The following is a 44757-nucleotide window of genomic DNA, read 5'->3' as shown; positions in this document are numbered from 1 at the left end:
TCCTCAACCACCCTCAAACCCCCCGACTCGTTTCGTCAACCACCGCCGAGGCGCTGCGCAGCCGATGCGGTCGCGTCGCGACGGATGCGCTCAGGTGCCGCAGAAGGTCCGGTAGGGCCCGAAGCTGTCCGGCGCCGGCTGCGCGAAACGCTCCCACCCCTCTCGCTCGACGAAGGGTGAGCGGACCACGGCCAGCAGGTGCTCGAACGGCTCGAGGTCACCGGCTGTGGCCGCATCCAGCGCCTCTTCCACCAGGTGATTGCGCGGGATGTACACCGGGTTCCGGGCATCCATCGCCGCAGCATCCGGGCCGAGGGCCAGCCACCGCTGTGCCCAGAGGTTGAACGGCTCGGGGTCCGCGAACAGCTCTTGCGCCGGCCCCGCTTCGCCCCGCGCGGCCTCCGCGAGCCGGCGGAAGAACCCCGTGTAGTCGACGCGCCCGACCTGCAGCAGACTGACCAGATCGGTCGACAGGGCCGTCGAGACGGCTTCGTCGGCATCGGCCGGGATGCCGAGCTTGACTCGCATTCCCTCCGACCATTCGGCGTTGAACGCGTCCGCGTATCGGCTGAGCGCGTTCTGGGCGAGCTCGATGGCACGGTCGGTGTCGGCGTCGATCGTCGGCAGTAGCGCCTCGGCGAAACGCGCGAGGTTCCACTCGCCGATGCGCGACTGGCGCCCGAACGCGTAGCGGCCCTGGAGGTCGATCGAGCTGTAGACAGTCGCCGGATCGAAGGCCTCCATGAAAGCGCACGGCCCGTAGTCGATCGTCTCACCCGAGATCGTCATGTTGTCGGTGTTCATCACGCCGTGCACGAACCCGACCAGTACCCACCGGGCGATGAGGGACGCCTGCGCGTCGACCACCGCCTCGAGAAGCGACAGCGATGGGTTGTCGGCGTCGGCGAGGTGGGGATAGTGGCGCTCGAGCGCCGCGGCCACCAGTCGGCGAACCAGATCGCCGCCGCCGGCGGCGGCGGCGTATTGGAAGGTCCCCACCCGCAGGTGGCTTGCCGCGACGCGGGCGAGCACGGCCCCGGGAAGAACGGTCTCGCGCTGCACGGGAACGCCTGTCGCGGTGACCGCGAGGGCGCGGGTGGTCGGGACCCCGAGCGCGTGCATGGCCTCGCTGATGAGGAACTCTCGCAGCATCGGCCCGATGGCGGCCAGTCCGTCGCCCCCTCGCGCGAACGGGGTGCGTCCCGATCCCTTCAGATGCAGGTCGCGCAGACGCCCGTCCGGTGTGGCGAGCTCGCCGAGCAGCAACGCGCGGCCGTCGCCGAGCACGGGCGAATAGCCGCCGAACTGGTGCCCCGCGTAGGCCTGCGCGACAGGCATTGCGGATGCGGGGAGCCGATTGCCCGTGAGGAGGCCGACACCGTTGCCGGCGCGCAACGCCGTGGGGTCGAGGCCCAGTTCGACCGCGAGCGGCTCGTTGAGCACGAGCAACTGGGCGTCGGGGAACTCCGCCGCGTGCCACGGCACCGCCAACTCCGGGAAGGCTCGGGCGAAGCGCGAGCTGAGTTCAACGACGGTCTCCGACGCGACGGTCATGGTCCCAGGCTACGTCGGGAGTGGGACGCCGAGGCCTGGCGGATCGGCGAAGGTCAGGCGCCACAGGCAACGCTCCTCCCCAGTCACTGCCTGACGACGACACCACCGTCCAGCCTGATGACGCGGTCCGCGTGGGCGATCGCGTCGTCATCGTGCGTCACGCAGACGACCGCCGCACCGCGGGCGGCCTCTTCGGCGAGGATCCGCTGCGTGCGGGCGACACTGTCACCGTCCAACCCCGCGGCGGGCTCGTCGAGGAGAATCACATCGGGCCGGCGCACGATGCCCTGCGCAAGGAAGACGCGCTGACGCTGACCACCCGAGAGGCTCGCGAGCGATCGGGTCGCGAACGCGGCCATCCCCACCCGATCGAGCGCATCGGCGACAGCCCCCTTCGCCGCGCGGCGCTCGAGGCGAGCACCGCGCTTCCAGGTGCCCATCGCGACGACATCCGCCGCCGTCACCGGAAGCATCTCCGGCGCGGCAGGTCGCTGCACGACGAGCGCAAGGTCGCCGTTTCGATGCACGGCCCCGACCCGCGGAGGTCTGACGCCCGCCATGATCTCCACGAGGGTGGACTTACCCGAACCGTTGGGCCCGGCAACGGCGACGACCTCGCCGAAATCGACGCGCACCGACACGTCATGGACGACATCGTCGGCGGCGTACGAGAAGCAGACGCCTCGCGTCTCAACAGCGGCGACCTGGGAATTCACATTCATCAGTGTACGAGTTTGATAATCGTTCTCATTTACTTGTAGAGTCTCGACCCGTGTCCTGGCTCACCGATCCGCTCAGCACCGAGTTCTTCGCTCGTGCGCTCGTGGGCGGCGCTCTCGTCGCGGTCATCTGCGGCGTCGTGGGCACATGGGTCGTCATCCGCGGCATGGCATTCCTCGGAGAGGCCATCGGCCACGGGATGCTCCCGGGCGTTGCGCTGGCAACGGTGCTCGGCCTCCCGCTGCTGCTGGGCGCTGCGGCCAGCGCCGTCGCGATGAGCGCCGCCATCGGCGCGCTGCAGCGGCGCGGCAGGCTCTCCTACGACACCAGCATCGGGCTGCTGTTCGTCGCGATGCTCTCGGTCGGCGTGATCATCGTGTCGCACTCGCGCAGTTTCGCCACGGACGCCACGGCCCTCCTGTTCGGCGACATCCTGGCCATCCGGCCGGCGGACATCGTCGTCCTCGCCGCCGCGCTCGCCCTCACCCTCGCGGTCACGATCGGGTTCCACCGAGCCTTCGTGGTCGCCGCATTCGATCCGCGGATCGCCGAGACGCTGGGACTGCGGCCGCAGCGGGCGCACGTGGCGCTGGTCGGGCTGGTGACACTCGCCGTGGTCGCCTCCTTCCAAGCCGTCGGCACGCTCCTCGTGGTGGGCCTGCTTCTCGCGCCCGCCGTGGCGGCTCGCAGCTGGACCGCCCGCATCCCCGCCACGATGGCGCTCGGCGCCGCGATCGGCGTCCTCGCTGTCGCCATCGGACTTCTCGTGTCGTGGCACTTCGCAACGGCGGCAGGAGCTTCCATCGCCGCGACGGCGATCCTGCTCGCCGCGCTCTCTTCGTCGGCCCGGACGCTTGCGGCGCGACGGATGCGGAGCATCCATCCCCTCCCCTCCCTCACCCGTGCCCCCGCACAGGTGCCTGAAAGGACCTCGTGATCACCCCACGCCCGCTCGCCGCCACCACCGCGGTCGCCCTCGCGCTCGTCGCCCTCGCCGGATGCGGCGTCGAGTCCGAGCCGACCGCCACCCCGGTCGACGACGTCTCCGACGGGCACGGTGAGATCGCCACCGCCGCCGAGGTCGAAGAGCCGCCGCTGGCCCTCGTGTCGGTCGACGCCGACGGCCGCGTCGGGTTGCTCGACCTGCTGTCGGGAGAGAGCGAGGACCTGGGATCCGCCGGCGCACCGACCGGACTCGCGAGCGACGGTCGGTACGTGTTCGTGTCCACCGCGGAAGGTGTCGACATCGTCGACTCGGCGCGCTGGAGCTGGAACCACGGTGACCACTTCCACTACTACCTCGGCTCGCCCGAGATGCCCGGGACGGTTCCCGGATCGGGGATAGCCACGGTGACCTGGGGAATGCTCTCGACCGACGGTTCGACCGCCCTGCACTTCGCCGGTTCGGGCGACGCCGTGCTGCTCGAGAACGAAGCTCTCGCGGAAGGCGAGATCGTCGAGCGTTTCCGCGTCGATGTCGACGCCGATGCCGTCGTGGCTCCGCTCGGTGACGGAGCGATCATCAGCGAAGCCGACGCGCTGGGGGTCTACGACGCGGAAGGCAGGCAGACGGAGCAGTCCGTCTCGTGCACCGACGCGGCGGGCGCGATCACCACGGTCGTCGGGCTCGCGATCGGATGCGCCGAGGGCGCCGTGCTCGTCACCGGCGACGAGGACGAGGCGGAGTTCTCCGTCATCCCGTATCCCGACGACGTCGACGCCGAACGCGCCGTCGCCTTCGACGGGCGGAAGGGACGCCCCACGGTCGCGGGCCTGACCGATGCTTCGGGATTCTGGCTGCTCGACACCCGCGAGGAGACCTGGACTCACGTCGCGACGGAGCACACGCTCGTGCACGTGACCGCCGTCGACGACGAGGCCGGACACGTCGTCGCGCTCGACACCGACGGGCGCGTGCGGGTCTACGCGGCAGCGACCGGTGAGGAGATCGCCGCCACCGACGTGCTCGTGGGCGCCCCGGACGAGGCGACCTCGCTCACCGTCGACGGCCAGCGCGCGTACCTCAACGACCCCGCGGCCGCTGTGGTCTACGAGATCGACTATGCCGACGGCGCGCGCATCGCGCGCACGCTCGACACCCCCACCTCCCCGGCGTTCCTGTCGGAGGTCGGACGATGAGGCCGTGGCGACCGCTCGCGCTCGCCGCGGCCGCCCTCGCGGCGCTCGGGCTCGCCGGCTGCACCTCGAGCTCCACCGACGACGAGCCGCAGGTCGTGGTCACCACGAACATCCTGGGTGACGTCGTGACCGAGATCGCCGGCGACGAGGCGCACGTGACCACTCTCATGAAGCCCAACGCCGACCCGCACTCGTTCGAGATCTCCGCCCAGGAGGCGGCGACGCTCGACGACGCCGATCTCCTCGTCTCGAACGGACTGGGTCTCGAGGAAGGCCTGCAGCAGCACCTCGACCGGGCGACGGAGGCCGGCGTCGCCATGGTGATCGCCGGCGACGAGATCGACGTGCTCGACTACTCATCCGGCGACGCACTCGGCACCCCCGACCCGCACTTCTGGACCGACCCGGCCCGAATGGTCGACGTCGTCGAGGCCGTGGAGGCCGCACTCGGCGCCGTCGACGGCGTCGACCCGGTCGTCGTCGAGGAGAACGCGGAAGCCTACCTCGACGAGCTCGACGCGCTCGACGCGGAGATGACGTCGGCGTTCGCCGCCATCCCGGCATCGCAGCGAGCGCTCGTGACCAACCACCACGTCTTCGGCTACCTCGCCGACAGATTCGACTTCGACGTCGTCGGTGCCGTCATCCCCGGCGGCACCACCCTCGCGGCCCCGAGCGCAGCCGACCTGCGCGATCTGGCCACGGCGATCGAGACCTCAGGGGTTCCGACGATCTTCGCGGAGTCCTCGCAGCCCGACCGCCTCGTCCAGGTCCTCGCGAGCGAGGTCGGCATCGACGTCGACGTCGTCGAGCTGTTCACCGAGTCGCTGACCGAACCCGGCGAAGGCGCCGACACCTACCTCACGATGATGCGCGAGAACACCGCGCGCATCTCCGAAGGCCTCACCCGCTGAGGGAACCTGAAAGGAAACACCATGACACAGCACAAGCGACGGGTCGCCGTCGCCGCGACCGTGGCCGGCATCTCGCTGCTTGCGGCGGGCTGCGCGAGCGGAACCGCCGAGGACACGAGCGGTTCGACCACCACCGAATCCGGCACCGAAACCGTCGAGGGGCGCATCGCCGTCGCGTACGAGGGAGGCGTCGCCGTCCTCGACCCCGAGACCCTCGAGGTCGTCGACGAATTCGCGTCGGAGGAGTTCATCCGCCTCAACACCTTCGGTGACGGAAAAACCGTCGCGGTCACCACGTCGGCCGGATTCCAGATGCTCGACACGTCGGAGCCGGCGCTGACCGACCTCGTCTTCGAGGCGACCACGGCCGGTCACGTCGTCTCACACGAGGGCAACACCGTCCTGTTCGACGATGGCACCGGAACATCCACGATCGTGGCCACCGACGCCTTCGCCGACGGCTACGACGCGCTCCCCGAGACGACCACGTACACCGCCGACGAGCCCCACCACGGCGTCTCGATCGTGCTCGAAGACGGCGAGCTGGTCACCACGCTCTCCGACCGCAGCGGTGCCGTCGCGCTGCACGCGCACGAGGACCACTGGGACGAAGAGGCGATGAGCGCGGACTGCCCCGGCATCCACGGCGAAGGCACGGCGGCCGACGAGGCCGTGATCTTCGGCTGCGAGAACGGCGCCCTGCTGTACGCGGACGGGGAGTTCGTGAGCTTCACCGCGCCCGACGAGTACGGCCGCATGGGCAACGCCTTCGTGTCGGAGACGAGCCCCATCGTCGTCGGCGACTACAAGAACGACCCCGACGCAGAGGGCTACCTGCTCAACGCGGTCACGCTGATCGACACCGCCGCACAGACCTACGAGGTCGTCGACCTTCCCGACGAAGTCCAGTACACGTTCCGTGACATCGCGCGCGGCCCCAGCGACCTGGCGTTCATCCTCGCCAGCGACGGCCAGATCCACGTTCTCGACCCCGAGACCGGTGAGCTGACCGACGCGTACCCCGTCGTCGAGGCGTGGGAGGGCCCGGACGAGTGGCAGGATGCTCACCCAGCCATCAAGGTCGCGGGCGACATCGCCTACGTGACCGAGCCGGCGACGAACTCGGTCCACGCGGTCGATCTCACCACCGGGGAGGTCGTCGCAAGCGTCGAGCTCGACCACACGCCGAACGAGATCGCGATCAGCTGATCCGATTCGGCTCATGACCGGCACCGGTGCGGACGTCTCTCGGGGAGGCATCCGCACCGGTGTCTTAATTTGGAGATCCCGCCTGGAGAGGATGGCCACCTGCCGGGGTGTCCTCTCGAAGCGTGATCTCCTCTCGAAGGGGATGCTCGGCAAGCGGATGCGCAGCGGCAGGCGGATGCGCGGCGGCGGATGCGCGGCGGCGGGCGCATGCGCGGCGGCGGGCGGGATGCGCCATGGGAGCGGGCGTGCATCAGCGGGCGAGGTGAAGCCCCTGCGCCACGGCGAGCATGATGCGCTCCTGCACCTCGGGCCACTGCTCGGTGACCTGCACGTACGTCACGCGAATCACGTGATATCCACGCAGCATGAGGTCGGCGTCGTGAGCGATGTCGGCGGCGCGCTGCGCCCCGACGTGGTGTCCGCCGTCGATCTGCAGCGCGATGCGTTCGCCGATGAGCAGGTCGACGCGGTGCCCGTGGAGCCAGATCTGGCGACGCAGTGGGAGACCCAGCCATCGCAACCGGGGCACGACGAAGGTCTCGAGCCCGGAGTCGGCGAATTGGTCGGCTTCCTCGAGCATGCGGCGAGCGGCGGGCGGCAGATTCAGTCGCCGCAGGAGCTCGGCGTCAACCACTCGCTGGCGCAATGCCGACTCCCAGATCGCGAGCGCCGATTCGTGCGGCTGGCACGTCGCCACCAGCGCGAGCACATTCTCGATGCCGTCCTCGAGCGCATCCGGATGCCGTGGCACGACGGGCGTCGCCCAATGCACGTGGGCCGCCGCGAGGTGGGCTCTGCTGGAATTGGACCGGGCGGCGACATGCGGCGCCTCCTCGCGGCCGTACACCCACAGCCCGTTTCGGCGAGCCTGCGTCACGCAGGAGAGCACGACGCCCCGCTCCGCCGCCCCGACGAGGGCAGGATCCGCATCGACGGAGGCCACCCACCCGCGCCTGACGCGGAAGATCCTCCCGGCGGCGATCGCCGCCTCGACGGACACGGGGGAGAGCCCGGCGTCGCGAAGAACGGACGTTCGGACGACACCACCGCGTCGGACAACAGCATCCGTGACCTCGACCGCCCGGCTCGTCGTCGCTCTCGAACGCGTCACTCCCATGCGGACAGGCTGCACCCCGCACCACACTGCACGTGCTCGCATCCCCTCCGCTGTGGATGGCGCACCGATATCGGCCGCCGGGGAGGATCAGACGCCCCGCGCCCCGCGAGGATATCCCGCTTCCAGAGGACTCAGCCAGCGAGAATGTCCTCTTGGAGCGGGATCTCCTCTCGGGGGCAGGTGAGCGGCGACGCCGCGCAGGCAGGATGCGGGCGCGGCCGAACGCCGGCGCCGGCTCAGGCGGTGGCCTTCGCCTCCCGCTCCTTCGCGCGCTCGAGGGCGCGCTGCCGCTGCGTGCGACCCTGCTCCTCGAGCTTCTCGGCACGGGATTCGTCTCGGGTGAGGTTGACGCTCGTCTCCGGGTCGAACACGTACAGCGAGTCCGGCGAGAGCCACAGGTTCGCCGTGTCCCCTCCGGTGATGAGGCTGTTCGCGTCGAGCGCGATCACCATCTCGGTGCGCAGGCTCTCCCCGTCCAGGTCTTTGTCCAGCTGCGAGAGGGTCTCGCGCACCGCCTCGTCGGTCTCGAACGGCACGTACGCGTACAGCACCTCCCCCAGCCACTCCGTCATCTCCACGTCGACGCTCACGCGCACGCCGTCGCTCGGCTCGTTCTCCATCGCATCGACGTCCTGGAAGGCGTCCGGCCGCACCCCGACGATCACCGTGGACCGGTCGCCGATCGCGGCGCGCAGCCTGTCGTCGATGGGCACATCCATCATCGGCAGGCGCAGCGTGTCGCCCTCGACCGCACCGTTCAGGAAATTCATGGGCGGTGACCCGATGAACCCCGCGACGAAGAGGTTGGCCGGCTGCTCGTAGAGCCCGCGCGGACTCGCCACCTGCTGCAGTTCGCCACGCCGGAGCACCGCGACGCGGTCGCCGAGCGTCATCGCCTCGGTCTGATCGTGCGTGACATAGACGGTCGTGATGCCGAGCGAGCGCTGCAGCCGCGCGATCTCGGTGCGCATCTGCCCGCGCAGCTTCGCGTCGAGGTTCGACAGCGGCTCGTCGAAGAGGAAGGCATCGGCGTTGCGCACGATCGCTCGGCCCATCGCGACCCGCTGTCGCTGCCCGCCGGAGAGGTTCGCAGGCTTCCGCTCCAGGTGCTCGTCGAGCTCCAGAAGGCGCGAGGCCCGCTTGACCCGCTCGTCGATCTCCTTGTCGTCGACGTCGCTGGACTTCAACCGCATCGGAAAGGCGATGTTCTCGTACACCGTCAGGTGCGGGTACAGCGCGTAGTTCTGGAAGACCATCGCGAGGTTGCGGTCCTTCGGCGCCTTGTCGTTGACCACGCGATCGTCGATGCGAAGGTCGCCGTCGGTGATGTCCTCCAGCCCGACGATCATCCGCAGCAGCGTCGACTTGCCGCATCCGGACGGACCGACGAGGATCACGAACTCCCCATCGGCGATGTCGAGGTCGATGCCCTTGACCGCCGTGAAGCCGTCGTCATAGGTCTTGACGACGTTGTTCAGCGTGATGGATGCCATGACGACTCCTTCGAGGACGTGGATTGCGTGGCGACGGCGCGGCAGGTCATCCCTTCACCGCGCCCTGCGTGAGGCCGGAGACGATGCGCCGTTGGAAGATGACCACGACGATGACGATGGGGATCGTCACCACGATCGCGGCCGCGGAGATCGCCCCCGTCGGATCTTCGAACTGCGACGCGCCGGTGAAGAACGACAGCGCCGCCGGCACCGGGCGCGCGGCATCGGTCGAGGTGAGCGAGATGCCGTAGACGAAGTCGTTCCAGGCGATGAAGAACGCGATGATCGCGGTCGTGAACACCCCCGGCGCCGCAAGCGGCACGACCGTTTTGCGGAAGGCCTCGAACGGCGTCGCGCCGTCGACCTGCGCGGCCTGTTCGAGTTCCCACGGGATCTGGCGGAAGAACGCCGCGAGCGTCCAGATCGAGATCGGCAGCGTGAGCGAGAGATAGGGGATGATGAGCCCCAGCCACGTGTCGTAGAGCCCGATGGTGCGCCACAGGTTGAACAGCGGCGTCACGATCGACACCACGGGGAAGACCGAGACGGCGAGCGCCGTGACGAGGATCATGCGCTTGCCGGGGAAGTCGAGCCGGGCGATCGCGTAGGCGCACAGCGTGGCCAGCACCACCGCGATCGCCGTCGCGATCAGCGAGATGCCGATCGAGTTCCGCAGCGACGTGAGGAACAGTTCCTGTGCACCGCCGCCCGGGGCGAGGATCTCGCCGTAGTTCTCCCACGTCCACTCCTCGGGCAGCAGCGTGCCGGAGAAGAGTCCCCCGGGGGTCTTGAAGGAGGTCATGAGGATGGAGAACACCGGGAACAGCGACCACACGAGCACCGCCACCGTGATCACGATCCAGCCGATGCGCTGGGGCCAGGTCATCGCACGCATCAGGAGTTCCGTCCCCCCGCCAGGTCGACCCGGAAGCCTTTGATGAAGATCCCGGCGATGATCAGCACGCTGAGGAACAGCAGCACCGAGATCGCCGATCCGAGTCCGATCTCCAGCCGCCCGATAGAGGTGTTGTACGCCAGGAGCGACAGCGCCTCGGTGTCGTTGGCCCCGGCGGTCATGATGTAGATGTTGTCGAAGATGCGGAAGGCCTCGAGCGTGCGGAAGAGCACGGCCACCATGATCGCGGCCTTCATGTTGGGCAGGATCACGCGTCGCATGACCTCCCACCCGGTGGCCCCGTCGACCTTCGCCGCCTCCTCGAGGTCTCCCGGCACCTGCGCCAGCCCCGACAGCAGCAGCAGCGAGATGAACGGCGTCGTCTTCCACACCTCGGAGAGGATGATCACGAACAGCGACGAGCCCTGATAGGCGAACCAGTTGAAGTCCTCGTCGAAGCCCGGCACCCACGCCAGCCAGCTGTTGATGTAGCCGGAGTTGATGTCGAACGCGTAGAACCAGGCGAACGCGGCGACCACCGTGACGATGCCGTAGGGCACGAGGATGGCGGTGCGCGCGAAGCCGCGCAGCTTTTTCACGGCGCGGTGCATCACGAGGGCGAGGAGGAACCCGAGGATCAGCTCGAGGATCACGGTGACGACGGTGATGAACAGCGTCACGCCCATCGACTGCCAGAACGCGGGATCGCCGAGCACCACGGCGTAATTGCGGAACCAGATGAACTCCCGCTCGTCGGGAGCGGTCAGGCGCAGGGAGAAAAGCGAGTCGAAGAAGGCCTGCAGGATCGGATACATCGTCACGAGCAGCATGAGCACGAACGCCGGGCCTGCCAGCATCCATCCGAGGCGCGCTTCGGCCCGCGAGCGCTCCGAGCGGCGGCCTCGCGCCGGCCGCTTCTCCTCGGCGCGCGGCGGCGCCGGGCGCTCGACGGCGGGCGCGCTCATAGCAGCCTCTCCCCCTGCAGGACGGCGAGGATGAACTCCGACGACGTCTCGGGCGTCGTGTCCGGATCGACCCCGGCCGGCGGGTGCCACGTGCGCTGCAGCCCGATCGAGATCTCGTTGTAGTACGGCGTCTGCGGGCGCGGAACCCCGAGGTCGAGGGACTCGCGGATGACGTCGGCCATGGGGAACTCCTCCTGCACCGCCTCGTCGTCGTAGGCGGCGGCGTTCGAGGGCGGGTTGCCGTCGCTGACGAAGTACTCGGCCTGGTTCTCGGGCTGCACGATGCACTCCACCGCCTGCCACGCGAGGTCCTGGTTCTCGCTGAAGGCCCCCACACCGAGGTTGATGCCGCCGACGGGCGGGGCCGCCGGGGTGTCGGCATCCATGCGCGGATACACGGCCCATCCGAGGTCGTCGGCGACCTCCGGGGACGATTCGTTGAGAGCCGGCCACACGAAGGGCCAGTTGACCATGAAGGATCCCTGCTCGCCCTCGAACAGATTGAGGCTCGCATTCTCGTTCGCCGTCGGGAGTCCGGCACCTCCCAGCCGGTTCTCGCCGATCCGCTGGAGCACCTCTGCCGCGGCGCGACCGGCGTCGGAGTCGATGCCCAGCTCCATGTCCTTCGGCGGTGCGTCGGGGGTCTCGAGGATCTCGCCGCCCGCCGAGGCGATCAGGGCGTTCACCCAGACGGTGAGGGATTCGGCGAGCGCGCCCTGGACACCGAGCTGCAGATCGTTCTCCTCCGCGACCTCGATGATCTGGTCCCACGTGACCGGCTCGCTCATGTCCAGGCCCGCCTCCTCGACGACCGATTCGCGATACCAGAGCAGCTGGGTGTTCGCCCAGAACGGGACCGTGACCAGTTCGTCGTTCCAGCTCGCCGAGTCGACGGCGCCCTGCACGATGCCCTCCGTGTCCTGCAGCTCGTCGGGAACGGGTGCGAGGAAGCCGGGTTCGGCGAGCTCCGGGATGAAGGGCGGGTCGAGACTCATGATGTCCAGGGAGCGGTCGCTGGCGGCGAGCCGCCGCGCGAGCTGCTCGCGCTGCGACGCCGCGTCACGCGGCAGCAGCGTCGTCTCGATGCGGTACGCCCCGTCGGCAGCCTCGGTGCAGGATGCGGCGATGCGCTCCTGGCCGCCGGCGTCGGGGTTGATGTACCAGGTGAGGGTGGGAGTCCCGTCGTCGGCGGAGCAGGCTCCGAGACTCGCGACGACGGCCAGCGCGACACCGGCGCCCATCATCCTCCTGCCGCGCATCCGGCCCCCTCGCCTTCACCGGTCGTTCATCGACCCTGTTCCAGCATGGTGCGCCAAACCCGGGCGATGCGCCACGCTCTTGCGCGGCACGACCTGCCTGTAGTACGCGCAGGGCGAGACACCGGATGCGGACCCGGTGCGCCGGGCTCAGGCGATGCCGCGCAGGCGCCGACGCGCCACCAGCCGGGAGCCCGCAGCCGCGATCGCGGCGCACGCGACGATCACCGCCATCGGCACGGCCGTGTCCTCTCCCCACGCACCGACCACGGGCGACATCGCTCCGCCGAGCACGAATTGCGTCGCCCCGAGCACGGCCGCGCCGGAGCCGCGCATGTGAGGCGTACGGGCGAGGGCGAGCGCGGAGGCGTTCGACATCGTGAAGCCGGCACCGGCGGTCAGCACCACCGCGCATCCGATGAAGGAGGCCGGACGGAGCCATCCGGTGATCGCCAGGAGCGCGAGGACGCAGGAGGCGAGAACGAGGAACGAGACACCGAGGGTGAGCATGCGACCGGGGCCCACCCGAGGAGCGATACGTGCATTGAGAAGGTTCGCCGACACCACACCGAGCGCACCCGCGGCGAATCCCAGCGCATAGACGAGCGGGTCCATGCCGAGCACCTCCTGCCCGACGAACGGCGACGCGGAGATGTAGGCCATCATGCCCGCGAACGCCGCGGCGACGGTGAGGGTGTAGGCGCCGAATCCGCGGGTGCTCGCGACGGTGCCGAGCATGCGGGCGATCGCCCGCACCCCGCCGCCGTGTCGACGTTCCGGCGGGAGCGATTCGGGCACCACGAGCACGGCGAGCAGGAACATCGCCGCCGAGATGGCGGCCAGCACGATCAGCACGCCGCGCCAGCCGGTCAGCACACCCACCGCGCCGCCGATCGGCGGCGCCACGAGGGGCCCGAGCGCCGTCACCGTCGCGATGAGGCTGAGGGCGCGCACGGCGGTCTCGCCCTCGCTGAGGTCGACCGCGATCGCCCGCGCCACGACGATTCCCGCCGCACCGGCGACACCCTGCACCAGTCGCAGGCCGACGAACACCTCGATCGTCGGGGTGAACACCATCAGCACGCTCGAGAGGGCGAAGACACCCATCGACAGCACCATGACGGGGCGGCGTCCGAACCGGTCCGAGAGCGGTCCGAGCAGCAGCTGGCCGGCGCCGATCCCGAGCAGGAAGGCCGTGAGGGTGAGCTGCACGGCCGACGCCGACGAGCCGAGATCCGCGGCGATCTCGGTGAACGACGCGAGATACATGTCCGTCGCGAACGGACCGACCGCGGCGAGGAATCCGAGGGTGGCGACCAGCCCCGAGGTGAGGCGGGGAGCGCCGCTCACTCGCCGCGCGAGACGGCGACCATCTCGTCGCGTGGCACGACCTTGATGCGGGCACGCTCGTGCGGAGCGCCCAGGGCGATCTCGTGCTCGTCGAGGCGGTGCCAGCCCTCAAGGTCGGTCCACGCCACGCCCCGCTCGGCGAGGAGGGCGGGGATCGCCTCCTCCGAGGGGTCCGCCGGGTGCCACCACGAGCCCTGATCGTTGATGAGATGGCGCACCGTCTCCATCGCATCCGATTTGGTGTGTCCGATCAGCCCCACCGGTCCGCGCTTGATCCACCCCGTGGCGTAGACGCCGGGCACCCGCTCGTTGTTCTCCGGATGCAGCACCTGCCCCTCGTGGTTCGGGATGACGCCGTGGCGGTCATCGAACGGGACGCCGGGGAGGGGCGAACCGAAGTAGCCGACGGCGCGGTAGAGCTGCTGGATGGCCACTTCGCGCATCTCGCCGGTGCCGACCACGCCGCCCTCGTCGTCGGGTCGCGTGCGCTCGTACACGAGCGCGGCCACGCGTCCGGCGGCATCCTTCTTCACCTCGACGGGCCTGGCCCAGAAGTGCAGGTGCAGCCGGCGCGATGCGGTGCCGCCGGCGCCGTTCGCGGAGTCGAGCTTGCGCCACGACTGCAGCACCCGGTCGATGACCATGACCTGCTTGTTGCTGGCGATGGCGTCCTTCGACGCCTCGTCGTAGTCGAAGTCCTCGTCGTAGACCACCATGTCGACGTCGCGCTGCTCGCCGAGTTCGCGCAGCTCGAGGGGCGTGAACTTCACCTGGGCGGGTCCCCGGCGCCCGAACACGTGCACATCGGTGATCGCGGACGCGGCCAGACCCGCGTGCACGTTGTCGGGGATCTCCGTCGGCAGCAGGTCCTCGGCATGCTTGGCGAGCATGCGGGCCACGTCGAGCGCGACGTTTCCGTTGCCGATGACGGCGACCGACTCCGCGTCGAGGGGCCAGTCGCGCGGCACATCGGGGTGGCCGTCGAACCAGCTGACGAAATCGGCCGCACCGTAGGATCCGGCCGCATCGATGCCGGGGATCTCCAGCGACGCGTCGAGCGCGGCGCCCGTGGAGAAGATGACGGCGTTGTAGTGGTGCTTGAGGTCGTCGAGCGTGATGTCCTCACCGAAGCGCACGTTGCCGAAGATCCGGATGTCACCCCGGTCCAGCACGCCGCGCAGCGCGGTGATGATGCCCTTGATGCGGGGATGATCCGGCGCCACGCCGTATCGCACCAGACCGTACGGGGCCGGCAGGTGCTCGAACAGATCGATGGACACGTCGAAGGTGCGCTCGGCCTTCAGCAGGATGTCGGCGGCGTAGATGCCGGCGGGGCCGGCTCCGACGATCGCCAGTCGCAGCTTGGTCATGGGTGTCCTTTCGTGTCGCGCATCCGCGACCGCGCCGGAGGGCGCCGGTCAGCTGGAGCGGTCGGCCACCGCGCGCGCGAACCGCGTGAGTCCTTCGCGCACGGGACCGTCGGGAAGCGGGTCGAGCGCGGCGATGGCGTCGCGCGACCACGAGTGGGCGAGGTCGAGGGTGGCCCGCGTCGCCTCGTGGTCGCGGAGCTCGGCCAGCGGCTCGTCGAGGATGACGGGATCGGCGCCGTCGGCGATGCGGGCGACGCCCTCGTCGATGCGCTCGCGCAGGTCGGTCGACGCGTCGTCGTCGCGCTGCCCGAGCAGCAGGAAGGGCATCGTCGGCACGCCGGCGCGCAGGTCGGTGCCGGGCACCTTGCCGGTCTCGTCGGGGTCGCTCGAGAGGTCGATGACGTCGTCGAGGAGCTGGAAGGCGACCCCCGCCTTCTCGCCGAATTCCACGAGCGGCTGCTCGTAGGCGCTCGGCGCTTCGCTGAACAGCGCCCCGGCCTGAGCGGATGCGGCGATGAGCGATCCGGTCTTGTCCGCCAGCACCTGCAGGTAGAACGCGACCCGGTCGTCGTTCTCGTGCGGTCCGACCGTCTCGTGCATCTGACCGAGCACGAGCCGCTCGAACGTATCGGCCTGGAGTTTGATGGCACGCTCGCCGAGCTTGGCCATCAGCTGGCTGGCACGCGAGAACAGCAGGTCTCCGGTGAGGATGGCGACGCTGTTGCCCCACACCGAATGGGCACTGGGCACCCCGCGGCGGCGGTCCGCCTCATCCATCACATCGTCGTGGTAGAGCGAGCCCAGGTGGGTGAGCTCGAGCGCGGTGGCCGCGTCGATGACGTCGTCGGTGGTCCCCTCGCCCAGGTGCGCCGTCAGCAGCGCCAGCATCGGGCGCACGCGCTTGCCGCCGGCGTCGAACAGGTAGCGGCTGGTCGCGTTGGTGAGCGTGTCGGCGGTGGTCAGCTCCGCTTCGAGGTTGCGGTCGACGCGCTCGAGCCCCGCCTCGACCTTCGCGAGCAGTCGGCGGGATCGGGGACCCGCGAACACGCGATCGGCCAGGCCGAGCCTGCCCGCGATCGGCGAGCCCTGCGCTGAGGGAGTCACGCTCCCAGCCTACCGGCGCGCACCGGGGCGCCGGACCGCCCCCGGAGGCGGCTCATTCCGCCGGATCGGTCGTTCCGGCGCCTTGGTCGACGGGCTTGATCCCGCGGTGCAGCGCGACGATCCCGCCGGTGAGGTTGCGATAGGCGACGTCGCCCCAGCCCGCCTGCCGGATCCACGCCATAAGTGTGCGCTGGTCGGGCCAGTCGCGGATGGACTCGTTCAGGTAGTCGTATGCCTCGCTGTTGGAGCTCACCGTCTTCGCCACAACCGGCAGCACACGATCGTTGTAGAAGCCGTAGAGGGCCCGGAACAGCGACGACGGCGGGTGCGAGAACTCGCAGATCACCAGGCGCCCGCCCGGCTTGGTCACCCGCAGCAGCTCGCTCAGAGCCGCGCGCGGCTCGTTGACGTTGCGCAGCCCGAACGACATCGTGACCGCGTCGAAAGCGTCGTCGCCGAACGGCAGTGCGGTCGCGTCCGCCTCGACGAACGAGAGGTTCGGCATGCCGCCGCCGGGTGCCGACGCGCCGTGGCGGCGTTCGCCTTCGGCGAGCATCCCCGGCGAGAAGTCCGCGGCGACGACCTCTGCTCCGCTCCGGGCGAGGGAGGCGCTGGAGGCGCCCGTCCCGGCGGCGAGGTCGAGGATGCGCTCGCCGCGCTTCGGGGCGACGGCACGCGTGGTCGCGGCTCGCCACGAACGGTCGTTGCCGAGGCTGAGCACGGTGTTGGTGCGGTCGTAGCCGGCAGCGACCCCGTCGAACATCCCCGAGACCCGTGCCGGGTCCTTGCCCAGATCGGCGCGGTTCGGCTCGGCGGGTCGGGGGGCGGTGTCGGGGGTCACCCCTCGACTCTACGCGTCGGCCCGCGCGGCCGGCCCGGCGCCGGCGAGGGCGGCCAGCCGAGCCAGCCACGCGTTCGCCGTGTCGTCGTCGTACGGCGCCACACGGTCGCGTACCTTGCGTTCGAGCTCGATCGCGAGCGCGTCGAGGTGCGCGACGATCTCGGCCGGGTAGCCGTACGCGACGCGGTGCTCGTCCCACTCGTCGCGATCGTCGATCCACGTGCCGCGGCCGTCGACGGCGCGCACGACGTCGAGATCCATGTCGATCCCGGTGGGCACGCCGGCCTCGGTGTCGGACCAGCGCACGTCCCACGCGAGGTCGATGTAGATGCGACTGGATGCCGGTGGCGCGACGTTGACCGTGAGGGCGTGGTCCCCCGAGGGCGGCACGAGCGTGACGCTGGCCGCGCGGGTGAGGAAGTCCCGACCGGGGCGGAAGCTCCGCGTGCCCTCCGGCTGACCGAACCACTCGCCCCACCGGTCGTGACCGAGATAGATGCAGTCGTGCACCCAATGCGGGCCGCCGTCCCACTTGCGCCAGCGGAACACGGTGCGGGTGCCCGGTTCGGGGCGCAGGAGGTCGGCGGTCACCTCGCGAGTCTAAGCCGCACGTCGGTGGGCATCCGCCCAGCCGGCGACCGCCGTGGCCGACCGAAACTAGGCTGGAGGGGTGCCCGCGTTCCCCCGCCTGTCCGTCGAGACCCGGGAGATCGACCCCGTCGGCGACCTCCTCGCGTACGCCGATCCCGATCGACCGCTCGCGTGGCTGCGACGCGGCGAGGGAGTGGTCGGCGTCGGCGAACAGAGCGGGTACGAGCACGTCGGCGCGGAGGCGGATTCCTCCCTCTCCGCGGCCGACGCGTGGCGCCTCATCGCCGCCGAGGCCGACGTCGACGATCCCGTGGGGCTTCCCGGCACCGGCCTCATCGCCTTCGGTGCGCTCACCTTCGATGCGCGCTCGGCGTGGCCCAGCCGCCTGATCATCCCCACCACCGTCGTCGGACGCCGCGGCGGGCGCTCCTGGGTGACGCGCATCCGCCGCGCCGACGACCCGCATCCGCCCACCGGCGCAGACATGCCGCAGCCTCGCGCGCTCGGGCCGTCGTGGTCCGGCACGCTCGGCCCCGGGTCGCTGGATCCGGCGGGCTATCAGGGCGCGGTCCGCTCGGCGCTCGAGGCGATCACCGCGGGCGAGGTCGGCAAGGTCGTGGTCGCCCGCGACCTGGTGGGAACCGTGCCGGCGGGGGCGGATCTGCGCCGGCTGGTGCGGGCGCTGTCGGTCGACTATCCCGACACCTGGACCTTCGCCGTCGACGGCCTGATCGGCGCGAGCCCCGAGACCCTCGTCACGGTCGCGGGCGGAGCCGTGACCGCTCGCGTTCTCGCCGGCACGGCCGGGCGCGGCACCGACCACGCCGACGACACCGGCGCCGCCTCGCGGCTCCTCGAGAGCGGGAAAGATCGAGACGAGCACCGTTTCGCAGTGCGCAGCGTCGTGGAGGCCCTGGCACCGCACACCCGCACCCTCGCCGCCGACGAGGAGCCCTTCGCGCTGGAGCTGCCGAACCTGTGGCACCTGGCCACCGACGTCGCCGGCGTGCTCGGCGACGACGCGTCGTCGCTGGACCTCGTCGCATCGCTGCATCCCACCGCCGCCGTGGCGGGCACGCCGACCGATGCCGCCCTCGCGGTCATCCGGCGCATCGAGCCCTTCGACCGCGGTCGGTACGCGGGACCCGTCGGCTGGGTCGACGGGTCCGGAGACGGCGAGTGGGCCATCGCGCTCCGGTGCGCTCAGGTGGGTGGCCTGCCCGCACGGCGCGTCAGCGCATCCACCGGCACCATCCCCGTCACGGCGTTCGCCGGCGCGGGGATCGTCGCGGGCAGCGACCCCGAGGCCGAGATGCTCGAGACCCGGGTGAAGTTCCGCCCGATCGTCGACGCCCTCGCGTAAGGCGATCGCGTCAGGTGGCGGCCAGCCGGGCGCGCTGCTCGGCGACGTCGTAGGTGGCCGCCGGCCACTGCGGATCGATGTCTTCGAGCGCGGACCGGAGCAGGTGCTGAACAGCCAGCCGCGCATACCACTTGCGATCGGCGGGCACGACGTACCACGGCGCGTGGGCGGTGGAGGTGCGCTCGAACATCACCTGGTAGGCGTGCTGGTAGCGCGGCCACAGCATCCGTTCGTCGACGTCTCCCGGCGTGAACTTCCAGTGCTTGTCCGCACGGTCGAGCCGTTCGGTCAGGCGCTTCTTCTGCTCGTCGGCCGAGATGTGGAGCATGACCTTCACGATGCGGGTTCCGGTGGCGACCACCCGCTCTTCGAAGGCGTTGATGGCGTCGTACCGCCGTTCGATCTCCGCCGCGGGTGCGAGCTGACGCACGCGCCCGACGAGCACGTCCTCGTAGTGCGAGCGATCGAACACCCCGATGAGACCCGGCTCGGGCAATCGCTTCTCGATGCGCCACAGGAAGTCCTGCGCAAGCTCTTCGTCGGTGGGCTTCTTGAACGCCGTGAGCGAGACCCCCTGCGGATCGACGGCGCCGACGACGTGGCGCACGATGCCGCCCTTGCCGGCGGAGTCCATCGCCTGCAGCACGAGGAGCACCGCCGCGTCGGTCTTCTGCACGCGACTGCGCGCGAACAGCCGCTCCTGCAGATCATCGAGCGCGTCGACACCCGCGGCGAGATCCGCCGCGCCGTCGCGCTTTCCGCCGCCGTAGCCCGGCGTCGATGCGGTGTCGACGTCGGCGAGGCGGAACCCGGGTCCCACCCGCAGCAGGTCGCCGATGTCTCGCAGGTCGCCCGCGCCGCCGTCGTGGAGAGGTCTCGTCCCGGTCATCCCCACATCTTGGCGGATGCCGGGTGCGGCGTCACCCTCATCGGGCCAGCGGCACCTCGATCACCTGACGTGCGGCCGCCGGCGTGGTCAGCGCCTGGTCGAGGGCGGCGCGCGTGGTCACCCGCGTGTGCGTCCAGCCGTACGCGCTCGCCAGGCGGCCGACGTCGACGCCGTGCGGCGTGTAGAGCACCCGGTCGGCCGCTTCGGCATCGGCGGTGGCGGCCACCTCGAGGCCGTCGAAGATGGTGCCGCCGCCGTCGTTGCCGACGATGATCTGGATGCGCGGCTCGGCCTCGCCGATGGCGGCGAGCAGCGCTCCGGCATCGTGGAGCAGCGCCAGATCGCCCAGAAGCACGCGCGTGACCCCGTGCGCGCCGGCGCTCTGGCTCGCGATGGCGACGCCCGTGGCCGTCGCCACGGTGCCGTCGATGCCGGCGAGCCCCCGGTTGGCGTGCACCGTCACCTTCTTGCCGGGCAGCACCGCGTCGGCCACGCGCACCAGGCGCGACGATCCGAACACGAGCCGGTCGTGCGGCCACGTGGCCCGCCACACCGCGTCGACGAGGAGGTTGCGGTCCACGGGCGCGCGCACCGCGTCGAGTTCGGCCGAGATGGCCCCGAGCCGTTCCTGCGGCACCGCCGAGGAGAGGGCGTCGGCGTCGGGCGCCGGCGGAGACAGGTCCACCGCGGCCTCGCGCGACGCGCGCATCCATGCCCCGAGCCACGCGCGCTCGGCATCGACGACCTCGGGGCTGCCGCCGTCGACGGCGACGGCCACGGCGTCCACCGAACGCGTCGCGCCGTTCAGCCCGAGCGGTTCGCCGGGCCCGCGCAGCGCGATCACCTCGACAGCGGGATCGGACAGGAGCGCCGTCACCTCGCGGGAGAGCGTCGGGTGCCCGAAGACGACGACGCGCTCGATCCGGCCGCCGAGGTCGGGGTCGCGCAGGAGCTGTCGATAGCCGTGCACGACGTGACGGCCGAAGCGCGAACCGCTGACGATCTCGGCGATCAGCGGCCACCGCCCCTCGTGCGCGAGGGCTTCGGCAGCGGGCCCCGCATCGGCACCGGCGACGACCACCGTTCGGGGGCCGCGGTCGAGCGCGACGGGGATCTCGCCGGCCTCGTCGGCGACATCGAGCGAGCCGATGCCGCCGCCGCCCTGATAGAGCGCGCCGGACATCGCCGCGTCATCGACCGAGCCGCTGCCGGCGGCCTGCGCTCCCGCGGCGATCGCGTCGTCGAGCCACGTCGGGACAGGACCGCTGAGGGGCTCGCGATACGGAAGGTTCAGGTGCACCGGTCCCGCCGACCACTGGCCCACGCCGCGTGCGGCATCCACCGCCTCGGCCGCGACGACCCGCAGCGTGGCGGTCGCATCGGAGGTGCCGTCGGGGTCGCTCTCCTCGGGCACGGCGAGGTCTGCGGCGTAGCGGGTGGCGGAGGAGAAAAGGCCGGGTTGCCGCGTGGTCTGGTTGGCGCCCACGCCCCGCAGCTCGGGGGGACGGTCGGCCGTCAGCAGCAGCAGCGGCACACCCGCGTGGTGCGCTTCGAGCACCGCCGGCAGCAGGTTCGCGACGGCCGTGCCCGAGGTGCACACGACGGCGGCGGGCACCCGCGTCTCCCGGGCGATGCCGAGCGCGGTGAAGCCGGCGACCCTCTCGTCCACGCGCACGTGGAGCTGCACGTGACCGCCGCGTTCGAGTTCGGCGGCCACGAGCGCGAGCGCCTGCGAGCGCGAACCGGGGCTCAGCACCACGTGGCGCACGCCGCGGGCGACGAGTGCACCCAGCAGAGCGGCGGCCGCATCGGTCGCGGGGGCGCCGGTGACGGTCGGGGCGACGTCGTCGCCGGGCTCGCCGGACACGTCAGCCGACGGCGCCGCGCTGACCGCGCTCGTCGTCGTCGGGCCGGGATCCGGTGGCCTGCTCACCGGAAGGACGCTGCTCCCCCGCCGTTGTGTCCGCGCCGGAGGGCTCCTCGGCGGTCGTCTCTCCCGTCGACGCGTCGGCGTCGGCGACGGGCTTGTCGGGAACCGGCGGATCCCAATCGGATTCCGCATCGAGCATCGCCAGTTCCTCTTCGAGGCGGCGGATGCGCTCATCCTGATCGCGGATCGAACCGAACGTGCCGGTGAACTGCGGATCGTCGTCGGGCGCCAGGGGGGCAGCCGGGGCCGGCCGCGGGCGACGACCGACGATCAGCCACATCAGTCCGCCGAGCACCGGGATGACGATCACGATGACCAGCCAGAGCGGCTTGCTGACTCCGCGGTGCCGTGTCTTCGGCTGCACGGCGCAGTCGACGATCGTGAAGACCCAGAACGCCACGGCGATCAGGGCCACGATCAGCAGCACCCTTGTCACGCCTTCCATCCTAGGCGCGCTCGCGCGGGGGCGGGTTGGCCGTGACCTGACAGTGACATGTGAGGGGCGGCATACCTCCCAGTCGCCCCGGTACCGCTCAGGCGACGCACCTACGATGGGTCTCGTGAAAGCCCGTCCTGCCCTCGTGTACACGGTGCTGCGCCTGCTGGCGTTCCTGGTGCCGTTCGGCATCCTGATGCTCTTCCCGGTGTTCCAGGATCTGTTCTGGCTCGCCGCGATCTTCGCCGCGCTCATCGGTCTCAGCCTGTCGATCCTCTTCCTGCGACGCCCGTTGAACAGCGTCACCACGGGGCTGGCCGACCGCCGGCGCGAGCGCGAGCGCGCCGACGACTCCGCCGCCGAAGACGCCGCAGCCGACGCGGTCTACGGCGAAGGCGCCGTACGTTCCGGTGACGGCATGCCTTCCGCCGGCGCGGAGGCCGACGCGCGTCGGTCGGACGAGGACGGCCGCTGAGCGCGGATCAGCCGACGAACGCCCAGAACAGCAGCGCTCCGTAGCCCACCGATGTGAGCGAGGTGAGCGCGAGGGCGACCACCAGCTCGCGGGCCTCGCGGTAGCTCCACACGATGATGATCGCGGGGATGCCTGCCAGCAGCGCCATGAGCGCGAGCCAGGCGATCGGGTAGAACAGCGCCAGGAACGCGGCGATCGCGAACGGCACGAGCACGAACAGGGGGAACAGCACCTGCGTCCACCGCCTGCCGATGAGCACGGTGAGCGTGCGCTTGCCCGCCACCCGATCCTGGTCGATGTCGCGCAGGTTGTTCGCCAGCAGCACCGCGCAGGCCAGCAGCCCCGCGGCCACGGCGCCGAACCACGCCTCCTGCGGCAGCGAGAACGCCTGCACCCACGTGGTGCCGAGGGTGGCGACCAGCCCGAAGAAGACGAACACGAACAGTTCACCGAGCCCGTAGTAGCCGTACGGCCGCCTTCCGCCGGTGTAGAACCAGGCGGCGGCGATCGCGAGCGCGCCGATCGCGAGCATCCACCATTGCCCGGTGCGGATGACGATCGCCAGGCCCGCGATCGCGGCGAGCGCGAAGAAGCCCAGCGCCACCGCGAGCACACGGCGCGCGGGCACTTTGCGCGACGCGGTCAGGCGCGCGGGTCCGACGCGGTGGTCGTCGGTGCCGCGGATGCCGTCGCTGTAGTCGTTGGCGAAGTTGACGCCGATCTGAAGGAAGACCGCGACCGCGAGACACGCCAGAGCGATCATGCCGTGGAATTCGTCGGTGACCACCAGGGCCGCCCCGGTCCCGATGAGCACGGGGGTGACCGCCAGCGGAAGAGTGCGCAGGCGCGCGGCACCGATCCAGTCGCGGGCCGTCGGCGGCGCGACCGCCGCCGGTGACCCGGAGACGCGCGCCTTCGCGGGGTTGCCGCGCGAGCGAGACGGGCGCGTCGACGTCTTCTTGCGCTTCTTGCTGGGTGTGCCTGCCACGAGGAGCCATCCTAGGGCGCCGACGCGATGCGGCGGCTGAGACCGCCGGTCAGTGCAGGCCCGCGACCGCCGAACGGATGGCCTCGCGGTCGGGCTTGCCCGACGGAAGGCTCGGCAGCTCGTCGACGAGCACCAGTCGTGCCGGGCGCGCGTGCGGGCCGATCTCGCGCTCGACGGTCTGCCGCGCCTCCTCGAACTGCACCGACTCGCTGCGGCGCAGCGCCTCCCCCCGCGTGGCGACCACGACGGGAACCTCGCCCCAGCGCGTGTCGTCCACCCCCACCACGACGGCGCCCGCGAGGCCGGGTACCGCGCGGACGGCCTGCTCGACGCGATCGAGCGAGATGTTGATGCCGCCCGAGACGATGACGTTGTCGATCCGTCCGCGCACCCGCAGCACGCCGTCCTCGAGGATCCCCGCGTCGCCCGTGCGGTACCACCGCGTGCCGTCGCCGTCGACGATGAACGTCGTGGCGGTGCGCTCGGGGTCGTCGAGGTATCCCTCGGCGAGCGTCGGGCCGGCGATCTGCACCTCCCCGGCGGCGATGCGCACCGTGACGCCGGTGAGAGCACGCCCGTCGTACACGCATCCGCCGCTGGTCTCGGTGGAGCCGTAGGTGCGCACGACGCGCACGCCCGCCGCCTCGGCCCGCTCGAGGGTCGCCGCGGGGAGTGCCTGACCGCCGATCAGCACGGTCTCGAACGAGCGCAGCGCCGCCAGCACCGTGCCGTCTGCCTCGGCCGCGTCGAGCAGGCGCGTCAGCTGCGCCGGCACGAGCGAGGTGTACGTCGGGATGCGGGTGCCGCCGCGGCTGGACGCCATCGTCAGCGCGGCGGCGGCGAACGCCTCGGGGGTGAAGCGGCCGGCGAGGATGGCCGGTTCGCGGTCGGCGACGAGGGCGCGCGCGAGCACCTGGAGACCGGCGACGTAGCCGGCCGGCAGGGCGAGCAGCCATCCGCCCGATCCGATGCGGTCGGCCGTGGCCATCGCGCTGGAGATCAGGGCGTCGCGACTGAGCACGACGCTCTTGGGGATGCCGGTTGACCCCGACGTCGTCACGACGACGGCGGTTCCCGCGGGCACCTCGGGCGGCGCCTCGCCCACCATCCCCAGGGCGAGCGCCGGCCCGGCGCCGTGCAGCGCGCCGCGCAGCGACCGCAGCACGTCGCGCGGGTCGTCGGTGGTGAGCGCCTCGAGCCTCATCGTGCGCTCAGTAGTGCCACGGGTAGGGCGACCAGTCGGGGTCGCGCTTCTGCAGGAACGCGTCACGGCCCTCGACCGCCTCGTCGGTGCCGTAGGCCAGGCGGGTCGCCTCGCCGGCGAACACCTGCTGACCGACCATCCCGTCATCGACGGCATTGAAGGCGAACTTCAGCATGCGGATCGCCGTGGGCGACTTCGTGAGGATCGTGCGCGCCATCGCGATCGCTTCGCGCTCGAGGTCGGCGTGCGGCACGACGCGGTTGACCGCGCCCATCTCGTACGCGCGCTGGGCCGAGTACTCCTCGGCGAGGAAGAACACCTCACGGGCGAACTTCTGGCCGATCTGACGGGCGAAGTAGGCGGAGCCGTAGCCGGCGTCGAACGAGCCGACATCGGCGTCGGTCTGCTTGAACCGGCCGTGCTCGGCGCTGGCGACCGACATGTCGCACACGACGTGGAGCGAGTGCCCGCCGCCGGCCGCCCATCCCGGGATCACCGCGATCACGACCTTCGGCATGAAGCGGATGAGACGCTGCACCTCGAGGATGTGCAGGCGCCCGGCGCGAGCGGGGTCGGGAGCGGTGGCATCGTCGGACGCATAGGTGTATCCGTCGCGGCCACGGATGCGCTGGTCTCCGCCGGAGCAGAACGCCCAGCCGCCGTCCTTCGGGCTCGGCCCGTTCCCGGTGAGCAGCACGACGCCCACCCGGGGGTTCTGCCGGGCGTCGTCGAGCGCCCGGTACAGCTCGTCGACCGTGTGGGGACGGAACGCGTTGCGCACCTCGGGCCGGTCGAACGCGATGCGCGCGATCCGGCCGTCGCGTGAGAGATGCGCGGTGATGTCGGTGAACGCCTCGGCGCCGGGGGCCGGCATCCATTCCGCGGCGTCGAACAGCTCGGAGACCATGCCCCCAGCGTAACGACGGCGGGTCAGGCGTTCTTGGCGTCGCGCCAGCGCAGCCATCCGCGCACGACGTCATAGTCCCAGTCCGGCCCGTCGAGCCCCAGGGTGAACAGCCGGGTGCCGGCGTCGTAGAGGACGTCGGCGGTCTCCTCGTCGCGCCGCGCGAGCTCGTTCGAGACCACCAGGTCGGCCGTGTCGCGCTCCTCCGCCTGGGCCCACCGGTCGATCACCGAGAGCTTGTGCGGCAGCTCGTCGGGCGTGACGAAGCTGTGCCAGATGTTCGCGTGGCGCGCGACGAAGCGCAGCGTCTTCTGCTCGCCCTTTCCGCCGATCATGATCGGGATGCGGCGGGTGGGCTGCGGGTTGAGCTTGTCCCAGCGCGCCGTGATGCGCTCCAAGCCGACGCCGAGATCGTTCAGACGACTGCCCGCCGTGCCGAACTCGTACCCGTACTCGTCGTAATCCCGCTCGAACCACCCCGAGCCGGTGCCGAAGATGAAGCGGCCCGTGCCGCCCTTGGCGCTGATGTGGTCGAGGGTCCGGGCCATGTCGGCCTGCAGGTCGGCGTTGCGATAGCTGTTGCAGTTGACCAGCGCCCCGAACTCGACGCGTTCGGTCTGCTCGGCCCACGCGCCGAGCATCGTCCACGACTCGAAGTGGAGGCCGTCCGGCTCACCGAAGAGCGGGAAGAAGTGGTCCCAGTTGAACAGGATGTCCACGCCCATCTCCTCCAGGCGGAGGACGGCGTCGCGAAGGTCGGGGTAGGTGACGTGCTGGGGCCGCAGCTGGATGCCGAGGCGGACGGGGGTGTCGACGAGCATGCGGTTCAGCCTATGGCCGCGCGCAGCGGGTGAGGGCAGGATGAGGAGATGTCCTCACCCCTCCCCGCTCTGGACCGGCTCATCGACACCGCCCGGGTGGTCTCCCTCCCGCTGACGACCCGCTTCCGCGGGGTCGACGAGCGGGAGGCGCTGCTGCTGGAAGGACCCGAGGGGTGGGCGGAGTTCTCGCCGTTCCTGGAGTACGACGACGCCGAGGCGGCGACGTGGCTCACCGCGGCTATCGACTTCGCGTGGCATCCGCGACCCGCGGCGGTGCGCGAGACCGTGCCGGTGAACGCGACCGTCCCCGCCGTCGCGGCCGACCAGGTCGGCGACGTGCTCACCCGCTTCCACGGCTGCCGCACCGCGAAGGTCAAGGTCGCCGAGCGCGGACAGGTGCTCGGCGACGACGTCGCGCGCGTGCGGGCGGTGCGCGAGGTCATGGGGCCGGAAGGGCGCATCCGCGTCGATGCGAACGGCGGCTGGAACCTCGACGAGGCCGAGCACGCCGTGCACGCGCTCGCGGAGTTCGACCTGGAATACGTCGAGCAGCCCTGCGCGCAGGTCGAGGACCTCGTCGAGCTCCGCCGCCGCATCCGCTACCTCGGCATCCCCGTGGCCGCCGACGAGAGCGTGCGCAAGGCCGACGACCCGATCGCCGTCGTCACCGCCGGCGCGGCCGACCTCGTCGTGGTCAAGGTGCAGCCGCTGGGAGGGGTGGCGCGTGCCCTGTCGATCGTCGCCGCCGCCGGCGTTCCGGCCGTGGTCTCCAGCGCCCTCGACACGTCGGTCGGACTCGGGATGGGCGTCGCGCTCGCGGCGAGCCTGCCCGAGCTGTCGTTCGACTGCGGACTGGGCACGGCCTCGCTGCTCGCCGCGGACGTCACGGACGACCCCCTCGTCGCGCGCGACGGTCGCATCGCGGTGCGGCGCGTGGTGCCGAGCCCGGAGCTCCTCGATCGGCACGCGGCCCCGCGCGAGCGGCGGGAGTGGTGGCTGGAGCGACTCCGTCGCTGTCACGCCGTCGCGCAGGAACGTTAGCGCTCGATCAGCGCGGCGGCCACGCGTCCGAGCTCCTCGCCGGTGTGCCTGGCGAGCTCGGCGGGCGGAAGGCCCGCCATGACCCCGCGGACCGACGTCGACTCCCAGACCGTCATGAGCAGTCGGGCGACCGCCCTCGGCTCGAGCCGGAACCGGATGTCCTTGCCGGCGACGATGTCATCGACCAGTCGCGCGACGCTGTCGAGAATGGCGGTGTCCTGCTCGAGGTACGCCGCCGCGAGCTCCGGCGCCCGAAGCGCGTGGATGCGGATCTCGTTGAACAGCAGAACGCCGAGCCGGTCCTCGGGTCCGATCTCGAGCACGCGGCTCACGACCTCGACGACGTTGCCGCCGGTCATGTCCAGCGCACCGTCGGCCTCGAGCGCCGCGACCCGGTCGGCGACCGATCGCACCCGTTCCTGCGCGACCAGCCCGACGAGGGCGAAGAAGAGCTCGTCCTTGGAGGCGAAGTTCGAGTAGAACGCTCCCCGCGTGAACCCCGCGCGGTCGCAGATGACCTCGACCGACGCCGCGTCCATGCCGACCTCGGCGAACACCTCCGCCGCCGCATCCAGCAGTCTGCGTCTGGTCTCCTCGCGTCGTCGCGAGGGTCCCGCCGTATCGCTCATGGTGACCCTCCCCCGCCGATTCTCACACGCGTCGCCCAGGTTGCCGTCGATGTTCCGCATTACGATACAGAAGCGCATCGGATACAAAAATGTATCCAAATCCCGTCAGACCGCCTGGAGGACGTGTGTCCACTCTGCTGTTCAGCCTCGGACGCTGGTCCTACCGCCACCCCTGGCGCGTGCTCACGACGTGGCTGCTGCTGCTGGTCGTGGCCGGCGTGAGCGCGGTGACCTTCATGGCGGGGACCGACAACTCCTTCTCGATCCCGGGCACCGAGGCCCAGGAGGGCATCGTGCAGCTGGATCGCACCTTCCCGCAGGCCAGCGGCACGAGCGCGCAGGTGCTCGTGGCGGCACCCGACGCGGAGGCGGTCACCGACGACGCGTATCGCACGGCGATCGACGACGCCCTGTCGGCGTTCGGCGACCTCGACGGGGTGCTGGCGGTCACCGACCCCTTCGACGAGAACGTCTCGGGCCTCGTCTCCGACGACGACGAAGCGGCGATCATCCGACTCCAGCTCGACGGTCAGGCCACCGACATCCCCGCGGGAACGGAGGAGGACCTGCAGGAGATCGCCGACGATCTGCAGACCGCCCTCCCCGAGGCGCAGGTCGTGCTCGGCGGCGACCTCTTCTCCACCGAGATCCCCTCACTCTCTCCCATCGAAGCGGTCGGCGTGCTCATCGCCCTGTTCGTGCTGATCGTGACCTTCCGGTCTTTCGCGGTGGCGTGGTTCCCGCTCGTGAGCGCCCTCATCGGCGTCGGACTCGCAATCGCGCTGATCTTCGTCGCCACGGCTTTCGCCACGATCTCGTCGACCACGCCGATGCTCGCGATCATGCTGGGGCTCGCGGTCGGGATCGACTACGCCCTGTTCATCGTCGCGCGCCATCAGGATCAGGTGCGCGCCGGCGTCGAGCCCGAGGAATCCGCCGCGCGCGCGACCGGCACCGCCGGCTCCGCGGTCGTCTTCGCCGGCGTGACGGTGCTCATCGCCCTGGTCGGACTGTCGTTCGCGAACATCCCCTTCCTCACCACGATGGGGATCGCCGCGGCCGTGGCCGTCGCCATCGCCGTCCTGGTCGCGGTGACCCTCACTCCCGCACTCCTCGGCTTCGCGAAGGGGCGCGTCGTGGGATGGCGCCGCCGTCCGAGCCGCCGCGCCCGCCGCGCGCGCACCCGGCCACGCCGCGGATTCGCCGAGCGGTGGGTGCGGGCCGTCACGCGGCATCCGATCGTCACCACGGTCTCGGTCGTCGCCGTGCTCGGCACGATGGCGATCCCGGCCGCGAGCCTCACCCTGGCCCTTCCGAACGCCGGCACGCAGCCGACCTCGAGCGAGGCCCGGCAGACCTACGACCTGACCGCGGAGTACTTCGGACCGGGCGAGAACGGCCCGCTCATCCTCACCGGCACGATCGTCACCTCCACCGACCCGCTCGGGCTCATGGAGGACCTCGCCGACGAGATCGCAGACGTTCCCGGCGTCAAGGAGATCGCGCTGGCGACGCCCAACGAGACCGCTGACACCGGGCTCATCCAGGTGATCCCCGAGACCGCCCCCGACGACCCCGCCACCGCCGACCTCGTGCGGGAGCTTCGTTCCCACCACGACGAATGGCTCGAGGAGTACGGCGTCGATCTGAAGGTGACCGGCTTCACCGCCGTCGGCATCGACATCTCCGACCGCCTGGGCGCCGCGCTGATCCCGTTCGGGATCTTCGTCGTCGGGCTCTCGCTGATCCTGCTGACGATCGTGTTCCGCTCGATCTGGGTGCCGCTGAAGGCCGCCGCGGGATACCTGCTGTCGGTGGCGGCGTCGTTCGGCGCGGTGGCCGCCGTGTTCGAGTGGGGCTGGCTCGCCGACGCGCTGCACGTCACGCGCACCGGCCCCGTCATCAGCTTCATGCCCATCATCCTCATGGGCGTGCTGTTCGGCCTCGCGATGGACTACCAGGTGTTCCTCGTCTCGCGCATGCGCGAGGACTACGTGCACGCCCACCGCGCCCGCGGCGGCCGTGCGGACCGGCTCACCGCCGTCGGTGCCGTGCGCACCGGTTTCGTCTCGTCGGCCCGCGTGGTCACCGCCGCCGCGGTGATCATGTTCGCGGTCTTCGCCGCGTTCGTACCCGAGGGCGACTCCTCGATCAAGCCGATCGCCCTCGGGCTCGCGGTCGGCATCGCCGTCGACGCGTTCCTCGTGCGCATGACGCTCGTTCCGGCGGTCATGGCGCTCCTCGGCGAGAAGGCCTGGTGGATGCCGCGCTGGCTGGACCGCATCCTGCCCCACTTCGACATCGAGGGCGAGGCCGTCGAACGCGAGCGCGCCCTGGCGGACTGGCCCGAGCCGAACACCATCGCCGTCGTCGTCGCCGACGACCTCGGCGTGCGCACCGACGCCGGCCGCGTCTTCGCCGGCGCGACGTTCCGCGTCGATCCCGGGGACACCCTGCTCGTCACCGCGGACGCCGGCGCCGCCCGCGCGTTCGCCCTCACCGTCGCGGGGCGGCTCGATCCCACCGACGGGCGCCTGCGCGTGGCCGGCCATCTGCTCCCCGGCCGCGCCGCGTGGGTGCGCGCGCACGTCGGCATCGCCCTTCTCGACGAGGCCGACGATCCGCTCGCGGCGCTGCGCACGGCCCTGCGCGGCGCGCGCCTGGTGGTGGTCGACGGCCTCGACCGGCTCGACCGCGCCGCGCGTGACCAGGCCGCGGCGCTGATCCGCGACGCCGGCGCGCGCGCCGCGGCATCCGCTCCCCTCACCGTCGTGGCCACCGCCCGCACCGAGGGCCCCGCGCTCGCTGCGCTCTCCGACGCCCACCGCCCCCACGTCCAGGCGCTGGCCCTCAGCGCCCGCACCACCGCATCCGAGGTGAACGCATGACTCTCCCGATCGAACGCGCCCGCACCCGTCGCCCCGTCACGTGGGTGACGATCATCGGCGCCCTGCTGCTGCCGGTGGTCGTCGGCGCGATCCTCGTCGCCGCGTTCTACGACCCGGCAGAGCGCCTCGACAACGTGACCGCCGCGATCGTGAACGACGACGAGCCGGTCACGATCGACGATCAGACGGTGCCGCTGGGGCGCCAGCTGACCGCGGGGCTCGTGGAGGGCTCGGACGACCTGCCGAGCAACCTCGACTGGACGATCACGAACGACGACGACGCGGCGGCGGGCCTCGCCGACGGCACCTACTCCGCGGTCGTGACGATCCCCGCCGAGTTCTCCGCCGCCGCGACCTCGACCGCCGGAGACGACCCTGAGCGCGCGGTCATCGAGGTCACCACGGCACCCGACAACCTCGTCGTCGACGACGCGATCACCGCGCAGATCACGTCGGCGGCGGCATCCATCATGGGGCAGGAGCTCTCCGAGGTGTACCTCGAGAACGTCTTCCTCGGGTTCACCACCCTCGGCGACCAGCTCGGCGAGGCCGCCGACGGCGCCGACCAGCTCGCCAGCGGGGCGGACCAGCTCGCCGACGGCACCGCGCAGTACGTCGACGGCGTGGGCCAGCTCGCGGCGGGCGCGCAGCCCCTCGCCACCGGCGCCGCCGCCCTCGCGCCGGGCATCGGCGAGATCGCCGACGGCGCCGCCGCCCTGTCGGCCGGCGGCTACGAGGCGGCCGACGGGATCGACGACCTCGCCGGGGGTGCGAGTGCGCTCTCGACCGGCGCATCCGACCTCGCCGACGGCCTGTCCTCGCTCGCCGACCTCACCGCCCAGATCCCCGAGATCCCGCAGGGCGTCATCGACGCCGCCGACGCGGTCGCCGCCAACAGCGAGGAGATCGGGCAGTTCGTGACCGGCTCGGCCGCAACCCTCACCGCTCTCGCCGACGAATGCCGCGCGGCCGGCGACACCGGCACGGTGTGCGCCGAGATCATCGCGCTGTCCGACGAGACCAACGCCGCGCTGCCGACGGTGACCGAGATCCTCGACGACTCGGATGAGATCGCCGCGGGCATCGCGCAGTTCCAGGATGCCGGGCCGCAGCTCACCGCGGCTCTGCAGGCCTCGGCCGCCGGCGCGGACGAGATCGCGACGGGCATCGGCGGCATCGCCGGCGGCGCGAGCCAGGCCGCATCGGGGGTGCGCGAGATCGCGGCCGGCACCGGCGCGCTCGGCACCGGCGCCGACGAGGCCTCCGCCGGGGCCGCACAGGTCGCCGACGGCGTCCAGCAGCTCGCGGACGGCGCGCAGCAGGCCGCGGACGGTGGCACGGCACTCGTGACGGGTTCCGATCAGACCGCGGATGGAGCCGGCGAACTCGCCTCGGGGCTGCACACCGCGGCCGACGAGATCCCCTCGTACACCGACGATGAAGCCCAGACGCTCGCGAGCGTCGTGGCCGACCCGGTCGAAGCCGACGGGATCGGCAGCGACCTGTTCGGCGCCACCGCGGTTCCGCTCCTCGCGGCGCTGGCGCTGTGGATCGGCGGGCTGGGCACCTTCGTCGCCCTCCAGGCCGTGACCGCTCGCGCGCTCACCTCGCGGTCGGCCTCCGCGCTGCTGGCGCTGCGGGGCCTCGCGCCCGCCGCCGCCATCGGCGCGGCGCAGGGGCTCCTCGTCGCCGGTGTCGTGCAGATCGCCGCGACATACGAGTTCGGCGAGTGGACGGTGTTCGCGGGAGTGTGCGTCGTCGCGGGCATCGCCTTCGCCGGCGTCAACCAGGCGCTGGTGGCCGTCTTCGGCGGAGCGGGCCGCTGGATCGCCGCCCTCGTGGCCGTGCTCGCCGTCGCCGCGGGCATCGTCTCGACCGTTCCGGGATGGCTGTCCTCGCTCGCCGGGGCCATGCCGACCGCACCCGCCTACAGCGGCATGGTGGCCGCCCTGACCTCCGACGGGAGCGTCGGCGCGGCCCTGGTCGGCCTCACGGTGTGGATGCTGCTCGCCTTCATCGCCACCGTGATCGCGGTCGCGCGGCGCCGGTCCGCCCCGGCGGCGCACCCGCTTCCGGCCTGACCCTCCCGCCACGACGTTCACCTGTCACCAGACGTCGCTGAGCGCTCGCGAAGCGACATCCAGCGGCAAGTGAACACGCATTCTCGGGCGCCAGGCCGCGAGGCGCGAGGCGCGGGGTCAGGAGAGGCCGCTGTAAGCGTGCAGGCCCTTGAAGAACATGTTGACGATGGTGAAGTTGAACAGCACCGCCAGGAAGCCGATGATCGACAGCCACGCCGACCGCGTGCCGCGCCAGCCGCGCGTGGCGCGGGCGTGGATGTATCCGGCGTAGAGCACCCAGATGACGAAGGTCCACACCTCCTTGGTGTCGAACCCCCAATAGCGGCCCCACGCGTCGTTCGCCCAGATCGCACCGGCGATGAGGGTGAAGGTCCAGAAGATGAATCCGATGATCGCGAAGCGGTAGGCCAGCGATTCCAGGGCGTCCGCGCTCGGCAGCGTGCGCAGGAAGCCGGGCCCCGTGCGCACGACGGCGCCGTCGGCCGCTTCGGCGACCTTGCGCTCGCGGCGGGCCTGCAGCAGCTGCGCGACCGACAGACCGAAGGCCAGCGCGAACAGGGCGGTGCCGAGCGAGGCGACGAACACGTGGATGACGAGCCACACCGACTTGAGGGGATCCATGAGCGGAACCACCTCGACGTAGAACGACAGCGTCGCTCCCCCGAGCAGCACGACCACGAGGCCGGTGATGAAGGTGCCGAGGAAGCGCAGGTCGTACCGGAAGAGCACGCCGAGGTACACCGCCACGACCAGCAGCAGGCCCGTCATGGCGAACTCGTACATGTTCGACCACGGCACGCGCTCGGCCGCGATTCCGCGCAGCACCGTCGCGCCCAGGTGGAACAGGAACGCCAGCACCGTCAGCGAGGTTCCGATGCGCGCCCACAAAAGGCGCGGGCGCGCGCCCGGCGCTGACGCGATCTCCGCCCCGGCACGGCGCTCCCGCGCGGTGACATCGGTGATGCTCTCCCCGCCCGCGGCGACGAGCTCGCGGTCGCGTGCGCGCGCATCCTTCGCCTCCACGGCGAGCGCGGAGCGTCGGGCGAGATCGATCGCGTAGGCGACGAACGCGAGGGCGTACACCGCGATGGCGGTCCAGACCAGCAGCACCGAGACGTCGTCGAGCGAGAGGGTGTCGGTCATGGCGTCAGTCTACTTTCGGCGTGTCGGGGGTGGATGCGGCCGCGTCCGTCCGCTCGGCGGACACCCGCTCGCGCACCGCGGCCTCGTGCGACGCGGCGAGCTTGTCGACGGCGGCGGCGAGGGTCGGGTCCTCGCCGCGGGCGAGGCCCGCGTACTCGAGATCGACGGACCCGTCGCGGGCGGTCGCGGTGACCCACATGCGACGGCGCGGCACGAACAGTCCGGCGAGCAGACCGAGGGTGGCGAGCACGGCGAACGCGAGCACCCACGGCGCGCCGACGTCACGGTGGATGGAGAGTGAGACGAAGCGCTTGACCGATTCCTCGTAGCCCTCTGCCCCGGCGGGCGACTCGTTCTCGAACGTGACGGTGCCGAGGCCGTCCGGCAGCTGCGCGGTGTCGCCGGGGGCGAGCTCGAGCGCCGGCTCGTCGACGCCGCGCCCGGCGAGCTGGGTCATGTCGGTCGGGTCGAGCGTGTACACCGACCGAGGCGTGCCGTCGTCGATGCCGAGGTCGCCGGCGTAGACGTTGATCGTCATGACGGGATTCACCAGGGCGGGATACGCCGAGGTGAACGCGCCGGAGGGCAGCTCGAACTGCGTCGGATAGAAGAACGCGGTCATGCCCAGCTGATCGGGCAGTCCATCGGGCACCTTGATCACGCCGAGCGAGGTCATGTTGGTGTCCTGCGGCAGGAAGGGAACGGACTCGGAGAAGACGATCTCGCCGTCGGCGTCGCGCACCGTGATCGTCGGGGCGTAGCCGTTGCCCATCAGGTAGACGCGATCGCCGTCGATGTCGACGGGATGGTTCACGCGCACCGACTCCGCGGATGTGTCATCGGCGTTCCGGACCGTGAGGTTCGCCGAGAAATCCCCCGCCTGACCGGCGGCCGTGGACCCTGCCGGCTCGTAGGTCACCTCGAACTCGTCGAGCGTGAGCGCATAGGGCGACAGACCGTCGGTGTCGACGAAACGCCCCGGGTTGAAGGAGGCGTAGTCGAGCATGGTGTTGACGAACGTGTCGTCTTCGACGATGACGCTCTGGCCGGTGTAGGTGAATCCGCCGCCGACCCCCACGGCGATCAGCACGCCGACGAGCGCACCGTGGAAGACGAGGTTGCCGGTCTCGCGGGCGTAGCCGCGCTCGGCCGACACCGACAGGCGCCCCCGCGCGTCGTAGCGCTCGACGCGATAGCCCGAGCGCCGCAGCTGCGCCTCGGCGAGCGAGACGGCTTCGTCGGCCGCCGCGGCGGTGTCCGCGCCCGCCGGGACGGGCACGGATGCGGTGCGATGGTCGTCGAGGCGCGACAGCCGGGCGGGCGTGCGCGGCGGCTTGGCCCGGAGCGCCTTCGCGTGGTGCCGGGTACGCGGGATCACGCAACCGATGAGGGAGATGAACAGCAGGATGTAGATCGCCGAGAACCAGGGCGACGTGTAGACGTCGAACATGCTCAAGTTGTCGAGGATCGGCGCGAGGTCGGGATTGTCGGCGTAGTACTGCGTGACGCCGTTCGGATCCGCGCTGCGCTGCGGCACGAGGGAGCCGGGAACGGCCGCGATCGCGAGAAGGAGCAGCAGCACCAGCGCTGTGCGCATCGAGGTCAGCTGACGCCAGCCCCAGCGCATCCATCCGACCGGGCCGAGAGCCGGCTGCACCGGGTCCGAGCCGCTGCTCGGCGCGTCGGCGTGGTCGTCGGGACGCAGCGTCGCCTGTTCGGCGGCAGGTTCAGAGCGGGAGCGGGACACCGAGGAGCACCCCCTGCAGGCCGGTCATGAGAAACGTCCACACGCCGGAGACCATCAGCACGCCGAGGGCGACCAGCAGCGAACCGCCGACGATGTTGACGGCGCGGATGTGGCGGCGCAGGAACGCCACCGATCGCGTCGCCCATCCGAACCCCAAGGCGAGGAGGAGGAAGGGGAGCCCGAGGCCGAGCGAGTAGGCCAGGCCCAGGATGCCGGCGCGAACCGGGTCGCCCAGGTTCCACGAGACGGAGATGATCGCCGCGAGCGTCGGGCCGATGCACGGCGTCCAGCCGACGCCCATCGCCAGGCCGAGCAGGGGGGCGCCGATGAGCCCGAGATTGCCCCGCACGTGCGGGTGCACCGTGCGCTGGGCGAACCCGAAGACGCCGATGAAGACGAGGCCGAGGAGGATCACGACCACACCCAGCACGCGGGTGATCGGATCGGCGTACTGCAGGAAGAACCGCCCGAGCGTGCCGCCGAGGATCGTCACCGCCATGAACACCACCGTGAAGCCGGCGATGAAGAGCACGACGCCCAGCAGCAGCCGACCGCGCGGCGTGAACTCGACAGGAGAATTCGACGCGGTCCCCCCGCTCGCCGCGGCAGGAGCGGCACTCGAGGCGGAGATCTCCTGTCGTGTCGACACGGGCGCGACGCGACGCGGGGCGGCGGCTCCGCCGATGAACCCCAGGTAGCCGGGCACGAGCGGCAGCACGCACGGCGAGAGGAACGACACCAGGCCGGCGAGCACCGCGACCGGCACGGCGAGCCACATCGCGCCGCCGAAGACGAGTTCGGTCACGACGTCTCCGCGAGCGCGTCGCTCACGAGGGTCTCGAGCACCGACGCGTCCTGCAGCTGGCCGATGATGCGCGCCGCCACCCGCCCCTCGGCGTCGAGCACGAGGGTCGTCGGCGTCGCGCTGATCGGCGTCTTCTCGGCGAAGGCGAGCTTGACCTCCGGCGTCACCGACGCCAGCACGCTCGGGTAGGTCACCCCGTAGGTCTCGGCGAAGGCGAGCGCGGTCCCGGCGGAGTCGGTGGTGTTGATCCCGAGGAAGGTGACCTCTTCGCCGTCGAAGGCGCCGTGGGCCTCTTCCAGTGCGGGGGCCTCCGCGCGACACGGACCGCACGCGGCGTACCAGAAGTTCACGACCACGACGTCGCCGGCGACATCGGCGTCGGTGATCGTGGCACCGGTGTCGAGCTCACCCGAGAACGTCACCGGCTCGCCGCGATCCTCGACCGGGATCTCGACGACGCGCAGCCCGTCCGCGGCGATGAAGCCCTTGTTGTCGCCCGCGCGGTACTGCTCCGCGAGCGGGTCGTTCGAACAGGCCACCAGCGCCCCCGCGAGCGCCAGGGCGGCGACGATGGATGCGGCCACGCGGCCGGCGCGCGCGGCACGGCGGTCTCTCATACCGCCCCCACGTCGCTCGCGCCCGAGGTCTGGGCGGGCTCGGCGTATCCGATCTCGGTCCACAGGCCGTCGCGCATCTCGAACGAGGTCACACTCGACAGCGCGCAGCGGCGCTGCCGCGGGTCGTGCCGGGACGATTCGCCCGCGGCCGCGAGGTGCGTCACCCAGATCGGCAGCTGGTGCGAGACGATGACGGCATCGCCGCCCTCCGCCTGCTTCCAGGCATCGGTCATCGCCTGGTTCATCCGCACGATCACCTCGGCGTAGGGCTCCCCCCAGCTCGGCAGGGCGGGCTTGCGCAGATGGCGCCAGTTCAGCGGGTTCATCAGGGCGATCCGCATGCGACGGCCCTCGAAGACATTCGTCGGCTCGATGACGCGCTCGTCGATGCGGGGAGCGACGCCGAAGACCTCGGTGAACGGCTCCGCCGACTCCTGCGTGCGCTCCAGCGGCGAGCACGTGAGGGATGTCACGTCGCGCCCCGACGCCTGCACCCATTCGGCGGCGGCCCGCGCCATGTCGCGCCCGGCGGAGCTCAGCGGGTAGCCGGGCAGTCGTCCGTAGAGCACGCCGCGGGGGTTGTCGACCTCCCCATGGCGCACGAGATGAAGGCGTTCGGCAGGCACCGCTTCAGTCTACGTGGGGGCCCGCTATGGACGGGCTGAGCGTCGGCTGGACCGGGCGAAGTGCCGCTCGACGGCCACGAGGCCGAGCACGACGGCCGCCCCGACGACGGCGAGCACGATCGGCAGCACCACCGGCTCATACGGAAGGGCGAGCGCTCCGATCCCGTGGTCCTCCCCGGCCGGCAGATCCTGCCACGGCCAGAGCGCGCGCAGCGATCCGAACATGAGACCGGCCATGGCGATGAGGGTGAGGCGCCGGTGGTGTCGCAGCAGCCACGTGATCACGCGCACGATCGTCACCAGGCCCACGAGGGCCCCCAGGGCGAACACGGCGAGATACCCGAGGTCGCGCTCGTCGACGGCCCGGAGGGTCGGGGAGTACAGGCCGATGGCGAGCAGGAAGAACGACCCGGAGACGCCGGGCACCACCAGCGCGCACACCGCCACGGCCGCGGCGAAGAAGACGGCGATCAGCGGCGGATCGGCGTCGAAGGAGCCCCCCGCGAAGTCGATGGCCAGGAACGCCACGGCTGCGGCGGCGAGGAAGAGCAGGACGCCGCCGATCCGAGCCCGCGCGGTGCGGTGCGCGCGGGGCACCAGCTGGAGGGGCACGAGGATGCTCGCGGCGACGAGGCCGAAGAACAGTCCGCGCGAGGCCTCGACGTTCTCGGTGACGAACGCCTCGACCGTTCCCGCAAGGGTGAGCACCATCGCCGCCATCCCGATGAGGACGGGGACCACGAGCACCCAGTCGACCCGTCGCATGCCGTCGACGAAGCCGGAGCGACGGTCCGGGCCGAGCAGCAGGCGCTTCATCGCGGTCACGACGCTGTCCGCCGAGGCGATCAGCCGCTCGTAGACACCGGTGATGAGGGCGATCGTGCCGCCCGAGACACCGGGGATGAGTTCGGCGAGACCGATCAGGCCACCCCGCACCACGTCGAGCAGGGCGATGAGGACGGCGCGCACGCGTGAGGAGGAGCGGCCGGTGTCGGTGGTGGTCATCGTGCCTCGCGGTCGGAAACGGGAAGGTGCCCTCCGATGCTAGAGCGCCCGGGCCTCGCGCACCTGGGGATTCGCCCGCGACCGCCCGCCGGGGTGCGACGGCCGCGGCGTCTAGACTCGGTCATCGTGAGTGAACGCGTTCTCGTCAAAGATCTGCAGGCCCGCGAAGACGGCTCCGTCTCCGTCTCGGGATGGGTGGAGACCGTCCGCGATCAGAAGAAGGTGCAGTTCGTCATCCTGCGCGATGAGTCCGGTGCCGTGCAGCTGGTCAACCCGGCAACGCGCGAGATCGGCGAGGACGCCACCGCCGAGCAGGCGGCGGCCCTCGCCCTGACCGAGACCATCTCCGCCCTGACGCACGGCACGTTCCTCACGGTGCACGGTGCGCTCAAGCACGACGAGCGCGTCAAGCTCGGCGGCGTCGAGGTGAAGATCGCCGGTCTCGACATCGCGAGCGAGGCGCTTCCCGAGACGCCCATCGCCGCCGACAGCGGGCTCGACAAGCGCATGGACTGGCGCTTCCTCGACCTGCGCCAGCGCCGCAACAACCTCGTCTTCCGCGTGCAGACCACCCTCGAGCACGCGATGCGCTCGTACTGGATCGAGCGCGACTATATCGAGGTGCACTCCCCCAAGCTCATGGCGTCGGCGTCGGAGTCCAACGCGGAGCTGTTCGAGGTGCCCTACTTCGAGGACAAGACGGCCTACCTCGCGCAGTCGCCGCAGTTCTTCAAGCAGATGGCCCAGGTCGCCGGCTTCGGCAAGATCTTCGAGATCGCGCCCGCCTTCCGCGCCGACCCCTCCTTCACGAGCCGTCACGCGACCGAGTTCACCTCGATCGACGCCGAGATCAGCTGGATCGACGGCTGGGAAGACGTCGCCGCGATGCAGGAGGAGCTCCTGGCCACCGCGATCCAGGCCGTCGCCGACAAGCACGGCGACGAGATCAAGGAGCTCTTCGACCTCGACGTCGTGGTGCCCACCGTGCCCTTCCCGCGCATCCCGCTCGCGGAGGCACGCGAGATCGTCGCCGCCCGCGGATACGAGATCCCCCGCACCGACGGCGACCTCGACCCCGAGGGCGAGCGTCAGATCGCCGCCCACGTGGCGGAGACCTACGGCCACCCGTTCGTGTTCATCACCGACTACCACCCGGAGATCCGCGCCTTCTACCACATGCGCGACGAGGAGACGGGGCTCACCAAGAGCTACGACCTGCTCTACAACGGCGTCGAGATCACCACGGGGGCGCAGCGCGAACACCGTGTGGACGTGCTCATCGAACAGGCGAAGGAGAAGGGGCTCGAGCCCGAGCACCTCGACTTCTACCTGGACTTCTTCCGCTACGGCGCTCCGCCCCACGGCGGGTTCGGGATGGGCCTGGCCCGCGTGCTGATGCTCCTGCTCGGTCAGGAGTCGATCCGCGAGGTGACCTACCTCTTCCGCGGCCCCACGCGCCTGGCTCCCTGACCGATCGTCAGGCCGTCAGCGCGGCGCGCAGGCGATCGGCCGACACGCGCCAGTGCGCGTGGAACTCGCCGTCGATGAGAACGACCGGGATCTTCTCCCACCATCGCGCGTAGAGCTCGGCGTCATCGAGGATCGAGCGCTCCTCGATCACGACATCCCGCCCCGACTCGGCGACCACGAGGTCGACCACCTCGCGCGCCACGTCGCACAGGTGGCACTCCGGCTTGCCTATGAGAGTGATCGTCGTCACCTGACAATCCTAGGCAGGAGCAGTCAAGGGCTCGTCGCCTGAGGGGTCTCACCCGTAATCTGGACGCCCTCGCAGCGTCGCGTCACGTCCCGATCCCCCGATCCGCAGGAGTGCCCGATGCTCGATCCCTGGCTGCAGTTCGCCATCGTCCTCGTCTCCGCGCTCATCGGCGCCGTCATCGTCGCCGCCCTGGTCGCCCTGGCCGTGCGCACCGCCGGACGCCAGCGCGCGTGGTCGACCCTGATGATCCGCCGGGGGCGGCGTCCGTTCCGGGCGCTGCTGCTCGTCATCGCCGTGTGGATCGCGCTCCTGACCGCCTTCCCGGGACCGCGTGAGGAGTGGATGCCGGGCATCAACCAGCTCTTCACGATCCTCGTGATCGCCGCCGGCAGCTGGCTGATGATCGCGGCCGTGCTCTTCGCGACCGACCTCGCGATCGGCCGGTACCGCATCGACATCCCCGACAATCGTGTCGCTCGGCGCATCCGCACCCAGACGCTCATCCTGCGGCGGCTGGCCATCGCCATCATCGTCGTGATCGCCGTCGGCGCGGCCCTGCTGACCTTCCCCGCGGTGCAGACCATCGGGGCGAGCGTCCTCGCCTCCGCCGGCATCGCGTCGATCGTCGCGGGCCTGGCGGCGCAGTCCGTGCTGGCGAACATGTTCGCCGGCATCCAGCTCGTCTTCAGCGAGGCCCTGCGCGTCGACGATGTGATCGTCGTCGAGGGCGAATGGGGGCGGGTCGGCGAGATCACCCTCAGCTACGTCGTGCTCGACCTGTGGGACGACCGACGGCTGGTGCTCCCCTGCACCTACTTCACCACCACGCCGTTCCAGAACTGGACGCGCGAGGGCAGCGAGCTGCTCGGATCGATCGAGCTCGACCTCGACTGGCGCGTTTCTCCCACACGGATGCGCGAGCACCTCGAGCGCGTGCTCGCGGAGACCGAGCTGTGGGACGGCCGCGCGTCGGTGCTGCAGGTCACCGAGGCGACCGGAGGGCTCGTGCGCGTGCGCGTGCTCGTGACCGCACAGGACGCCCCGACGCTGTTCGATCTGCGCTGCTTCGTGCGCGAGGCGCTTGTCGACTGGGTGCAGCGCCAGATGCCGACGGCCCTGCCGGTGCAGCGCGTCATGATGACCGCCGACACCGGCCACGTCGAGGCCGAGGCCCCGCGCGGCGACGTCGACGGGCTGTTCACCGGCAGCGTCGCAGCCCAGCAGCGGGCGAGCACCTTCACGCAGGGCGTGCCGATCGTGTCACCGGAGGACGACGCCGACGACGCCTCCGCCGAGTCCGCTGCGGGGGCCGGTCACCGCTCGACCGGGTAGCCCGCCGCGATCCACTCGGACGTGCCGCCCTCGACGTTCGTGGCGTCGTAGCCGCGCTGTTCGAGCGCCTGCACGATGCTCGCGGAGCGTCCGCCGAGTTCGCAGATGATGTTCATCGGTCCGTCGGGCAGCTCCGCGAGCCGCTCGCCGAAGACCGACATGGGGATGTTGACGGCGCCGGGCACGTGGCCGGCGGCGTATTCGTGCGGTTCGCGCACGTCGATGACGGGGATGGATCCACGCTCGGTGAGCTCGTGGACGGTGATGGTCTGCATGGTGCCTCGGGTCGAAGTGGTGCATACGGCCGTCATGGCCGCCAGCAATTCTGTCAGAAAACACGAAGCGCCCGTCCGGAGGACAGGCGCTCGGTGTGGAAGCCGCTTACTTCTTGTTGCGGCGCTGGTGACGAGTCTTGCGAAGCAGCTTGCGGTGCTTCTTCTTCGCCATGCGCTTGCGGCGCTTCTTGATGACAGAACCCACGGAAAACCTCACTAAGTCGAAGTCTGGACGCACATCCACGGTCGGATCGCGTCCGGGAACGGGCAGATGCGAAAAATGCCTCGGAACAGCTTATCAAATGCGCGCGCGGTCCTCGCGCGCGCCGGCAGCGATCAGCCCGCGTCGGCGATCGGCCGCTCCATGGCGGCCGTCACGGCCGACTCCGGCACCCGGTAGCTGCGCCCGAATCGCACCGCCGGCAGCTCGCCGGAGTGCACCAGTCGGTAGACGGTCATCTTCGATACGCGCATCAGTTCAGCGACCTCTGCGACGGTGAGGAAGCGCACGTCGGGAAGTTCGGCCACGATGTCCCCTCTCGTGCGTCCCAGTCGGATCTCCCTGATCCTGGGAGGAGTCTATGACCTGCGCGCGACGCGTGTAAACCCGTGTGACTCGTGTGACTCGAGCGTCGGCGCGATTCAGCGTCCGGGCAGCCGGCGCCACGCGTTCGTGACGACGTGCTTGGCGGATGCGGCGGCCCGCCCCACGACCTCCGCGGCGTGGGCGGCGGAATCGGGCAGGGCCCCGGAGGCGACCGCCTGCAGGTCGTCGCTGTGCGTGAAGAAGGGCACCAGCCAGTCGTCGACCTCGTCGAGCGGTTCCGCGGAGAGGCTGTAGTAACGGTGCTGCCCCTCCTCCCGCACCGACACCAGGTGCGCCTCGCGCAGCACCTTCAGGTGCTTCGACACGGTCGGCTGACTCACGCCGAGCTCGCCCACGATGTTCGAAACGCTCGTGCCGTCCTGGCCGGAGGATGCGCGATCGAGGAGCAGTCGGAGGATGTCGCGACGCGTTCCGTCTGCGATCACGTCGAAGATGTCCGCCATGTGGTTAGGTTAGCCGGACGCGCACCGGAGTACCATGAGGTCGACTTTCGCTCGGGAAGACGACACAGACGAGGGGGCGGTGCATGGCGACGAGCCGACCGGCTGCGCCGCAACGCCGCGCACCGTCGGCGGGGTGGCGTCACCGCCTGCGTCAGGTCGGGGAGTTCGGCCGCGACTTCGCCACCTCGTCGCCCTCGCGCTTCGCCATCCTCGTCTTCGGCACGCTCATCCTGATCTTCACGAGCCTGCTGTCGCTCCCGATCGCTTCGGCCAGCGGCCGCGCGACGCCGCTCGCCGACGCCCTGTTCACGGCCGTGTCGACGATCTGCGTGACGGGGCTGGTCACCGTCGACATGGCCACCCACTGGTCGCCCTTCGGCAACGTGGTGATCTTCCTCGGCGTCAACATCGGCGGGATGGGCGTGCTGACGCTCGCCTCGATCCTCGGTCTCGTGATCTCGAAGCGACTGGGTCTGCGTGCCAAGCTGATCGCCGCGGGCGACACCAACCCGATGCGAGCTCACGGCGGACCGGTCAACGAGGGCCAGACGGTGCGGCTCGGCGAAGTGGGCCAGCTGCTTCGCACCGTGGCGCTGTCGACGCTGGTCATCGAGGCGATCGTCGCGGTGCTGCTGTACCCCGCGCTCGTCATGGCCGAGGTCGACCCGCTCATGGCGCTGTGGGAGGCGCCGTACTACGCGGCGATGTCGTTCACGAACACCGGCTTCACCCCCAACGTCGGCGGCCTCGAGCCCTTCGCCGACGACTACTTCCTGCTCACCGTGCTGATGACCAGCGTCTTCCTCGGCAGCATCGGCTTCCCCGTCATCTACACGCTCTCCCGGCACGTGTGGCACGTGGGGCGGTGGTCGCTGCACACCAAGCTCACCCTCATCACCACCACGCTGCTGTTCGTCGCCGGCGCCATCGCGTTCCTCGCGCTGGAGTACGACAACCCCGGCACGTTCGGCTCGATGGACGCGTGGGACACCACCTTCCAGGCCTTCTTCCTGTCCGCGATGACGAGATCGGGTGGGTTCTCCGTCATCGACATCGGCGAGCTCTACGGGTCGTCGCAGGTCGTGGGATCCATGCTCATGTTCGTCGGCGGCGGCTCGGCGTCCACCGCGGGCGGCATCAAGGTGACGACGCTCGCCGTGCTCGCCCTGGCCGTCTGGTCGGAGGCCAAGGGCCGCACCACCGTGGAGGTCTTCAGCCGCCGCATCCCGAGCGACGTGCAGCGTGTGGCCCTGTCGGTCGTCGCGTGGGG

At 70.9% G+C, this 44757-nt stretch carries 43 protein-coding genes (1 of these 43 running past the window's edge); 12 read left to right on the top strand and 31 right to left on the bottom strand.

Annotated elements, in window-relative coordinates; genetic code table 11:
* Positions 1-90: 90 nt before the first annotated feature.
* Together ACGG9C_RS06260 and ACGG9C_RS06255 are read right to left on the bottom strand one after the other, a co-directional pair.
* Positions 91-1554: a YdiU family protein gene (locus tag ACGG9C_RS06260; RefSeq protein WP_194384697.1), complete on the bottom strand. Its 1464-nt coding sequence runs from the start codon at positions 1552-1554 to the stop codon at positions 91-93.
* A gap of 83 nt (positions 1555-1637) precedes the next feature.
* On the bottom strand, positions 1638-2276 hold the full coding sequence (locus tag ACGG9C_RS06255; RefSeq protein WP_390178405.1) for a metal ABC transporter ATP-binding protein: 639 nt from the start codon (positions 2274-2276) through the stop codon (positions 1638-1640).
* Between the two features lie 50 nt (positions 2277-2326).
* Here ACGG9C_RS06255 and aztB point away from each other — a divergent pair, with 50 nt between their 5' ends.
* From aztB to aztD, 4 genes are read left to right on the top strand one after another with little or no spacing between them, the layout of a single operon-like run.
* Complete coding sequence (gene aztB, locus ACGG9C_RS06250; RefSeq protein ID WP_194384695.1) at positions 2327-3211, top strand: zinc ABC transporter permease AztB; 885 nt, start codon at positions 2327-2329, stop codon at positions 3209-3211.
* The gene (locus ACGG9C_RS06245; protein WP_228480942.1) at positions 3208-4413 is read left to right on the top strand and encodes an ABC transporter; all 1206 of its coding nucleotides are present in this window, start codon (positions 3208-3210) and stop codon (positions 4411-4413) included. The genes aztB and ACGG9C_RS06245 overlap by 4 nt, the downstream gene beginning before the upstream one ends.
* Entirely contained in the window at positions 4410-5327 is a 918-nt protein-coding gene (gene aztC, locus ACGG9C_RS06240) for a zinc ABC transporter substrate-binding protein AztC (RefSeq protein ID WP_194384694.1), read from the top strand. The genes ACGG9C_RS06245 and aztC overlap by 4 nt, the downstream gene beginning before the upstream one ends.
* A 21-nt stretch (positions 5328-5348) precedes the next feature.
* Entirely contained in the window at positions 5349-6536 is a 1188-nt protein-coding gene (gene aztD, locus ACGG9C_RS06235) for a zinc metallochaperone AztD (protein ID WP_194384693.1), read from the top strand.
* 250 nt (positions 6537-6786) lie between these two features.
* Here aztD and ACGG9C_RS06230 read toward each other — a convergent pair whose 3' ends face one another.
* The 10 genes from ACGG9C_RS06230 to ACGG9C_RS06185 form a co-directional block, all read right to left on the bottom strand.
* Positions 6787-7653, bottom strand: a complete 867-nt coding sequence (locus tag ACGG9C_RS06230) for a type IV toxin-antitoxin system AbiEi family antitoxin domain-containing protein (RefSeq protein WP_194384692.1) — start codon at positions 7651-7653, stop codon at positions 6787-6789.
* A 236-nt stretch (positions 7654-7889) separates the two neighbouring features.
* Positions 7890-9146: an ABC transporter ATP-binding protein gene (locus ACGG9C_RS06225; protein WP_194384691.1), complete on the bottom strand. Its 1257-nt coding sequence runs from the start codon at positions 9144-9146 to the stop codon at positions 7890-7892.
* A 46-nt stretch (positions 9147-9192) separates the two neighbouring features.
* Positions 9193-10032, bottom strand: coding sequence for a carbohydrate ABC transporter permease (locus ACGG9C_RS06220; RefSeq protein WP_390178404.1), 840 nt, complete (start codon positions 10030-10032; stop codon positions 9193-9195).
* An 8-nt stretch (positions 10033-10040) separates the two neighbouring features.
* On the bottom strand, positions 10041-11006 hold the full coding sequence (locus tag ACGG9C_RS06215) for a carbohydrate ABC transporter permease (protein WP_194384689.1): 966 nt from the start codon (positions 11004-11006) through the stop codon (positions 10041-10043).
* Entirely contained in the window at positions 11003-12265 is a 1263-nt protein-coding gene (locus tag ACGG9C_RS06210; RefSeq protein WP_194384688.1) for an extracellular solute-binding protein, read from the bottom strand. Before ACGG9C_RS06210 ends, ACGG9C_RS06215 begins: the two co-directional genes overlap by 4 nt.
* A gap of 147 nt (positions 12266-12412) precedes the next feature.
* On the bottom strand, positions 12413-13612 hold the full coding sequence (locus ACGG9C_RS06205) for a multidrug effflux MFS transporter (RefSeq protein ID WP_194384687.1): 1200 nt from the start codon (positions 13610-13612) through the stop codon (positions 12413-12415).
* Positions 13609-14982, bottom strand: a complete 1374-nt coding sequence (locus ACGG9C_RS06200) for an FAD-dependent oxidoreductase (protein WP_194384686.1) — start codon at positions 14980-14982, stop codon at positions 13609-13611. Before ACGG9C_RS06200 ends, ACGG9C_RS06205 begins: the two co-directional genes overlap by 4 nt.
* A gap of 48 nt (positions 14983-15030) precedes the next feature.
* Positions 15031-16086, bottom strand: a complete 1056-nt coding sequence (locus tag ACGG9C_RS06195) for a polyprenyl synthetase family protein (RefSeq protein ID WP_071043915.1) — start codon at positions 16084-16086, stop codon at positions 15031-15033.
* A gap of 52 nt (positions 16087-16138) precedes the next feature.
* Entirely contained in the window at positions 16139-16927 is a 789-nt protein-coding gene (locus tag ACGG9C_RS06190; protein WP_228480941.1) for a demethylmenaquinone methyltransferase, read from the bottom strand.
* 9 nt (positions 16928-16936) lie between these two features.
* Positions 16937-17518: a DUF402 domain-containing protein gene (locus tag ACGG9C_RS06185; RefSeq protein ID WP_194384685.1), complete on the bottom strand. Its 582-nt coding sequence runs from the start codon at positions 17516-17518 to the stop codon at positions 16937-16939.
* A 79-nt stretch (positions 17519-17597) separates the two neighbouring features.
* Between ACGG9C_RS06185 and ACGG9C_RS06180 the strand changes: the two genes are divergently transcribed.
* Complete coding sequence (locus tag ACGG9C_RS06180) at positions 17598-18881, top strand: isochorismate synthase MenF (RefSeq protein ID WP_194384684.1); 1284 nt, start codon at positions 17598-17600, stop codon at positions 18879-18881.
* Between the two features lie 10 nt (positions 18882-18891).
* On the opposite strand, the gene ACGG9C_RS06175 is transcribed toward ACGG9C_RS06180, so the two are convergent.
* The 3 genes from ACGG9C_RS06175 to ACGG9C_RS06165 are packed head-to-tail and all read right to left on the bottom strand — an operon-like array spanning position 18892 to position 22145.
* Positions 18892-19770, bottom strand: coding sequence for a polyphosphate kinase 2 family protein (locus tag ACGG9C_RS06175; protein WP_194384683.1), 879 nt, complete (start codon positions 19768-19770; stop codon positions 18892-18894).
* A gap of 37 nt (positions 19771-19807) precedes the next feature.
* Positions 19808-21637 carry a 2-succinyl-5-enolpyruvyl-6-hydroxy-3-cyclohexene-1-carboxylic-acid synthase gene (gene menD / locus ACGG9C_RS06170; RefSeq protein ID WP_228481217.1) on the bottom strand — a complete coding sequence of 610 codons (1830 nt, stop codon included), beginning with the start codon at positions 21635-21637 and terminating at the stop codon, positions 19808-19810.
* A gap of 1 nt (position 21638) precedes the next feature.
* On the bottom strand, positions 21639-22145 hold the full coding sequence (locus tag ACGG9C_RS06165; RefSeq protein ID WP_390178403.1) for a PLD nuclease N-terminal domain-containing protein: 507 nt from the start codon (positions 22143-22145) through the stop codon (positions 21639-21641).
* A gap of 115 nt (positions 22146-22260) precedes the next feature.
* On the opposite strand from ACGG9C_RS06165, the gene ACGG9C_RS06160 reads away from it, so the two are divergent.
* Positions 22261-22611: a DUF4229 domain-containing protein gene (locus tag ACGG9C_RS06160; RefSeq protein WP_194384681.1), complete on the top strand. Its 351-nt coding sequence runs from the start codon at positions 22261-22263 to the stop codon at positions 22609-22611.
* Positions 22612-22618: 7 nt separating this feature from the next.
* Here ACGG9C_RS06160 and ACGG9C_RS06155 read toward each other — a convergent pair whose 3' ends face one another.
* Genes ACGG9C_RS06155 through ACGG9C_RS06140 form a run of 4 tightly spaced genes read right to left on the bottom strand, consistent with a single transcriptional unit; the run spans position 22619 to position 26528 of the window.
* Positions 22619-23599 carry a 1,4-dihydroxy-2-naphthoate polyprenyltransferase gene (locus ACGG9C_RS06155; protein ID WP_194384680.1) on the bottom strand — a complete coding sequence of 327 codons (981 nt, stop codon included), beginning with the start codon at positions 23597-23599 and terminating at the stop codon, positions 22619-22621.
* A gap of 49 nt (positions 23600-23648) precedes the next feature.
* Positions 23649-24803, bottom strand: coding sequence for an AMP-binding protein (locus ACGG9C_RS06150; protein WP_194384679.1), 1155 nt, complete (start codon positions 24801-24803; stop codon positions 23649-23651).
* A 7-nt stretch (positions 24804-24810) separates the two neighbouring features.
* Positions 24811-25710, bottom strand: a complete 900-nt coding sequence (locus ACGG9C_RS06145) for a 1,4-dihydroxy-2-naphthoyl-CoA synthase (RefSeq protein WP_194384678.1) — start codon at positions 25708-25710, stop codon at positions 24811-24813.
* Positions 25711-25733: 23 nt separating this feature from the next.
* Complete coding sequence (locus ACGG9C_RS06140; RefSeq protein ID WP_194384677.1) at positions 25734-26528, bottom strand: LLM class F420-dependent oxidoreductase; 795 nt, start codon at positions 26526-26528, stop codon at positions 25734-25736.
* A gap of 48 nt (positions 26529-26576) precedes the next feature.
* On the opposite strand from ACGG9C_RS06140, the gene ACGG9C_RS06135 reads away from it, so the two are divergent.
* Complete coding sequence (locus tag ACGG9C_RS06135) at positions 26577-27569, top strand: o-succinylbenzoate synthase (protein WP_194384676.1); 993 nt, start codon at positions 26577-26579, stop codon at positions 27567-27569.
* On the opposite strand, the gene ACGG9C_RS06130 is transcribed toward ACGG9C_RS06135, so the two are convergent.
* Complete coding sequence (locus ACGG9C_RS06130) at positions 27566-28198, bottom strand: TetR/AcrR family transcriptional regulator (RefSeq protein ID WP_194384675.1); 633 nt, start codon at positions 28196-28198, stop codon at positions 27566-27568. The genes ACGG9C_RS06135 and ACGG9C_RS06130 overlap by 4 nt on opposite strands.
* A 125-nt stretch (positions 28199-28323) precedes the next feature.
* On the opposite strand from ACGG9C_RS06130, the gene ACGG9C_RS06125 reads away from it, so the two are divergent.
* The gene (locus ACGG9C_RS06125; RefSeq protein WP_194384674.1) at positions 28324-31086 is read left to right on the top strand and encodes an efflux RND transporter permease subunit; all 2763 of its coding nucleotides are present in this window, start codon (positions 28324-28326) and stop codon (positions 31084-31086) included.
* Positions 31083-33167 (top strand): YhgE/Pip family protein, encoded by a 2085-nt coding sequence (locus tag ACGG9C_RS06120; protein WP_194384673.1) that lies wholly within the window; start codon positions 31083-31085, stop codon positions 33165-33167. Before ACGG9C_RS06125 ends, ACGG9C_RS06120 begins: the two co-directional genes overlap by 4 nt.
* 117 nt (positions 33168-33284) lie before the next feature.
* Here ACGG9C_RS06120 and ccsB read toward each other — a convergent pair whose 3' ends face one another.
* From ccsB to ACGG9C_RS06090, 6 genes are read right to left on the bottom strand one after another with little or no spacing between them, the layout of a single operon-like run.
* The gene (gene ccsB / locus ACGG9C_RS06115; RefSeq protein ID WP_194384672.1) at positions 33285-34310 is read right to left on the bottom strand and encodes a c-type cytochrome biogenesis protein CcsB; all 1026 of its coding nucleotides are present in this window, start codon (positions 34308-34310) and stop codon (positions 33285-33287) included.
* Positions 34311-34314: 4 nt separating this feature from the next.
* On the bottom strand, positions 34315-36057 hold the full coding sequence (locus ACGG9C_RS06110) for a cytochrome c biogenesis protein ResB (RefSeq protein ID WP_228480940.1): 1743 nt from the start codon (positions 36055-36057) through the stop codon (positions 34315-34317).
* Positions 36038-36835, bottom strand: a complete 798-nt coding sequence (locus ACGG9C_RS06105; RefSeq protein ID WP_194385429.1) for a cytochrome c biogenesis CcdA family protein — start codon at positions 36833-36835, stop codon at positions 36038-36040. The genes ACGG9C_RS06110 and ACGG9C_RS06105 overlap by 20 nt, the downstream gene beginning before the upstream one ends.
* Positions 36836-36858: 23 nt before the next feature.
* A complete protein-coding gene (locus tag ACGG9C_RS06100; RefSeq protein ID WP_194384671.1) occupies positions 36859-37479 on the bottom strand; it encodes a TlpA disulfide reductase family protein in 621 nt (206 codons plus the stop codon).
* Positions 37476-38105, bottom strand: coding sequence for a histidine phosphatase family protein (locus tag ACGG9C_RS06095; RefSeq protein ID WP_194384670.1), 630 nt, complete (start codon positions 38103-38105; stop codon positions 37476-37478). Before ACGG9C_RS06095 ends, ACGG9C_RS06100 begins: the two co-directional genes overlap by 4 nt.
* A gap of 24 nt (positions 38106-38129) precedes the next feature.
* Positions 38130-39110: a DUF368 domain-containing protein gene (locus tag ACGG9C_RS06090; RefSeq protein WP_194384669.1), complete on the bottom strand. Its 981-nt coding sequence runs from the start codon at positions 39108-39110 to the stop codon at positions 38130-38132.
* A gap of 126 nt (positions 39111-39236) precedes the next feature.
* On the opposite strand from ACGG9C_RS06090, the gene aspS reads away from it, so the two are divergent.
* Positions 39237-40580: an aspartate--tRNA(Asn) ligase gene (gene aspS / locus ACGG9C_RS06085; RefSeq protein WP_194384668.1), complete on the top strand. Its 1344-nt coding sequence runs from the start codon at positions 39237-39239 to the stop codon at positions 40578-40580.
* Between the two features lie 7 nt (positions 40581-40587).
* Here the strand turns inward: aspS and ACGG9C_RS06080 are convergent, their stop codons facing one another.
* Positions 40588-40830: a glutaredoxin family protein gene (locus ACGG9C_RS06080; protein WP_194384667.1), complete on the bottom strand. Its 243-nt coding sequence runs from the start codon at positions 40828-40830 to the stop codon at positions 40588-40590.
* 117 nt (positions 40831-40947) lie between these two features.
* On the opposite strand from ACGG9C_RS06080, the gene ACGG9C_RS06075 reads away from it, so the two are divergent.
* Complete coding sequence (locus ACGG9C_RS06075) at positions 40948-42162, top strand: mechanosensitive ion channel family protein (protein WP_194384666.1); 1215 nt, start codon at positions 40948-40950, stop codon at positions 42160-42162.
* On the opposite strand, the gene ACGG9C_RS06070 is transcribed toward ACGG9C_RS06075, so the two are convergent.
* The 4 genes from ACGG9C_RS06070 to ACGG9C_RS06055 form a co-directional block, all read right to left on the bottom strand.
* The gene (locus ACGG9C_RS06070) at positions 42144-42437 is read right to left on the bottom strand and encodes a rhodanese-like domain-containing protein (RefSeq protein ID WP_071043938.1); all 294 of its coding nucleotides are present in this window, start codon (positions 42435-42437) and stop codon (positions 42144-42146) included. The two genes, ACGG9C_RS06075 and ACGG9C_RS06070, sit on opposite strands and share 19 nt — an antisense overlap.
* Before the next feature lie 106 nt (positions 42438-42543).
* Positions 42544-42642 (bottom strand): 30S ribosomal protein bS22, encoded by a 99-nt coding sequence (locus ACGG9C_RS06065; RefSeq protein ID WP_003792170.1) that lies wholly within the window; start codon positions 42640-42642, stop codon positions 42544-42546.
* Between the two features lie 131 nt (positions 42643-42773).
* Entirely contained in the window at positions 42774-42965 is a 192-nt protein-coding gene (locus ACGG9C_RS06060) for a helix-turn-helix domain-containing protein (RefSeq protein ID WP_071043939.1), read from the bottom strand.
* Between the two features lie 114 nt (positions 42966-43079).
* Positions 43080-43487, bottom strand: coding sequence for a helix-turn-helix transcriptional regulator (locus ACGG9C_RS06055; protein WP_194384665.1), 408 nt, complete (start codon positions 43485-43487; stop codon positions 43080-43082).
* Positions 43488-43570: 83 nt separating this feature from the next.
* Between ACGG9C_RS06055 and ACGG9C_RS06050 the strand changes: the two genes are divergently transcribed.
* On the top strand, positions 43571-44757 hold the 5' portion of the coding sequence (locus tag ACGG9C_RS06050) for a TrkH family potassium uptake protein (protein WP_194384664.1). It continues 268 nt past the right edge of the window; 1187 of the gene's 1455 nt are visible here — the first part of the coding sequence; it begins with the start codon at positions 43571-43573; its stop codon lies off the right edge, out of view.

Source organism: Microbacterium sp. MTN4-26, assembly GCF_042846595.1.
GTDB lineage: Bacteria > Actinomycetota > Actinomycetes > Actinomycetales > Microbacteriaceae > Microbacterium > Microbacterium luteum.
This window is presented reverse-complemented; position numbering and strand designations above follow the sequence as displayed.

Coding starts and splice junctions, on each gene's coding strand:
- ACGG9C_RS06260 (WP_194384697.1), bottom strand. CDS start 1,554: ATGACCGTCGCGTCGGAGACCGTCGTTGAACTCAGCTCGCGCTTCGCC.
- ACGG9C_RS06255 (WP_390178405.1), bottom strand. CDS start 2,276: ATGAATGTGAATTCCCAGGTCGCCGCTGTTGAGACGCGAGGCGTCTGC.
- aztC (WP_194384694.1), top strand. CDS start 4,410: ATGAGGCCGTGGCGACCGCTCGCGCTCGCCGCGGCCGCCCTCGCGGCG.
- aztD (WP_194384693.1), top strand. CDS start 5,349: ATGACACAGCACAAGCGACGGGTCGCCGTCGCCGCGACCGTGGCCGGC.
- ACGG9C_RS06230 (WP_194384692.1), bottom strand. CDS start 7,653: ATGGGAGTGACGCGTTCGAGAGCGACGACGAGCCGGGCGGTCGAGGTC.
- ACGG9C_RS06225 (WP_194384691.1), bottom strand. CDS start 9,146: ATGGCATCCATCACGCTGAACAACGTCGTCAAGACCTATGACGACGGC.
- ACGG9C_RS06220 (WP_390178404.1), bottom strand. CDS start 10,032: ATGACCTGGCCCCAGCGCATCGGCTGGATCGTGATCACGGTGGCGGTG.
- ACGG9C_RS06215 (WP_194384689.1), bottom strand. CDS start 11,006: ATGAGCGCGCCCGCCGTCGAGCGCCCGGCGCCGCCGCGCGCCGAGGAG.
- ACGG9C_RS06210 (WP_194384688.1), bottom strand. CDS start 12,265: ATGCGCGGCAGGAGGATGATGGGCGCCGGTGTCGCGCTGGCCGTCGTC.
- ACGG9C_RS06200 (WP_194384686.1), bottom strand. CDS start 14,982: ATGACCAAGCTGCGACTGGCGATCGTCGGAGCCGGCCCCGCCGGCATC.
- ACGG9C_RS06175 (WP_194384683.1), bottom strand. CDS start 19,770: ATGACCGGGACGAGACCTCTCCACGACGGCGGCGCGGGCGACCTGCGA.
- ACGG9C_RS06165 (WP_390178403.1), bottom strand. CDS start 22,145: ATGGAAGGCGTGACAAGGGTGCTGCTGATCGTGGCCCTGATCGCCGTG.
- ACGG9C_RS06150 (WP_194384679.1), bottom strand. CDS start 24,803: ATGAGGCTCGAGGCGCTCACCACCGACGACCCGCGCGACGTGCTGCGG.
- ACGG9C_RS06145 (WP_194384678.1), bottom strand. CDS start 25,710: ATGGTCTCCGAGCTGTTCGACGCCGCGGAATGGATGCCGGCCCCCGGC.
- ACGG9C_RS06140 (WP_194384677.1), bottom strand. CDS start 26,528: ATGCTCGTCGACACCCCCGTCCGCCTCGGCATCCAGCTGCGGCCCCAG.
- ACGG9C_RS06135 (WP_194384676.1), top strand. CDS start 26,577: ATGTCCTCACCCCTCCCCGCTCTGGACCGGCTCATCGACACCGCCCGG.
- ACGG9C_RS06130 (WP_194384675.1), bottom strand. CDS start 28,198: ATGAGCGATACGGCGGGACCCTCGCGACGACGCGAGGAGACCAGACGC.
- ACGG9C_RS06120 (WP_194384673.1), top strand. CDS start 31,083: ATGACTCTCCCGATCGAACGCGCCCGCACCCGTCGCCCCGTCACGTGG.
- ccsB (WP_194384672.1), bottom strand. CDS start 34,310: ATGACCGACACCCTCTCGCTCGACGACGTCTCGGTGCTGCTGGTCTGG.
- ACGG9C_RS06105 (WP_194385429.1), bottom strand. CDS start 36,835: ATGTGGCTCGCCGTGCCGGTCGCGGTGCTCGCCGGCCTGGTGTCGTTC.
- ACGG9C_RS06100 (WP_194384671.1), bottom strand. CDS start 37,479: ATGAGAGACCGCCGTGCCGCGCGCGCCGGCCGCGTGGCCGCATCCATC.
- ACGG9C_RS06090 (WP_194384669.1), bottom strand. CDS start 39,110: ATGACCACCACCGACACCGGCCGCTCCTCCTCACGCGTGCGCGCCGTC.
- ACGG9C_RS06075 (WP_194384666.1), top strand. CDS start 40,948: ATGCTCGATCCCTGGCTGCAGTTCGCCATCGTCCTCGTCTCCGCGCTC.
- ACGG9C_RS06070 (WP_071043938.1), bottom strand. CDS start 42,437: ATGCAGACCATCACCGTCCACGAGCTCACCGAGCGTGGATCCATCCCC.
- ACGG9C_RS06055 (WP_194384665.1), bottom strand. CDS start 43,487: ATGGCGGACATCTTCGACGTGATCGCAGACGGAACGCGTCGCGACATC.